The following is a 55541-nucleotide window of genomic DNA, read 5'->3' on the forward strand; positions in this document are numbered from 1 at the left end:
GAATTCCTCGCCACCGGCGATCAACAGGCGATAAGCCGTCGGTGAGCCGGTGAGGTTGGTGATCCCGTACTTGTTGATCACCCGGCAGGTGCTTTCCAGGGTAAACGGGCCATCATAGAACGTAATCGGATGCCCCATGGACAGCGGACCTGTCACGCCGAAATAGATGCCGTAGGCCCAGCCTGGGTCGGCCAGGTTCCAGAAGGCGTCTTCGGGGCGCAGATCCACCGCGTCACGGGTGTAGCCCTTGAAGGCGGCGATGGCCTTGAGCGGCACCGACAGCGCTTTCGAAGGGCCGGTGGTGCCCGAGGTGAACATCAGCAGGAACGGGTCTTCGCCGGTCAGCAGCACCGGTTCGCAATCATTGCCGTAGTTGGCCAGTTCGGCCCAGAAGCTGTAGTCACCTCGGACAATGCCCTGCCCTTTGGCACCTGCGACGGTGACGATGGTCGGGCAGTCGGCGACTTCCGCGAGTTTCGAGCGATTGACCGCGTCGGTCACCACTACTTTGGCTCCGGAACTGCCCAGGCGATGCTCGATCGCCTTGGGGCCGAAAGCGGTGAACAACGGTTGGTAGACCGCGCCGATGCGCCAGGTGGCAAACACCGTGATCAGCAATTCGATATTGCGTGGCAGGAGCCCGGCGACTTTGTCGCCTTTTTTCACGCCTTGGGCCAGCAGGAAGTTGGCGAAACGCGCGGCTTTGTCCTGCAGGTCGGTGAACGTGTAGGTCGCGCTGGTGCCGTCACGTCCCTCCCAGAACAACGCGATACGCCCAGGGAGCGCATGCCGGTCGCAACATTCGATACAGGCGTTGAGAGCGGTCAGATTGCCTGCGAGTGCGGCATCGACGGTGTGCTGGTAGTTGAACTGTGAAACAGCAGACAAGTAATCGCGCATTGCCAGAGTCCCTGTATTTTTTGTTAGGTGGGGGAGCCGTAACCAACAGGGAAATACTCGCTCCAGGCGGGGTGTGGGGCAATGGTCAAAGTTATCAAGTTGCTTGACTGGTTTGGCCAAAAACCAACCTGGGAACGCGATCCCTGTAGGAGCTGCCCCAGGCTGCGATCTTTTGATCTGTTTTTCAGCGGCCCCGAAAAGATCAGGATCAAAAGATCGCAGCCTGCGGCAGCTCCTACAGGGGGGTTAGAGAGATTCGTTGAGAATCAAACTGCGATAATGCCCGGGGTTGGACCCCGACCATTTGCGAAATGCCTTGTAGAACGAACTCGTATCGGCAAACCCCAGCCGGGCGGCGATGTCGGCGAAGCTGATGGCCGGTTCCGCCAGCCAGGCGATGGCCAGTTCCTTGCGCACGCTGTCCTTGAGCCCCTGATACGTCTGGCCTTCCTCGGCCAGGCGACGGCGCAGGGTCGAGGCCGACATGTACAGGCGTTGCGCCAGGGCTTCGGTCTCCGGCCACTGCTCGGCGGGCAGTTGCCGCAGGTCCTGCTTGATCCGGCTGGCCAGGCTTTGCGGGTCGCGGTACTTGACCAGGATGTTGGCCGGCGCATGGGCCAGGAAGCGCCTCAGCTCCTCAAGGCTGCGCTTGATCGGCAGGCCCAGGCAGTCAGCGGAAAAGATCATCCGTGTACGTGGTCGGTCGAAACGCAGGTTTTCGGAGAACATCACCTGATAGTCATGGCAGAAATCCGGCTGAGCACAGCGCAGCTCGATCGCCAGGATGGGAATTCGACGTCCTGCCAACCAGCAGGCTACGCCGTGCACGATCATCCAGTAGGTAAAATAAGTGAAAGCCCGGCGCGGCTCATGGCCGTCTTCGAGCAACACGATTTCCGCCAGGCTTTGCTGATGAACCAGCTCGGCAGGCATGCGCTCGAGCATCAACGACAGGAAGCTCAAACCCGTGGTGAGCCCGGCCGCCAGGCTTGGCTGGACCATGGCGCAGCGACAGAGAAACTCCAGGCTGCCGGACTTGAGCTTGCGCGTGTCCATGCCGAAAAACTCGTCATCCCCTCGCCGAGCCAACAAGCGCCACAGGCGCGCATAAGCGCTGGCCGCAACACGGGCGTCGCTGCTGGCGAGCAACGCCGGATCAATGCCAACCTTGTGCAATACCTCATCGGTGGCTGCGCCCGGTTCGCAACTTTGCAGCAGCGCTTCACGCACCAACTGAATGGAAATGGTGTCTTTTTCCGACATCACGCGAGGCGAGCCCTGTTCTGGTTCGAGGAGGTGGGCATATTAACGCAGCCGCCAGCCCGGCGCAGATCCCTGTAGCAGGTAGCTTGTCGGTGTAGTCGGCCTGGTAGCCTATCTTTTGTTGACTGCTTACATATCCATTCCTGCAGTAACGGCCGCCTATCTTTTGTTGAATGTGTACATATCCATTCCTGCGGTAATGGCGGCTTATGGTTTCGCTTTTACAGCGACTCCCTTTTTCAAACGCCAAAAAGGAAGCAAAAGGCTTTGCCCCACCACTCGGTGCCGAGCCTTAGCGAGGCACCGAACGCCAGGGGCAAGAGCCCTTGGTTACTTGGGGCTCTTCCAAGTGACTCGCTGTAAAAGCGAAACCCTAAGTGGCCGTTACCGCAGCAATGGATATGTACTCAGTCCCCCCATTGGCCCCAGGACGCCCTCGCCGGCAAGCCTGGCTCCTACAGTAAAAGCGAAACCCTAAGTACCCGTTACCGCAGCAATGGATATGTACTCAGTCCCCCCCCATTGGCCGCCAGGACGCCTTCGCCGGCAAGCCTGGCTCCTACAGTAAAAGCGAAACCCTAAGCGGCCGTTACCGCAGCAACGGATAGTTACTCTACCAACAAACAACGATTCCAATGGTTCTTCATCCAACCGAACTCCACCCAAAAGGCCAAGGTCAACCCTTTGACCGCCCAACCTTTAACCCGGAGATCAATGATGAACGACTACCCAAAACCACCCTTCCCCAAACAACACCAACCCGTCCCCGGCTCCCAGCGCAAAATGGACCCGTACCCCGACTGCGGCGAGCAGAGCTATAAGGGTTCGGGCCGATTGAACGGCAAGATCGCCCTGATTACCGGGGGCGATAGCGGTATAGGTCGCGCGGTGGCCATTGCCTTCGCCCGTGAAGGTGCCGACGTGGCCGTGGCGTATCTTGATGAGCAGGAAGATGCGCAGGAAACCGCGCGCTGGGTTGAACAGGCCGGCCGCCAATGCCTGCTGCTGCCCGGCGACCTGGCGCACAAGGTGCATTGCCGGGCGTTGGTGGAGAAAACGGTTGAGCGTTTCGGCCGCATCGACATCCTGGTCAACAACGCGGCGTTCCAGATGACCCACGAAAACCTCGAGGACATCCCTGACGAAGAATGGGTGATGACCTTCGACGTCAACATCACCGCCATTTTCAGGATCTGCCAGGCGGCCCTCAAGCACATGCAACCCGGCAGTTCGATCATCAACACCAGCTCGGTCAACTCCGACATGCCCAACCCCACCCTGCTGGCGTATGCCACGACCAAGGGCGCGATCGCCAACTTCACCGCCGGCCTGGCGCAAATGCTCGGACCGAAGAATATCCGGGTCAACAGCGTGGCGCCGGGACCGATCTGGACGCCGCTGATCGTCTCGACGATGCCAGAGGAAACGGTACAGAACTTCGGCGCCAACACCCCGCTTGGCCGTCCGGGCCAGCCGGTGGAAGTGGCGCCGATCTATGTGCTACTGGCCTCGGACGAAGGCAGCTACATCACCGGTCAGCGTTTTGGGGTGACCGGGGGCAAGCCGATCCTGTGATAACGCGATGCCCCTGAAAAATGGAACCGAGCCACTGTTTCAATGCTCAACACTGCATAGGCCCCCTCTGGCGGGCCTTTCGATTCCTGGAGATCGTCATGTCCGCACCTATCGTCAAACTGTTTACTCAGCCAAACTTTGCGTGGACGGATATTCGCAGGGAAGAAGAAGCGCATCCACGCCACTACCTCGCCCATTTGCTCCTCCTGGCCTTGATCCCCGCCGTTTGCCTGTTCATTGGCACCACCTATGTCGGCTGGAGCCTGGCGGAAAACGAAACGGTCCGCCTCAGCCTCCGCAGCGCGTTGCAACTGTGCGTCCTGCTGTATCTGTGCACACTTGCCGGCGTCGCCATCATGGGCGGTTTCATCCGCTGGATGTCACGTACCTTCGACGCACGCCCTACGCTCAACCAGTGCATTGGTTTTGCCGCCTACACCGCCACCCCGTTTTTCCTGGCGGGCATTGCCGGCCTTTATCCCAGTCGCTGGCTGGCGATCCTGGTACTGGCTAGTGCCTCGGCCTATTCGACGTTCTTGCTGTTCGTCGGGTTGCCGACCTTCATGCACGAGCGCAAGGAGCAAGGCCTGCTCAATGCCACCTGTGTCTGGGGCGTCGGTTTGCTGGTGCTGGTCACCCTTCTGGTGAGCATGATTCTGCTGTGGTTCAACGTGCTGACGCCGGAGTACTTGCGCGCGACCGTCAGTCAATGATCCCCGGGCCATGAGCTTCATTGCCTGGGTCGCGGTGCTGGGTGCCGTGCTGCTGACGCTGGCACTGACCTCGTCCTATCTGCGCTGGATGCCGGTGACCACCTCGGCCGTGTGCCTGGCGTTGGGGGTGGTCATCGGGCCGGCGGGGCTCGGTTGGCTGAGGCTGGACATCAAGGACGCGGCGTTCTGGATGGAGCACCTGACGGAAGTCGCGGTGCTATTTTCGTTGTTCGTCTGTGGCCTCAAGCTGCGCCTGCCCCTGAGGGACCGAAGATGGCGTGTAGCTTTCGGGCTGGCCGGGCCAGTCATGGTCCTGACCATTATCGGTGTTTGCCTATTGCTGCATTATGCCTTCGCCTTGCCATGGGGACCGTCGCTGCTGATCGGTGCGATCCTGGCGCCCACCGATCCGGTACTGGCCTCGCTGGTGCAAGTCAACGATGCCAAGGACGTCGACGCGGTTCGCTTCGGCCTGTCCGGTGAGGCCGGGCTCAATGATGGCGTTGCGTTTCCCTTCGTGATCCTGGGCTTGCTGTTTATCGAGCAAGGCAGCGGCGCATCCACTGCCTGGCTCGATGACTGGGCGCTCAAACGCCTGCTGTGGGCGGTGCCTGCCGGCTTGCTGGTCGGCTATGGCATGGGACGCGTGATCGGGCGCCTCACATTGTCCATGCGCATCAGAAATGCCGACAGCACCCTGTCGCCCAACGACTACCTGACCTTTGCCCTTATCGCCTTGGCGTATGTCGCGGCAGAGTCGGTCCATGGCTACGGTTTCCTATCGGTGTTCGCGGCGGGCCTGGGGTTGCGTCGAGCCGAGGTCAAGTCGATGGGGCACTCCCAGACGCCCGCCGAGCATCTGGTGCAGCCGGTGGTCGGTCATCAGAACGTCGAGCCCGATGCCGCCGTGCATGGCGATGTGGCGAACCTGGAGGAAGCGCAGGTGGCGGCCGGGATCATGATCGGCGACATGCTGTCCTTTGGCAGCCTGGTCGAACGGGCCATGGAAGTGTTCCTGGTGACGTTGCTCGGGGTCGTGCTGGTGGGTCACTGGGACTGGCGCGCGCTGGCGGTTGCGTTGGTATTGTTCTGCGTGATCCGGCCGCTGATTGTCGCGCTGGCGCCTTGGGGAACGTTGCTTGACGGCAAGCAACGGCTGTTGATCGGCTGGTTCGGGATTCGCGGCATCGGTAGTTTCTACTACCTGTTCTACGCCTTGAATCACAACCTCGCACCGACGATGGCCACCTTGTGCACCGACCTCACGCTCTCGGTGGTCGCACTGAGCATTCTGATTCACGGCATCAGCACCCAGCCGCTTCTCGCCCACTATGAACGGCAAAAGCCCCCATCCGCTTGATCGCTGACGACTGTGGCGAAGTGCATGAACCAAATCCCGACTTCATGCAGCCTGCACGACCCCTAATGGCCATTAGCGTTTGTAACCCATTGAATTTCAGGCGCTTACCCGAGACAGCAAAGCGGCACGACAAATGCTCCACAACGATGAGTGTCCTGCGGAATCAACCGTGCGAGCTGCCCTCAATCTGGAGAAACTCGACCATGAATGCCATAGACCTGTTGAAAGCCGACCATGAACGCGTGAAAGGCATCCTCAGCCAACTGAGTGAGTCCACCGAGCGCGGTCTGAAAAAGCGCGCCGATCTCCTTGCAAAGCTGGAGATGGAAATTTCGATTCATACCCGCCTTGAAGAAGACATCCTGTACCCGGCCTACAAGGAAGCCGGTGGCAAGGAGCAGGACATCATGTATTACGAAGCCAAGGAAGAACACCGTACGGTGGATTCCCTGGTGCTACCGGACCTGAAAGTCACCGACCCGTCCACGCCCGAGTTCGCCGGTCGCGTCAAGGTGGTCAAGGAACTGCTCGAACACCACATTGAAGAGGAAGAGACCACGATGTTTCCCCAGGCCAAGAAGCTGCTGGGTAAAGCGGCGCTGGATGAACTGGGGGCAAAAATGGAGACCCTCAAGGCCCGCCTGAAAAAGGAACTCGACGCCTCGCATATGGCGGCCTGAGAGCCAGGTGCAACATAACGACCCGGGTTAAAAACCTGTAGGAGCGAGCATGCTCGCGATGAACTTGAGAGCTCCGAGGGGTGTCAGGTGACCAACGTCATCGTTGACGACCATCGCGACGGTGCGACGATTCGACATGCTCGCTCCTACATGGCGGAAGCGATAATTTCCACCAGGTTCAACTGGGTAAACGGCTTGGACAACCGCGGTAACCTGGCTGCAAACCCTTCCAGGCGATCGGCATATCCAGTGGCCAGGATAATCGGCATGTCGGGGTTGCGCTCGCGGATGGCTTGCGCCAATTGCGCGCCACTCATCTGGGGCATCGCCATGTCGGTAATGACGAGATCAATGGTCGTATTGTTTTCGAATACCTCCAGTCCCTGAGCACCCGACGTCGCGGCGATCACCTGGTGACCGAGGTCTTCCAGCAACAGGCAAGTGCTGGTCAACACCAGGCTGTCGTCGTCCACCACCAGGATGCACAAGCGAGGGACTTGCGGCGTTGCCGGGAGCTCTTCAAGGGGGGCCGCGATCGAGCCTTCCGAGGCCACAGGCAACCACAGTTCTGCAGTCGTGCCCTGGTTTTTCTGGCTCTTGAGAATGAATCGTCCGCCCAGTTGTTCGATGAAGCCATGGACCATCGACAACCCCAGACCAGTCCCCTTGCCCAGCCCTTTGGTGGTGAAGAACGGATCCATTGCCGAGGCCAGCGTTGCTTCATCCATCCCGTCACCTGTGTCGGTGATGCTCAGGCACACGTAACGCCCCGCTCGTAACGGATCAGAGACAGTTTCAACGCGGGCACTGATGACGATCTTTCCGCCATCGGGCATGGCATCGCGGGCGTTGGTGGCCAGGTTCAGCATTGCCAATTCGAGCTGGTTGATATCGGCCAGGACCGGCTCGATTCGCTCCGGAAAACGGGTTTCCAGTGCCACCGAAGGTCCCAGCGAACTGCGCAGCAGTCCGCTGATGCCCTGCACCAGGGCGGGAAGCTCCACAGGTTCGGATTTGAGCTCTTGCTTCCTGGCAAAAGCCAGCATGCGCTGGGTCAAGGACACGCCGCGCAATGCACCCTGGGTGGCATTGTCGAGCAACCGGACGATTTTCGGGTCGTCCGCGAGGCGTTTGCGCACGATTTCCAGATTGCCAAGAATGACTGTGAGCAGATTATTGAAGTCGTGGGCAATCCCCCCACTGAGCTGGCCGATGGCTTGCATCTTTTGCGCCTGGAACAGCGCTTCGCGGGTTTGTTCAAGCGCCTGCTGCGCCTGGGTCGCTTCGGTGATGTCGCGGGTGATCTTGGCAAAACCGAGCAACGTACCGGTTTCCCCCCAGATCGGATCGACGACGACGTGAGCCAGGAACCTCGTGCCGTCCTTGCGCACCCGCCATCCCTTGTTCTCGAAGCGCCCCTCACGCGTGGCAATCTCCAGTGCCCGGCCTGGCAAGCCGGTCGCCTTGTCTTCAGGGGTGTAGAACATCGAAAAATGCTGGCCAATGACTTCTTCGGGCAAATAGCCCTTGATCCGTTGGGCCCCCAGGTTCCAGTTGGTCACGCGACCATCCGGGGCGAGCATGTAGATGGCGTAGTCTGTGACGCTTTGCACCAGTAAGCGAAACTGTTGCTCGCTTTGCTTGAGGGTCTCTTCGGCCATCTTGCGGTCGGTCAGGTCACGGGTAATCTTGGCAAATCCCAGCAGCGTGCCCGACGGGTCGTAAATCGGATCGATCACCACGTGGGACCAGAAATGCGTGCCGTCCTTGCGCACACGCCAGCCTTCACCTTCGAATCGACCCTCGCGAATGGCCGTGTCCAGCGCCCGCTGAGGCAAGCCGGCACGACGATCTTCATCGGTGTAGAAGCGCGAAAAATGCTGGCCGAGAATCTCGGCTTCCTCATAGCCCTTGAACCGCCGGGCCCCTGCGTTCCAGCTGGTAATGATGCCATCGGGGTCAATCATGTAGATCGCGTAGTCAACCACCGCATCGATCAGCAGGCGCAAGCGCCTGTCCTCAATGACCCTGGCCTGGATTCGATCTTCGCTCATTGATCCCTCACATCGGGTGCTGTAACTCAGCAGTATGCGATAAACCATCCATTTGAACAGCCGCCGAAGCAATTGACCACCAGCGCGGCAGCAATTGCCTGACCTTGTTGTCGCCAAACCGGTCATCGATCAACATCACCACGCCTTGGTCCTGCTGTGTACGAATCACTCTGCCAGCGGCCTGCACCACTTTTTGTACGCCGGGATACAGGTAGGTGTAGTCGTAGCCCGCACCGAACATGGCCGCCATGCGCTGCTTGAGTTGCTCGTTGACCGGGTTGAGCTGCGCCAACCCCAAGGTGGCGATGAACGCGCCAATCAAGCGTGCACCCGGCAAATCGATGCCTTCGCCAAACGCCCCGCCCAACACCGCAAAGCCAACGCCTTGGCCTTCGGCGGTGAACCGGTCGAGGAACGCCTGGCGTTGCGCCTCCGCCATGCCCCGTGACTGTGACCATAGATTGATCCCGGGATAGCGCTCGGCGAGCAACTGCGCCACTTGCTGCAGGTAATCGAAACTGCTGAAGAACGCCAGGTAATTGCCGGGGCGCCGCATGAACTGCCGGGCGATCAGTTCGACGATCGGCGCCAGGGATGCCTGGCGATGAACGAAACGCGTGGAGATCTGGTTGATGATCTGAACATGTAGTTGATCGGCATGAAACGGCGACTCGACGTCGATGCACACGGTATTGGCCGGTGTACCCAGCAAGTCGGCGTAATAGTGGCGAGGACTGAGGGTCGCCGAGAACAGTACGGTGCTGCGGGCAGCGCTCAGGCGCGGCCCGATGAAGCCTGCGGGCACCACGTTGCGCAGACACAGTTGCGAGAGGTTGCGCTTGCGGTCGAGGTCGCGTTTGCTGATGTCGAACAGGTACTGCTGGTCGAAGAGTTCGGCCACCCGACAGAACTGCAGTACCTCGAAGTAAAAGCTTTGCAATGCGCTGTCCAGTCCCTGCGGATGATCGTTGAGGTAATCGCCGATGCTGGCGCTGCACGACGACAAGGCCTGGAGCAGTTTTTCCGGTGGCTTGTCATAGGCCTGATAAGCAGCAGACTGCTGGTTATGCAAGGCGTTCCATTCGCGGTTGACTCGCTGCAGCGGTTTTCTCAACGCCTCGGGGGCGTTTTTTCGTACGCCATCGAGGGTCGACTGATCAAGGATGGCGCTGTACATCTGCCGACCACGTTCCACCAGGTTGTGGGCCTCGTCGACCAATACCGCGACTTTCCAGGTGTTGGCCTGGGCCAGGCCGAACAGCAGCGCACTGAAATCGAAGTAATAGTTGTAATCGGCAACCACCACGTCGGCCCAGCGGGCCATTTCCTGGCTCAGGTAATACGGGCATACCCCATGCTCCAGGGCGACCTGGCGCAATGCAGCCTGGTTCAGCAGGCTCAGCTCGCTGGCGGCCTGGCGTGCCGCCGGCAATCGATCGTAAAAGCCCTGGGCCAAAGGACAGGATTCACCGTGGCAGGCCTTGTCCGGATGTTCGCAGGCCTTGTCCCTGGCGATCATCTCCAGCACCCGCAAAGGCGGCGCATCGGCGCGTTCGAGGATCACTTGCGCGGCGTCCAGGGCCAGCTTGCGTCCCGGGGTTTTCGCCGTGAGGAAATACACCTTGTCCAGGTGCTGGGGTGCCAGGGCCTTGAGCAGCGGGAACAGGGTACCGATGGTCTTGCCAATCCCCGTGGGTGCCTGGGCCATCAGGCAACGCCCGGTACTGACAGCCTTGAACACCGATTCGGCGAGGTGACGCTGCCCGGGGCGAAACTCGGCATGGGGAAACGCCAGCTGTCGCGCCGCAAGGTCACGCCTTTGGCGATGGGCCGTTTCCTGTTCGGCCCAGTGCAGGAACAGGCCGCAATGGTGTTCAAAGAACTGCCTGAGCTCGGTGGCGCTGAACGCTTCGAGCAGACAGGTTTCCCTTTCGCTGACGATATCGAAATACACCAGCGCCAGGTTGATCTGCGCCAGGTTGAGTTTGCGGCACATCAGCCAGCCATAGACTTTGGCCTGTGCCCAATGCAGTTGCCGGTGGTTGGCCGGTTGCTTGCTCAAGTCACCACGGTAGGTCTTGACCTCTTCGAGGCAATTTTGCGAGGGATCATAGCCGTCCGCCCTGCCCTTGACCGTCAGGTCCTGATACGCACCTTCGAGGGCGATTTCACTCTGGTAGTCGTCACTGCGCCGTGACGCCACCGTACGGTGCCCGACGATGCCTTCCAGGGCGGTCGGCGAGGGAGTGAAGCGCAAGTCGAGGTCCCCGACCTTGGCGGTAAACTCACATAACGCCCGCACCGCGATGCTGTAGCTCAAGCGCCCTGCTCCGCCCATTGCACATAACACACGGCAATCGGCATCCGGTGCTCATGACAGAACTCCAGCCAGCGCAGCTGGTTATCCTGCAGGCGATCGCCCGGCCCCTTGACTTCGATCATGCGGTAGGTTTTTTCCTGTGGCCAGAACTGGATCAGGTCCGGCATGCCCGCCCGATTGGCCTTGATGTCCAGCAATAACCGATTGAACCAGTGCTTGAGGTGTTCGGCAGGTAAGCAGTCCAGCGCCTGCTCCAGCAACGGCTCGCTGAGTGCGCCCCAGAACACGAATGGCGACTGCACGCCCCACTTTTGGGCATAGCGCAGGCGGATGGTCTCAAGGTATCGACCGTCGTCGAGTTCATCGAAGCAGGCCTGGAACAATTCGGCCCGGCGGCTGTGGAAGTCTTCGCTCAACAGGTCCACTGGACCGCGTTGGAACGGATGGAAAAACGCCCCCGGCAGCGGGGCAAAAATCGCCGGCCAGCACAGCAACCCGAACAGCGAGTTGACCAGGCTGTTTTCGACGTAATGAACCGGCGCCGAGTCTTCGCCCAGGTGCGCCTGCACGTAGTCCTCCACTGACAACATCGGGTCGGTCCTGCTCAGTTGCAGCTCCAGGCGTTCCATCTGTCGTGGGGCTGGACGCTTGACCGCCGGTCCGCCCAGCTTGCGACGCAACCTGGGCAGGATACGCAGCAGGTGTTGCTGTTCCGCGGCGTTTTGCGGTGCTTGTTCGGCCTGGCACGCCAGGTCAAGGGCCAGTCGGTACTCACCGCAGCGTTCCAACACTCGGATCATGCGCAAGCGCGCGCCGGGATACACGCAATCCCGGTACAGGGTCAACGCGGCACAGAAATCACCGGCGCGCTCGCACGCCTGGCCCATCTGGAATAACTGCTTGTCACGACGTCTCTGCAGCCAGGGATTGCCCAGTATCAGGCCGTTGATCTGGGCGACAATCGCGACCACCGACTCGCCGGCCTCGAAAAGCTGCTGGCACTGGTAAAGGAACAGGCAGGCATCGACATCCTCGCGGCTTTGCAAGCCTCGGGAATCGGCGCAAAAATCGACCTTTTCATAGGTGAAGACCCCAAGGTCCGCCAGGACGAATTCAGACCAATCCTGGTAAAGATTGCCAAAAAACATCAAGCGCAGGCGATCGCACAGGCCCATGATGGTCAGGCTGAACAAGCGATCACCGAGCGCCGGACACCAATCCTTGAAGGATTGCTCGTGAGGAAACTGCTCGCACAGTGCCGGCAGCCAGTCGGTCTTTTTACCCTTGGGTTGAGTGATGGCGCTGCCCAGGCATTGAAGAATTTCCGCCTTGAGCAACACTTCAAATAACGCCTCGACCGACAACGGCTGGTGCTCGTCGAGCCAGCCCAACGCGAGCAACGGCCGGGCTGCGCTGGCGATATCGCCGATCTCGACGTAATGCAATTTGCTGGCGCGAAAATGCATGCCTTTGCGCATGACCAGCCTGACCAGCAGCGCCCGGGCCTCGCGGGGCAAGCCATTGAAGTCGTGAATAAAGCGGTGCTCCTCGACGCTCAACACGTCGGCATAACGTTGCTCAAGCCAATCAAGCACTTGCATGAAGTTGTTGAGGTAGTAGAACGGGTCGTCGAGAGGATTTGCAGTCACGGGAAAAGGAGCCACGATTAACAAGCACTGGTTATGCATACAGATACCAGCAACGCCCTGCCCCATGCAAATGGAAAAGGATAAGCGGCGGCGCTGTAAGGGATTTTTGCCTTGGGAATAGAACTTTCTGCTGTTGCATGGCACCAACCGCCAAGGAACGGCATTCGCTTGCGACAGCCACACTGGTTTTTTTTAACAATGAGAGGTGATTATGAACATCAAGACTCTGGCGTTTCCCATTGCGGTAGCGGCCTTCATCGCACTGGCCGGCTGCTCGACGCCCACGGTGGTCACCCTGCAGAACGGCACCCAGTACCTGACCAAGGACATGCCAAAAACCAAGACCAAGGATGGTTTCTTCGAGTTCGAGGATATTTCCGGAGCCAAGGTCAAAGTCAAGGCCGATGATGTTGCCACGATTCGCCAGGAAGACTGAGCCCGCGAATCGTGTTGCCTGCGCCCCTGTGTGGCAGGTTTCGAGCACTGCCTTACACTGCGATAGACCCAGTGCGACCTAATGATGGTGTCGAAATGAAAATGGTCACGCCACTTTTGACTCCTCTCCTCGCGGTCGCCGCTTGGGTTTCAATGAGTCTTTGTGCAAATGCCGCGACACCTGCTCGATCCTTCAATACCAGCTTCGACTGCGCCACGGCTCGGGGGGCCGTTGAAAAGCTTATCTGTCGCGACGCTCGACTGGCGCAGATGGATATCGAGCTGACGCGCCTGTATCGCCTGGCGCTCACCGATGAGCATTCGGTGCCGCGACCCGACAAAGTCGAGATCGACCAGCGCTTCTGGCTGCTCGCCCGCGATCAATGCGCGACCGAAGCCGATCCCAAGGCATGCACGGTGAGCCAGTATGCCGAGCGTGCGCACCAACTTCGCCAAGGCTCGGCCATTGCCAGGACCAAGGACCCCAGCAGGCTCACCGAAGGCCCGCAGGCCTTTCGCTGCGCCGGGCTTGGCGCGTTGGTGGCCGCCACGTTCTTCACTGTCGAACCGGCAGTGGTTTACCTGAAATGGGCCAATACCTCGACCACGCTGGAACAGGTGCCGAGTTCCTCCGGAGCCCTGTACCGGGGCAAGGACTACAGGGGCAGCCAAAGCTTCTGGCAAAACGGCAACGATGCCCTGTTGCAGATGCCGGGCGCAGGTGAAATGAGGTGCACGGTTGAACCTGTGAGTTGATCACGGATCATCGAAGGCAACACTGTTCAGTGCATCAAGCCTTCCATGAACCCTGCGACCCCGCTGGCGAGCATGCGCCGCCATGGCGCACTGGTCGGGTTGGCCAGGGTCTGGTCTTCATGGACGAAGCTGCGGATGATCGCGTTGTAGCCGAGCCAGCGCCAAGGTTCGGGCTCCCAGGCCTTGAGCGCGTGCAGTCCGCCCTGGGCAATTACCCAGGGTTGGCTGACTCGTTCGGTGTCGCGCTGCAGGATCAGGTCGGCAAGGGTCCTGCCACCCAGGTTGCTGGCACCCACACCCTCCCCGCCATAACCGCCGGACAAGGCGATGCCGCTGGCCTGGTCGCAGAGCATGTGCGGCTTGAAGTGCCGCGACATGCCCAGGTTACCGCCCCAGCCGTGGGTGATCTGTACATTGCGAAGCTGTGGAAACAGTTCGCCGAACAGATAGCGCCGCAACTCGATTTCGCTGCGCGTCAGGTCAAAGTCATGGCGCAGCTTGCCGGCAAACTGATAGCCCCCGCGAGCGCCGAAGATCAATCGGTTATCTGCCGTTCGTTGGCCATAGGTCACTTGGCGACTGTTTTCGCTGAAGGCCTGGCCATGACTCAAGCCGATCTCGTCCCAGGTGGCGGCTGACAGCGGTTCGGTGGCCACGATCAGGCTTTGCACCGGCAACTGATAACGTCCCAAGGGTGGCAAGGTCACCGAATAGCCTTCGACAGCCGGTACCACCCAGCGGCTGCGCACCGTCGCCTGGGCAGTGCGAAGGCTGCCGGACTGCCAATGATTCACCGGGCTGTTCTCGTAAATCCGCACGCCCATGCGCTCGACCGCGCGCGCCAGTCCTCGGACCAGCTTGGCCGGATGGAGGGTCGCGACATGTGGCGCATAAATAGCGCCATAAGGCTTGGCCAGGCGAATCTGCTGCGCCATCTGTTGCGGGTTCAGCCAGCGGTAGTCGTTTTCGTTGAGTCCCTGGCTGTACAGCTTGTCCAGGTACTGGCGCAATGTCGCCTCCTGCTCGGGGTAGCGCGCGGCACAATAGAGGGCGCCGCCTTTACGATAATCGCAATCGATGCCTTCACGTTCGATGACGCTTTTCACTTCATCAGGGATGTCGTGGAGCAAATCGTAAGAGGCACGACGTTGCTCGGGTGACAACGAAGCGAGTAGACGGTCTTCGCCCAGCAGATTGCCCATCAACCACCCGCCGTTACGCCCCGAGGCACCGAAACCGGCTGTTTGCGCTTCTATGATGACAATATTCAGGCCAGGCGCCTGTCGCTTCAGGTAGTAGGCCGTCCAGAGCCCGGTGTACCCCGCGCCGATGATGGCAACATCGACATCCAGATCCTGTTCCAGCGACGCACGCGCCAGCAATGGCTCGTCGAGCTGGTCCATCCACAAGCTGATAGTGCGCCACGCCGGCATTCAAGACTCCGCCACTCAGATTTCGATGGCGTTGATCCTAGTGCACGGGCTCAGGCGCTGTCTTGCGCGCGTGCACGCAAGGACATTTGCTTGACGTAGGCCTTGGGCGACAGGCCGGTGTGCTGGCGGAAACAGCTATAGAACGCCGACAGTGAATTGAACCCGGCGGCAAACGCCAACGCGTCGATACGTACCGCGGGCATGGCACTGTCCAGCGCGTTGAGAAGGTGCTGCAGGCGGGCCTGGTTGACGTAGCGATAGAAGCTCTGCCCCAGCACCTGGTTGAGAAGATAGGAAATCTGGTTGCGACTGTAGCCACACGCCTGTGCCACCCGTTGCAGGTCGAGCTGCGGGTCGAGATAAGGCTGCTGGCGTTGAAAGTACTGCTGCAGGTCGTCGGCCATGAAGCTCAACTGCCGCGGCGACAGCCCCAGTCGACTGACCGCCGGGCGCTGGCTGCCGGTGTTTTCGCCGCAGGGTTGTTCGTGGACCAGCGAAGCATATTCGTTGACCCGCCAGATCAGCCCGTCCTTCACGGTGATTGCTTCACTGGCGCGAAACGACACAAGCCCCTCACCGCCACGCAAAGTGATGCGGTACTGGATGAAAGCAGTGTTGCCGTCCAAGCGGATGCGGTCCGAGTGCTCCAGCGCTTCATCCGGGTCACGGGGCATGCTGCTTTGCACGTAGTCGCGCAACTGGGCCAGCCCCATCACCCGGTTCTGGAAAAAATCACTGTATTGGACATCGGGGTGATACAACGCCATGACCCCGTCCAGATCGCGGTGTTTCCAGCGCAAGTGGTAAAGCATGACCGTCTCGCCCGTGGCCTGGGTTTGCAGCGGGCCATCATCCTCGGCGTACATGAAAGGTCTCGTCAAAAAGTGCCGAGCTTGCCCAAATTGGCCCGCGCCTTCAATTGCAAATGCGGGCGGGCCATTGCGCAAACGATCACGTACGTGACCTGCATCAAAAAAATCGCAGCAATTGCCAAACGACCTGAAAAATACACATTTTTTTCACATGCAGCTGCTACTTTTAAAGTCTGTCAATGGTTGAGCCAATGAAGGCTCCTCCCACCTAACCTGAGCTAACGGAAGCGCTCGATGAAGAAGGCGGGCAACACATGAATAAAGGGTTCAGCAAGGTCACTTTCCCAAACGCCTGCCAGCTGATGCGCTGGCATTTCCATCCCATGGGTTTCGAGGCAAGCATGGACGCCCCGGGCAGCATGATCGCCCGTTTGTTTGATCGAGCCAGTGGCGAGACCATGATCGCCATCGCTGGTATCCCCTGTTCGACGGTGATGAACGCCGCCGACGTCGAACGAATAATCGAAGCCGTGGAGGATGAGCTCGAAGCGTTCATTCCTCCGGTGGCCCTCAGGAGTTATGCCTGACGGCAGGTCTTCCATCAAAAGCCCACGATAATGTGGGCTTTGTGTTTTTTACGGGATCAAGGATGTAGAGGGGTACATGTACACCTTGTAAGAGCCGCACCGCAGGCTACTACATGGGTCATGCCGGCGTTTTGGCCCGCCGATGATCGGCGAAAAACGCCTTGCCCTTGCCGATCCGGTCCGACGCCTTGGGCATGTTTACCGCCTGGGTGTCCTGCGCATCGACATACCAATAGCAATGGCTCACGGCCCGGGTAATGCCCACGTAGGCCAGGCGCAGAATCTCGTCTTTCTGGGCATTGTCATAAGGCTCACTGTCGCCAGCCTTGCCCAGGCCCGCCATACGGTACACCTGGTTCTTGTAGGGAGAACGGGTCAGGTGCTGGCAATCGCCAAGCAGGAATACCGCGTCAGCCTGAAGCCCCTTGGCGCTGTGATACGTCAGTTGCTTGAGGCGTCGCGCTTCAAACGGCAAGCTAGAATCAACATTAAGTACAGGATGAATATATCGCTCTATCAATGACTTATCGCTACTTTTTCGATAAAGCATCAAGATTGAGTCGCCTTTGCGATAGTGCTCCATCAAGCGCTCGGCCATCCCCTGATCGTCTCGATCCAGCACATTGACCGGCAGCAAGGCCTTTGGCTCGCCACTGGCCTTGGCCTTCTTGCCCGCAATCGCAGGCGCGGCCCGCACGATGTATTCAGCGGCGTCGATGATGTGCTGGTGACTGCGATAATTGTCGCTGAGCATGACCTTGGTGGTACTCGGCGACGAGAACGTTTTGTTGAACTCCATGAAATAGGTCGGCGAACTGCCACGCCAGCCGTAAATCGACTGCCAGTCATCGCCTACGCACAGCAATGAGGAGTGCTGGGCGCCGCGCCCGACGTGCATCGCCGGCCCGCGACTGCGGATTTCGGCCAGGCTGGCACGGATCCACGAGACAATTTGCGGCGAAACATCCTGGAACTCGTCGATCATCAAGTGCGACAGCGGCCGCAAGAGCTCGTCACTGAGCAGCTTGAGGTTTTCCGGGGAGTGTTCGCTAAACAGCGCGAACATGCGGTTGTAGGTCATGACGGGCGGTTTCTGGTCGAGCAAATGGTCTTCCAGGGCGCGCCAGTACAGACTCAAGGCTTCGAAGAAGAACCGGTCCGGGTCATCCTTGGCAAAGCTCATCTGGCCCACGGCAGTCGGCACATCCAGGCCGAGGTTTTCGATGAACCCGGCGGCAGCGACAAAACAGTCCAGCAATGGCGCGGACGCCAGCTCTCCCTTGACCTTGTAATCGAAGCCAGGCCCGGCGCTGGCATCGCCCCCAAGGGACGCCAGCACACGCTTTGAGGATTCGTAATTATCTATCCATATCAATGGTTTACGACAGAAAGCTTGAAACAATGTGCGCTTTACCGCGGTTTCCGCACGCAACGTAAGCTTGGCATTTGGCCGGGTCAGTTGCGGATTTTCGCCAGGGTCGAATCCCAGCACCACCCAAGCGTCCAGCGAGGCAATGTAACCGTGGCAGTGAAAGGTACTGCCGTTGATATCGAAAGCCTGGCGCTTGGGCTCTATGCCTTTGATCGGCCAGGCGCCGGCGCGAAACCACAAGTCTTCCACCAGGTCGCAGAGCTCTTCATCGCGTTTGGCCGCCAACTCGGTGACGGCCATGCGCTTCTGTACATCAGGGTGGTCGCGCTCCAGCTCCTTGAGTTGCAAAGCGTGACGAGACAATGGCTTGATCAGCTCGCGAAAACGCTCATCGCGACCGTGCAACGCGTGATAACAGGCATTGAGTTGCTGACGCTGAGCGTCATTGATGCGCAGATCGAAGGGGTTGCTGTCCACTTCGTCATCCGCGCCTTGCGCTCGGTGACTGAGGTTTTCGAAGGCTTGCAGCCGTTCGAAGCCCGGCAGGCTGCGAACCATCGGCAATATGCGCGAATGGAAGGTGCGCACCAGGTCACGCGCCTCGCGCACACCCAGTGCATGCCCCCAGAGCGCAAACAGCTCAATCAGTTTATTGATGAAGTCCTTGCGCGACTCACGGGTGAACGTCACCACGGTCATCGAGCTCAGTTCGAACCCCAGGTAGTGACTGAGCAACAGGATACGCAGGACCAGCGTCGTCGACTTGCCGGCGCCCGCACCGGCAATCACCGACGTTGATGGTGTGTCACTGAAGATCATTTTCCACTGCGCAGCGCTGGGCTGGGCATGTGCCGGCAGCAACCGGGCGACGTCGGCTTTCATGCGTTTTTTCAGTTCGGCGGTCAATGGCAGGCGCCAATCGTCGAAAAGATGGTCATCGATGTTGGGTGGCCGGTGCTCGGTGCAGCGTGAGTCGCGAATCAGCAAGACTTGCCGGCCCTCTTCCAGGCCCTCGAGCTTGCCTTCTTTGTACCCATAGTCCACCCCGGCACTATGACCGCTACGAAAACCGTCTGCCTGACCGTGCAACCAAGAGGCGCGGTGTTGTGCGCGCAGGCGCGTCAGGCCATGACCAAAAAAGCGCGCGGCCAGGCGCTTGAGCAATGGCATCTCGGCCAGCGGGCGAAGTTCAGGCGGAAGATCGGGGGTGTGTTGCGGCACGCGGACGGACTCCAGGGTGTGAGGCTGTTGAGGGCTATGGTGTCTGTATTTGCTTTTGAGTTCTAGTGAAATGCTTATGACTCATCGACTTATGGGCGGTATTGAAGGTTGGATGAGACGCTTGCGAGCGTAATTCCTATCAAATTGATCGATGATTATGAGGCATTTTTTACGCTTTTTATCGATTGTTGCCTGATGGATGATGCCCGTCATCAACAACCGGTCTCGATTCGTGGCCAGGCCGTGCGCCCCATGACGAACCTTTCAGGAGACGATCATGCTTGAACTCAGACCTTTCAACTCGCTTGGCGGCGCTCACCATGGCTGGTTGGATGCCCATCACCACTTTTCGTTCGCCGAATACCATGACCCCAAGCGCATGAACTGGGGCAACTTGCGGGTATGGAACGATGACGTGATTGCCCCGGGCACCGGTTTCCCGCAACACCCGCACCGGGACATGGAAATCATCACCTATGTCCGTGAAGGCGCAATTACCCACCAGGACAACCTGGGCAACAAGGGTCGCACTGAAGCGGGTGACGTTCAGGTAATGAGCGCCGGCACCGGCATTGCCCACAGCGAATACAACCTGGAAGCGACGCCGACCAAGATCTTTCAGATCTGGATCATTCCCAATGAATCCGGCCTGGCACCTTCCTGGGGGGCCAAGCCATTTCCCAAAGGCCAGCGCGAAGGTTTCGTGACCCTGGCCAGCGGTAAGCCCGGGGACGATCAAAGCCTGCGGATCCGCGCCGATGCGCGCCTGGTGGCGGCAAACCTGAAGGCCGGCGAAACCGCTGAGTATCGCCTGGACAACGGTCGTCGTGCTTACCTGGTGCCGGCCACAGGTGTCATTGAAGTCAATGGCTTGCGTGCACAAGCTCGAGACGGTGTTGCGGTCGCCCAAGAGCAGGTGTTGCGGGTGACGGCTATCGAGGACAGTGAGATCGTGTTGGTGGATCTGGCTTGATTCAGTAAATCGAACAAAAAAGGGCGACCGTGGAAGGTCGCCCTTTTTTATTTGGCTGGAGTACATCGGTGTTCATGCTGCCTTCTTCGCGGGCAAGTCGGATCGCCGCCCGCTCGCTCCTACAGACACGTGACGCCCGCGAAGACGGCCATCAATCATTTCGCACTAATAGCGCCATCTACAAGGGTCTGGGCCTCAGCCACCAACTGCTTGAGGTGGTCGTCGCTGATGAAGCTTTCCGCGTAGATCTTGTAGATATCCTCGGTCCCCGACGGGCGCGCCGCGAACCAGCCATTTTCGGTCATGACCTTAAGGCCGCCAATGGCCTGGTCGTTACCCGGCGCATGGCTGAGAATGCTCTGGATCGGTTCACCCGCCAGTGCAGTCGAGGTGACCTGATCCGGTGAGAGCTTGCTCAACAGGGCCTTTTGTTCCGGGTTGGCCTTGGCATCCACCCGTACCGAGAACGGCTCGCCCAGTTCATCGGTCAGGGCCCGGTAGGCCTGGCTTGGGTCGCGACCGGTACGTGCGGTCATTTCAGCCGCCAGCAAGGCCGGGATCAGTCCGTCCTTGTCCGTGCACCAGACGGTGCCGTCCTTGCGCAGGAACGAAGCCCCCGCGCTTTCTTCGCCACCAAAGCCCAGGGAACCGTCGAACAGGCCATCGGCAAACCACTTGAAGCCCACAGGCACTTCGTACAGGCGGCGTCCCAGGCGCTTGGCCACGCGGTCGATCAAGCCGCTGCTGACCACGGTTTTACCCACCGCGGCATCGGCTCGCCAGTGCGGACGGTTCTGGAACAGATAATCGATCGACACGGCCAGGTAGCTGTTCGGCGCCAGCAGGCCGCCAGAGGGAGTCACGATGCCATGGCGGTCGTGATCCGGGTCGCAGGCGAAGGCCACGTCGAAGCGCTCTTTGAGGCCAATCAGCCCCTGCATCGCGTGGCTGGACGATGGGTCCATGCGAATCTGGCCGTCCCAATCGACGGTCATGAAGCGGAAAGTCGAGTCGACCTGCCGGTTCACCACGTCCAGGTCCAGGCGATAATGCTCGGCAATCGCCGACCAGTAGCGCACGCCTGCACCACCCAGCGGGTCAACGCCCAGGCGTAGCTTGGCATCACGAATGGCGTCGAAATCGATCACATTGACAAGGTCGGCGACATAGGTGTTGAGGTAGTCGTGGCGATGGGTGGTGCTGGCCTTCAGCGCCTGCTCGTAGCTGATGCGCTTGACCCCGGCGAGCTTGTTCGCCAACAGTTCGTTGGCCTTGGCTTCGATCCACTTGGTGATGTGGGTATCGGCCGGGCCGCCATTGGTCGGGTTGTATTTGTAGCCCCCGCTTTGCGGCGGATTGTGGGATGGGGTGATGACGATGCCATCCGCCAGGCCAGAGGTACGGCCGCGGTTGTAGCACAGGATTGCATGGGAAACCGCTGGGGTCGGCGTGTATTCGTCACCCTCGGCGATCATCACCGTCACGCCATTGGCCGCCAGCACTTCCAGGGCACTGGCACCCGCCGGCGTGGACAATGCGTGGGTGTCGATGCCGACGAACAAAGGGCCATTGATACCCTGGGCCTCGCGATACAGGCAAATGGCCTGGCTGATCGCCAGGACGTGCCATTCGTTGAAACTCAAGTCGAACGAGCTGCCTCGGTGCCCGGACGTACCGAAGGCCACCCGCTGGGTCGAAATGGCGGCGTCGGGTTGGCCGGTGTAATAGGCCGTGACCAGTCGCGGGATGTCTACCAACAATTCTGCCGGTGCCGGTTTGCCCGCAAAAGGACTGAGTGTCATGCAATACCTCTGGAATAGAGTTCAGGTGTAGAAGCGGAGTTTACTGGCAGTTTGACCTTAGCGCGATGCAGTTTGTCCAGTGCTCGATGGAATCGTTCCATTGGCATCATTTTGCAACGGCTCAATCAACGGCTTCGAGGCGCAAGGCATCCCCCAACAAACCCAGCACGGCGGCCAGTTCCTGGTCGTTGCCAAAGCCATGGCTCAAGCGCAAGTGTTGCCCATGCAGGCCTTGCAGACTGAACAACTCGCCGGGCGCAACGACCACCTGTTGCCTGAGCAACCGCTGGAACACCCGGCTCATATCGACCTGGCGCAACGAACGCAGCCAGATCGTCGCCCCGCCCTGGGGCTCGACGAACTGCAGCGCGTCGCCCAGGCGCTCCTGGAGCATCCGGGCCATTTGCTCCTTGCCGTCCTTGAGGCGTCGGCGCAGCACCTGCAGGTGTTGATCGATGCGACCGTTGCTGTACAAGCGGGCGATGGCTTTCTGGCGAATCGGCGACAAGCGAAAGGCGCGCAACAGGAATTGCCGTTGCAGCTCGCTGCTCATGTGGCGCGAGAGCAGGTAACCATAAGGGGCTTCCGGGCCGATGATCTTTTCGAACGTGGAAAACACCATCAAGCGCTCCGGGGCCAACAGATCGCGAAATCGCCGCTGATCGGGCTCAAACCCGAGTTCGCCATAACAATCGTTTTCCAGTACCCAACTGCCATGCCGCTCCAGCAAGTTCGCGATCACTTGCCGGTTCTCATCGGGTGCCCTGCTGCCTCGGGGCATGTTCAGCCCTGACGACACCACCACCAGGCGTACCGGCTCGGCTTCCAGCAGGTCCCGAAGGCACTTGTCGTCCAGGCTACCGTCGCCCAGCAACGGCCATTCGATCACCTTCACACCGGCTGCCTGGAACAAGCGCAGTATCGCCCAGTCACAGGGCGACTCGACGACCACCGCGGCATCCTTGAGCGCCAGCACGACGATGAGGATTTCCAGCACGCCGCGAAGGTCGGCGCCAATGTAGACATCATCGGCATGCCAGCAGCGCACCGCAGAGGTGGTATAGCGCGCCGCCAATGCGGTACGCAGCTCCAGTTCACCACAGGGCTGCGCACACGGCTGTGGCTGGCGCGGGTATTGTCGCAGCAGTTCCCTTTCCAGCAGCAACAATGGGCTGTCGAGCGGTTGCAGCAAGGCCGGCTCATCCGCACTCAGGACCAGCATGGCGGGCAAACGGGCGTTGACATACACACTCTCGAGCAAGTCGCTGCCATCGTAGAGCGTGCTGGCGGGGGCAACCGGCAACGCGTAGTAACCGGACTTGGCCACCGAATACACCCGCCCCTCCTTTTCCAGTAGCGCATAGGCATACTGGATGGTCGAGATCGAAACGCTCAGGCGCTCGGACAGTTCACGCAAGGATGGCAGACGTACCCGGCTATCGCTCACGAGCTCGCTGATCAGGCAGGTCAAGTATCGGTAGACCGACTGATAGGCGAAATCGGTTTCTCGTTGTCCTTTCATGGCAGGGGATCGCTTGCGTGGTGGTAGCGGTCACGCTCACTCGAAGAGTTCGGCAACATGCGCACGCTCAACGCCCTGTCGACCGTTCACCGGTCACCGACGCCTCGTCGCTTGCCTGCTCGGGTTCCGATACATGGCTGTCGGGCGGGCTCATCGACTTGGCCTGCTGCACCAACGGTTGCATGCGATACAAATTGCCGACCAGGCTGACAGGCAGGCCGCTGACATCGACTATCCACTGCAGGATCTGCTCCGCGACCGGATGCCCCTGCATGGCACGATGTAATTCAGGCATGGCCACGAGCATGCCTGGGTGACACTGGCGCAGAAATCGCTCCAGTGACGCACCCTGCCCGATAAAAGGCGCAAACAGCAGGCACACCCATTGCGCCTCGCTCAGGCCAAAGCTCTGATAAGCCTCGTCGGCGATCAGTGCGCGCTGGCCAGCCAGCTTGCAGGGGTTGCCATACGCGCTGTCCGCCCGTTCACATAAGCGCTCCGATAGCTGGTTACGCCGCATCATCACCAAGGCGCGCTGCAGGTAGTGTGTAACACCTGCCAAATACGTGCTGCCCTGGACGAAGCAGGATTGCAAACCCCGCAAGTGCGCCGAGACCGCCACGCTGACATATTGATTTTCGCCAAGTTGAGCTGCCAGTTCATCGGGCTGATACCCGAGAAACTCAGTCAGTAGCGGCCAACGCTCTTCAAGCTGGCTGACCAGCACGTCGTGGATATCGATGTAGGTCGTGCGACGGCAGGCCTCAAACTGTTCTGCCGGACGCCAGGCTTCCTGGCCGTAGCCCTCATAAAAAGCCTGGTAACAGTCGGTGCCAAACTCATCAAGCAACATGAACAACCCGCCGTAATCCGCCTCGTGACGGTTCGACGTCGCCAGGCCAGCCTTGGCGGCCGCGCGCTTGAGCCCTTCGATGAACCGCTTCTGCTGGCGCGGTGGATCGCCACTGACCAAGGCATCGACGCCATTGTTCCAGCGGGCGATCTGACCATGGAACTCGCCAGTGGCCAAATAACTGTCGTCCCACAGCTCAAGCGGTCCGTCCACGACGCCACGATGGCCGATCAGCAACAGGTTCATGCGGTTGGATTCACGTGCGGCGCGCGAGACCGGCGCGCGGTGATCGAACGCCAGCACTTCCCTGTTATCAACCATCAGCACATCGACCCGGGGATCGTCGTAGACGAACAAGGCGTTGTAGCTGCGATGGATGTTATCCAGCGCCAGCTGGCTCATGCCATTGAGCCGCAGGGTCGCCAACCGCAGCTTGAATGTCGTGGGCGCCCGGGTGGCGATTGTCAACTGTGCGGCACGCAGCAATGCCAGGGTGTAGCAACTGTCGCGCGATCCGCACTGGACCGCCAATACCTTGTAGTCACCAATCCGATCCATTCCTCCGGCAGCCACAGCCAGGCGCTGGATCAACAACTGCAACGCCGTGCGCTCGGCGCGTGAAAAAAAACTCAACAAGCGTTGCAGCACTTGTTGATAGACATTATTCATCGCCTGATCATGGATATGGCTCATTTCTATTTACCTGATATTCAAAAGTTCGACACAACGCAAACAACTTCACGCATAGCGCAAGGAATGCCCGAAGGGAGATTAATTACTGAACTTTATTACCAAATGCTAACAATAAAGTTTTTTGTCATCATTTGAAATAATTGATCGCTACAGGCCGGGCGGGCCTGCAAGGACTGGCGCACAGTAGTTTGGCGGGGGTTTGTTGCGATTGCCTTCGGGATCCTAGGAAATTTCCGACAGCGTCCCACAGACATTTAATACAAAAAATGAGGAAAGTAGCTTCTCGTAATAATGTGCCGACCACGCAGAAAATCACTAGTTGTCGAACATGCGTCAACGACGCGCACTGAAAAGTGTCGGCAAGATACCTGGCCATGACTCATTCCTTGAGATGAAAGTAATCATGCAATTATCAGTACTTGGATGTTGATTAGAAGCTACAGATCGAGAGCAAAAACCGGTTCAGTTGCTGAACCGATCCACCTACAGGCCGGTGGAACGTCTCATGTGGGGAGGCAAAGCGCTAAAAACGCAAGAGTCCGTGCAGGCACGGACTCTATTGCAGGGGTCAAGCAGGTTCGACTTGTAGCGCAACCCTTTCGCGGCATGGGCATTCGTCCATGTAGCGGTGCGCTTCGACAAACTCGGCGAATGGGAAAACCCGGGTCTTGAGCGGCAGCAGCACGCGATCGGCGGTCAGTTGGTTGATGTCACGCAAGGCACGTTGCAGCGCGACCTGGTCCTGAATGATGCCCAGTTCCGGCTTGCCGGTGAAATTGCCGATGCAGTGCACGAAGAACTGAATGTTCTTCTGGAACGCCGCACACGCCGGGAACGGTGTCTGGTTACCGCCCTGCAGGCCGTACAGCACCAGGCTGCCGCGGGGCGCCAGGACATCGCCGAGCAACGACATCTGCGGGCCACCCAAACCATCGAACACCACGTCCACACCGCGGCTGTCGGTGATCTTGTTGATCCGCATCAACAGGTCTTCTTCCTCGGTGACGATGACTTTCTCGGCACCCAGCGACAGCAGGTATTCACGCTCCTCCGCAGTTTTGGTCGCGGCGATCACTCGTACGCCCAAGGCTTTGCCCAGTTGCACGAACGAAGGGCCGGCGCAGTGGCTGGCGTCCGTGACCAGGGCGAATTGCCCGGGCTTGACCCGCGCCAGGTCGACATAGCCAAAATAGGCAATCAACAGCGGCGTGTAATGCACGCTGGCTTCGATCGGGCTGAGCACGTCCGGGTAACGCGTTACCGACGAACGCGGCAGAACGATCAGTTCGCCGTAGACCGGATAATCGTTGGGGCTTTGGGCCGGGAAACTGGCAACCTTGTCACCGACCTCCAGGTCATCGACACCCTCACCGACGGCTGTAACGACACCGGCCATTTCCTGGCCGATACCGGCAGGCAGGCGAGCGTGGGATGACGCCAGGTTCTGGCGCCAGAGGGTGTCATACCAGCTGATGCCAATGGCTTCGACGCGCACCTGCACTTCGCCCGGAGCAGGCAGAGTCGCCGCATGCTCTTCGCATTTGAGCACCTCGGCTGGACCAAACTTGTGAAAACGGATCGTGCGGGACATCGCAAACCTCGCCAATTGAACCTCTAATGCCTTGAACTCTAGCTGGGCTTTTAACCCAACACTATCAGTGGCTATTAATAGTCGACATGCCTGTCATTGATTCCGCAGCTGCAGCAACCTCGACAAATGTCGTAGGAAACCAGAGCAGCCGGTGTGGGAAAATTGAATTACTCGGTGCAGAGTACCAGCCTTTCCCCGTAATATTCCTGCTGGCCATTGTTCCCATATGGCCGCTCACGTCAAGTTTGCTGACTCTGCCAGGACTCAAGATGAATCGTAATGACCTGCGTCGTGTCGACCTGAACCTGTTGATCGTGTTCGAAACCCTGATGCACGAACGCAGTGTGACCCGCGCCGCGGAGAAGCTGTTCCTCGGCCAGCCCGCCATCAGTGCGGCGCTCTCGCGCTTGCGCGGGCTGTTCGACGACCCGTTGTTCGTGCGCACCGGCCGCAGCATGGAGCCGTCCGCACGCGCGGTCGAGATCTTCGCCCTGCTCTCCCCGGCCCTGGATTCGATTTCCACCGCCGTCAGCCGTGCCGCCGAATTCGACCCCGCTACCAGCACCGCAGTATTTCGCATCGGGCTGTCGGACGACGTCGAGTTCGCCCTGCTGCCCATGCTGCTCAAGCGCCTGCGCGCCGAATCGCCGGGGATCGTGCTGGTGGTGCGACGGGTCAACTACATATTGATGCCCAATTTGCTGGCCTCCGGAGAAATCTCCATTGGCGTCAGCTACACCACGGACCTGCCAGCCAATGCCAAGCGCAAAGTATTGCGCCGCAGCTCGCCAAAACTGCTGCGCGCCGACACCGTGCCCGGGCCCTTGAGCCTGGACGACTTCTGCGCGCGCCCCCATGCACTGGTGTCGTTCGCCGGTGACCTGAGCGGCTTTATCGACGAAGAACTGGAAAAGCTCGGGCGCAAACGTCATGTGGTGCTGGCAGTGCCGCAATTCAACGGGCTGGGCACACTGTTGAGCGGCACCGACATTGTGGCCACCGTGCCTGACTATACGGCCGATGCGCTGACGGCGGCTGGGGGGGTGCGAGCTGAAGATCCACCGCTGCCGGTGCGCAGCTTTGAATTGCACATGGCGTGGCGTGGTTCCCAGGACAATGATCCGGGGGAGCGTTGGTTGAGATCGCGCATTCAGATGTTTTTTGGGGATCCGGATAGTCTGGCCTGATCCGATTGATTTATCGAGGCTGATAGACTCTTCGCGAGCAGGCTCGCTCCCACGGCATTGCTTAAATAATGTGGGAGCGAGCCTGCTCGCGAATGGCCGCGACTCGATCCAAAGCAGACCATTGCCAATCTGGAAACACACAATTGCCATCAACCGGGTTGATCACCGCCTGACGCAAGGCGCAGGCTAGAGAGCTGGCCGGCTCTCTCCTATCATTCCGAATGATAGTTACCTTCGCCCCATTCGATTCGTGCGATACAACCCTGCCGAGCATCATTCGCCAAATCTTAAATACATTGGCGGATGCATCCATGGAACAGTCACTCAAACATTTGCGCTTGCCGTTGGCCGTGTTGGCCGTAGTGGTGATGAGCGCTTGCGGCAAGACGCCAGAGACTGCCGCTACCCCTTCCGCGGCCAAGGTCAGCGTGGCCAAGGTGCTTGAGCAACCGGTCAACGAATGGGATGAATTCACCGGGCGCCTTGAAGCGCCGGAAACCGTAGAGATTCGTCCACGGGTATCGGGCCAGATCGATGAAGTGACGTTCACTGAAGGCGCCTTGGTCAAGAAAGGCGACCTGCTGTTCCAGATCGATCCGCGTCCGTTCCAGGCCGAAGTCCGTCGCCTCGAGGCCTTGGTGGCCCAGGCCCGCGCCAATGCCACCCGCAGCGAAAACGAAGCCCAGCGTGGCGAACGCCTGCGCACCAGCAATGCGATTTCCGCCGAGCTGGCCGATTCGCGCACCAGTGCAGCCCAAGAGGCTCGCGCCGCGGTCGGTGCCCTGCAAGCGCAGCTTGATCTGGCCAAATTGAACCTGAGCTTCACCCGCGTCACCGCCCCTATCAGCGGTCGCGTCAGCCGTGCGCAAATCACCGCCGGCAACCTGGTGACAGCGGACACCACCCCGCTGACCAGCGTGGTATCCACCGACAAGGTCTACGCCTACTTCGATGCCGACGAGCGCGTGTTCCTCAAGTACACCCAGCTCGCCCGCCAGGGCAAACGCGGCGCCACCACCCCGGTGTACATGGGCCTGTCCAATGAAGACGGCAATCCGCACCTGGGCCAGATGAACTTCGTCGACAACCAGGTCAACCCGAAAACCGGCACCATCCGTGGTCGCGCCGTGTTCGACAACAGCGACGGCAGTTACACGCCGGGCCTTTACGCTCGCCTGAAACTGGTGGGCAGCGGCACCTACAACGCCATGTTGATCAACGATGAGGCCGTGGGCACGGACCTGGGTAAGAAGTTCGTACTGGTGATGGATGCCGACAACAACACGGCTTATCGCGCCGTGGAGCTGGGGCCGAAAATCGAAGGCTTGCGCATCGTGCGTAACGGCCTGAACACGGGCGACACCATCATCGTCAAGGGCTTGCAGCGGGTACGCCCGGGGTCGCCGGTCACTCCTGAAGTGATCCCGATGGCCAGCGAGCAAACCCTCGCGGCCCTGGCCCAACAACGACAAGCGCTGGAAGCCAGCAACCTGCCACAAGTCGCCCCTGCCAGGGTTGCGCCGGGTGCGGTTGTGAAAGTGGCTGCTGCGACCCCACGCGGTTAAGGGATAACGACTCCGATGAATTTTTCCCAATTTTTCATTTCACGGCCGATCTTCGCCGCGGTGCTGTCGCTGCTGATCCTGATCGCCGGTGCCATCTCGCTGTTCCAGCTGCCGATCAGCGAATACCCGGAAGTGGTGCCACCGACCGTTGTGGTCCGTGCCAACTTCCCGGGTGCCAACCCCAAAGTCATCGGTGAAACCGTGGCCGCTCCCCTGGAGCAAGCGATCACCGGCGTCGAGAACATGCTGTACATGTCCTCGCAGTCGACTGCCGACGGCAAGATCACCCTGACCATCACCTTCGCCCTGGGCACGGACCTGGACAACGCCCAGGTGCAGGTGCAGAACCGCGTGACCCGCACCGAGCCGAAACTTCCCGAGGAAGTGACGCGCATCGGTATTACCGTGGACAAGGCATCGCCCGACCTGACGATGGTCGTGCACTTGACCTCGCCGGACAAACGCTACGACATGCTGTACCTGTCCAACTACGCAATCCTCAATATCAAGGATGAGCTGGCGCGCCTGGGCGGTGTCGGTGATGTGCAGCTGTTCGGCATGGGCGACTATTCGCTGCGCGTGTGGCTCGATCCGAACAAGACCGCTTCGCGCAACCTGACCGCCACCGACGTGGTCACCGCCATCCGTGAGCAGAACCGCCAGGTGGCTGCCGGTGCCTTGGGTGCGCCGCCTGCACCGAATGCGCAAAGCTTCCAGTTGTCGGTCAACACACAGGGCCGCCTGGTCAGTGAGGAAGAGTTCGAGAACATCATCATTCGCTCTGGCGACGATGGTGAAATCACTCGCCTCAAAGATATCGCGCGGGTTGAACTGGGCTCCAGCCAATACGCCCTGCGCTCGCTGCTGAACAACCAGCCGGCGGTGGCGATCCCGATCTTCCAGCGCCCGGGTTCCAACGCGATCGAGATCTCCAACGAAGTTCGGGCGAAAATGGCCGAACTGAAGAAGAACTTCCCGCAAGGCATGGATTTCAGCATCGTTTATGACCCGACGATCTTCGTACGCGGCTCCATCGAGGCGGTGGTCCACACCCTGTTCGAAGCGCTGATCCTCGTGGTGCTGGTGGTGATCCTGTTCCTGCAGACCTGGCGCGCCTCGATCATTCCACTGGTGGCGGTGCCGGTATCGCTGATCGGTACCTTTGCCGTGATGCATCTGTTCGGTTTCTCGTTGAACGCGCTGTCGCTGTTTGGCCTGGTGCTGGCGATCGGTATCGTGGTGGACGATGCGATCGTGGTGGTGGAAAACGTCGAGCGTAATATCGAGCTCGGACTGACCCCGGTCGAAGCCACCAAGCGCGCCATGCGTGAAGTGACCGGCCCCATCATTGCCACGGCCCTGGTGCTGTGTGCGGTGTTTGTTCCGGCAGCGTTCATCTCCGGCTTGACCGGCCAGTTCTACAAGCAGTTCGCCCTGACCATCGCGATTTCGACGGTGATCTCGGCCTTCAACTCCCTGACCCTGTCGCCCGCCCTGGCCGCTGTGTTGCTCAAGGGCCATGACGCGCCGAAAGACCGTTTTTCCAAGGTCCTGGACAAGCTGTTCGGCGGCTGGTTGTTCCGTCCGTTCAACCGTTTCTTTGAAAAAGCCAGCCATGGTTATGTCGGCACCGTTGCCCGCGTGATTCGTTCAAGCGGCATCGCCCTGCTGCTGTACGCCGGCCTGATGGTGCTGACGTTCTTCGGTTTTTCCAGTACCCCGACCGGTTTCGTACCCGGCCAGGACAAGCAATACCTGGTGGCGTTCGCGCAATTGCCGGATGCGGCGAGCCTGGACCGCACCGAAGACGTGATCAAGCGCATGTCCGACCTGGCCCTGAAACAGCCTGGCGTGGAAAGTGCGGTGGCCTTCCCTGGCCTGTCGATCAACGGTTTCACCAACAGCCCGAACGCCGGCATCGTGTTCGTGACCCTCAAGCCGTTCGATGAGCGCAAAGATCCGAGCATGTCCGCCGGTGCGATTGCCGGTGCCTTGAACGGGCAGTTCGCCGGGATCCAGGAAGCCTACATGGCGATCTTCCCGCCGCCACCGGTACAAGGCCTGGGCACCATCGGCGGTTTCCGCCTGCAGATCGAAGACCGGGGCAACCTGGGCTACGAAGAGCTGTACAAGGAAACCATGAACATCATCGCCAAGAGCCACAACGTTCCGGAACTGGCCGGGTTGTTCACCAGCTACACGGTGAACGTGCCCCAGGTCGATGCCGCCATCGACCGGGAGAAAGCCAAGACCCACGGCGTGGCCGTCAGCGACATCTTCGACACCCTGCAGATCTACCTGGGTTCGCTGTATGCCAACGACTTCAACCGCTTTGGTCGAACCTATCAGGTCAACGTCCAGGCCGAACAACAGTTCCGCCTCGAATCCGACCAGATCGGCCAACTCAAGGTGCGCAACAACAAGGGCGAAATGATCCCGCTGGCGACCTTCATCAAGGTCAGCGACACCTCGGGCCCCGATCGCGTGATGCACTACAACGGCTTCATCACCGCTGAAATCAACGGTGCCGCAGCCCCGGGCTACAGCTCCGGCCAGGCGGAAAAAGCCATCGAAAAACTGCTCAAGGAAGAACTGCCCAACGGCATGACCTACGAATGGACCGACCTGACTTACCAGCAGATCCTGTCCGGCAACACCGCGCTGTTCGTGTTTCCGCTCTGCGTACTGCTGGCGTTCCTGGTACTGGCGGCTCAATACGAAAGCTGGAGCCTGCCACTGGCGGTGATCCTGATCGTACCGATGACCCTGCTGTCAGCCATTACCGGTGTTATTGCTTCGGGAGGCGACAACAACATCTTCACCCAGATCGGCTTGATCGTACTGGTGGGACTGGCCTGTAAGAACGCGATCCTGATCGTCGAGTTTGCCAAGGATAAACAGCTCGAAGGCATGAATCCGCTGGCGGCGGTGCTTGAAGCCTGCCGCCTGCGTCTGCGGCCAATCCTGATGACCTCCTTTGCGTTCATCATGGGTGTGGTACCCCTGGTGTTCTCCAGCGGCGCCGGTGCCGAGATGCGTCACGCCATGGGTGTGGCGGTGTTCTCCGGGATGCTCGGGGTGACCTTCTTCGGCCTGCTGCTGACCCCGGTGTTCTACGTACTGATCCGCAACTTCGTCGAACGTGGTCAAGCGCGCAAAGCGGCCAAGGTCTTGAAAGTGCAATCGCAACTGGAGTCGCATTAATGAGTCTGAAAGCCTTTCTGCCGAGCCTGCTGGTACTGGCGCTGAGCGCCTGTGCGGTCGGCCCGGACTACAAGTCCCCCGCCACCGAGCCTGCCAACATCACCGCGGCCACGCAGGGCGCAGCCGGCCAGAAGAACTTCGACCGTTCGCGGTTCGAAGGCATCTGGTGGCAGCAGTTCGAAGACCCGACCCTCAACCAGTTGGTGACCGAGTCCCTCAAGGGCAACCGTGACCTGCGTGTCGCCTTCGCTCGCTGGAAAGCGGCCCGGGCGATCCGCGATGACGTCAGCAATGACGCCATGCCGACCATCACCAGCCGGGTCAGCAGTGACTTGGGCAAAGGGCAGATTCCTGGCGAGACCACCGACCGTGTCAACAGCGAACGCTATGACCTGGGGCTGGACATGGCCTGGGAGATCGACCTGTTTGGCCGCATCCAGCGCAACCTGGAATCGGCGAATGCCGAGCAACAGGCACTCGAGGCTGATCTGTACCAGCTGCAAGTGACCATGATTGCCGAACTGGTGGACGCCTATGGCCAGCTTCGCGGTGCACAACTGCGGGAAAAAATTGCCCTGGCCAACCTGAACAACCAGCAGGAGTCGCGCAAGATCACCATCAGCCTGCGGGATGCCGGCGTCGGCGACCAGCTCGATGTGGAACGTGCCGATGCGCGCCTGGCTTCGGTCGAAGCCAGTGTGCCGCAGTTGCAGGCCGAGCAGGTGCGACAGAAAAACCGCATCGCCACCCTGCTCGGCCAGCGTCCGGACAAGTTGGCCGTGGACCTGAGCCCCAAAGACTTGCCGGCGATTGCCAAGGCCCTGCCGATTGGCGATCCCGCCGAACTGCTGCAACGCCGTCCGGACATCCTCAGTGCCGAGCGCAAACTGGCGTCGGCCACGGCGCGTATCGGCGTGGCTAAGGCTGACCTGTTTCCACGGGTGAGCCTCAGCGGCTTCCTCGGCTGGACCGCCGGACGTGGCTCGCAGATCGGCTCCTCGGCGGCCAACGCCTGGGCACTGGGCCCGAGCATCACCTGGGCGGCGTTTGACCTGGGCAGTGTAAAGGCCCGCATACGCGGCGCCGACGCCGATGCCGAAGGCGCCCTGGCGACCTACGAGCAGCAGGTGTTGCTGGCCCTGGAAGAATCGGAAAACGCCTTCAGCGACTATGGCAAGCGCCAGCAGCGACTGATTTCGCTGATTCGCCAGAGCGAATCGAGCCGTTCTGCCGCCGACCTCGCCGAGATTCGCTACCGCGAGGGCACCGCCGACTTCCTCGTGCTGCTCGATGCCCAGCGTGAACGCCTGGCGGCCGAAGACACCCAGGCCCAGGCCGAAGTCGACCTGTATCGCGGCATTGTCGCGATCTACAAGGCCCTCGGTGGCGGCTGGCAACCAGAGACGGTTGTAGGAGCGAGCATGCTCGCGAAAAACCCGAGGGCGCCGTTGGGCACCTGACTTAACGCATTGTCGTCAGAACGCCGCCCCGAGCAATACAGAGCTCCTTTGGTTGGCCGCAACCAACCAATTCTTTGCCCCGCGCCCCATTCGGTCGCGGGGCTTTTTTTACCCATCCAGCAGACAACACCCCACTGTAGAAGCTGCCGAAGGCTGCGATCTTTTGATCTTGCTTTTCAAAATCAAAAGATCGCAGCCTTCGGCAGCTCCTACAGGGGTCAGCGGTGATCTTGGGCGTTGTGGCTCTCCCGAACCGTCACGGTAGCCGTTGTACCGGCGCGCAATTTGTCTCTACGGGCATAGTCTTCGTCGATTTTGATCCGCACCGGCACCCGCTGCGCCAACTTGACCCAGGTGTAGCTGGGGTTGATGTTCGCCAGCAAGCGGCCGCCCGGCAGGTTTTCCCGGTCGGCAATGGCAAAGGCGATGCTTTGCACAGTGCCACCGAAACGTTCGCCGCTCATCAACTCGATGTCGACCCGATCACCCTCGCCGATCCGTGGCAGTTTGGTTTCTTCGAAATAGCCGCTGACGTAAAACGATTTGGTTGACCGCTCAGACCGTCTCAAAAAAGCGAGATTTTCTGATGTTGTCTAATCTCACGGATGGCTGATTCGGATGGGCAACAGAAGGCGGAGCGCCGCGGGAGGGTGTCATGCATCTGTTTTACTCTGATATCTCGAGTTTGAAAGAGACGATCGAGATTGATGGATCACCTCTATTGGTCGATGGAGCGCCGTACCGGTTATCGGACAATCTCATAGAGGGAATAGAAAAAGTAATTGGCGTATTCGACGGTCTCCCTTTCTACCTCAATGAAGCCGGACTCTTTGATCACGATTTGAGTAGTTTTTTCAGCTTCGTATCAACAGATGGGGCTAGCAGTACTGGAACATTGCGCACCTATGCCGAACAGCTGGACCTCTGGTTTCGCTGGCTATTGGCTCAGGGTAAAACGTGGCGTGAAGCAAAACATAAGGACTTGCACGCTTACTACCGAGTGAGACGTATGGTCGCTAGCGTATCTCCAAGCACTTGGAACCTGGGTATCGCTGCAATTGCTAGGTTTTACGATTGGGCCATGTTGCAAAATTTTATTTCAGAAACTCCCGTTCCCTACAAATGGAAGCGGGCGCTCTTGGATGGCGAGATCCATTTAGTCAGGGGCGGAGTTGGTATGCGTGACAGAAACTCTGAGGATAGAGTCCGTTTTCTTTCCGTCGAACAGTTTCGAATTTTTATGGGGGGAATGCGTAAGGTTGGCGGTCGTCGTTCCAGAACGTCCTCCCGAAATATCGTGTTATCGACGCTTCTAATTCAGACCGGCATGCGTATTACGGAGGCATTACTTATGCGGTACGACGAGCTTCCTAATCCGGAAGACTCACAGTTCACGCATATGAAATCGGTACCGATGAGATTGAGGCGAGAAACGACCAAAGGAAAAAAAAGCAGGTTAATTCGGATACCAAAAAAAATACTTCGTGACGTACATCGGTTTTGTGAGGACGAAAGGAGTACCTACGTAGAAAACCGTGAAAAACGTGATCCACTGTACAAAGTCCCGGCAGAGATATGGCTCAACGAAGAGGGAAACCCTTTATCGAAGAATGCAGTCGAAAAACTTTTCAAGCGCGCGACATTTATTTCCGGCGTGGATTGTACCCCACACTTTCTCCGTCACTCCTTTGCGATCTACACATTATCAAAACTGATCCAACTTATGGTGAACAAGCCGCGAGAAGAAAATACCCCTCTCGATAAACAGACATATCTACGCATCTGCGAAGACCCTCTCCGAAAAGTCCAACAATTGCTGGGGCACGCTCAGATATCGACTACTTACAAATACCTTGATTACATCAATCTTCACGATAGGTTAACGGATATTGCCATCAGTGAGTGGTCAGCTGAATTTAGCGGCATCGAAGATCTACTGCGTCAGGAGTACATCATATGAATAACAAGGACGATCCACCGCTCCCCTCCATTCGACAGAATCGGCTTACTTTCCGGGCAGTCCCCGAGGAAGAAACCTTGAACACTCAAGGCATCCAGAAACTGCGCATCGAGCGAACCTTTCCGGATCGAGGAACAGGATGGATTGACCTATCCGTACTCGGCGACCGTCCAAGTTTAGCTCAATCTTTTTTGATCGCGGTGCAAAAGACATTGGATGTGTGTAGATCCCCTTCCTCCATGCGTACCTACCAAGGCACTTTGTCTGCATTCAGCAAGGTTATGCAGGCCCGTGAAGCGTTAGGTGCACCCCCCATAAAAAAGCTCAGCGATATTACTGTCGCTGTATTGGACGAACTTTCAGAAGGCCTCAAATCTTTGGCTGGGGCAAGTACCGGGCACCAACGGTTGTGTCACATGAAACAGTTTTTCCTTGAGATCGAAAACATCAATCCTGGCACCTATCCCGAAAACGTCCTTCAGCACATCTCCTTAATGACAGGTAACAACAAGCCGAAAAAGGTTGAGCACAAACAACCGTATACCGATCAGGAAATTTATCAAATCGAGAAAGCTTGTCGCGATGACATCAGAAAAACCGTGACTCGATTAGTCACAGAAAAAGAGGAGCTTCGACAAGTCGGAAAAGATCCTCGAGAATATGGCTGGACCAGTTTGGCGAACATTGTTTGGTATTTGGAGCATGTATACGAGGGGCGGTACATCTCCTTTAAAGAATTGCGCGAGCAAAGCGGACGTTTATGGGGCACTACCAAAGAACCCTATCGCGCTATGTATCCAACACTGGAAGACGTGGTGCCATTTTATCTGTTGTTGTGCATTAAGACAGGATTGAACCCAGAGAGCGCTATGCGCCTTAAAAGAAACTGTCTTGAAGAGCAAACAACCACACCACATGAAACCCTTCTTCATTACGTTAAATTGAGATCCGCAGGAGCAATGACTCAACCTGTGCGAACTGAGGGAACGTTTAGCCCAGGCGGGCTAATCCAAACATATCTAAAGCTTTCTAGTAAATGTAATGAGCTCGTGAACGATACTTCACTCTGGTTGGTAGTAAATAAAAAGCGGGACAACTTCATTTCGGGTCCGTCTCCAGTTTCTTTCTCCAGAGCTGTCCGCGCGTTTGCCAAACGACACAATCTTAAGCACGACGATGGCACTCCTTTGCAACTACGCGCGGATAGACTCAGACCGACTTGGAAAACATTGAGCTATCGACATTCCAATGGAGATTTGCTGATCGCGGGGCACGACCATCGCCGGGACAGTACCACGGTTGAGTATATTAATAACCGTATGACCGAAGATGTTCATAATCAAGCCATCATGAATGGACAAAATCAATTTCATTCGTTTTTTTCGGGCGTTGTTGTTCCCGACGGCAATAACGCCGCCGAGGCCGCATCAATTATCAATACCGATATAGTCTCTGCCGAAGCAATCTTGAATGGTCAACAGGAAATGCTTATTGCGGACTGCAAGGACATGTTCAATGCCCCCGGAGGTGTTTCGGGGCAACTATGTAGAAAAGTTTGGGCGTGTTTTGGATGCCCAAACTCCATATGGACAAGCCGCACCCTTCCCAAAGTCCTGTGGTACATGGATTTCTTCCTTGAACAACGCCGCTTAATTTCTGAACAAGAATGGGAAAAGAAATTCGGTTACCCCTATGCTCTTATTACCCTACACATACTGCCGGCTTTTTCAAGCGAAGCGATTACATTGGCGAAAACCGCTGCAAAAGAGTTTAGCCCTTATGTGCCACCTGAAATGAGGACATTCTAATATGATTGCCAGCAATGCTGCTTCTCCTCTTCCATGGGGTCACTCCTTGTCTCGGCACGTCAAAGATGACGCACCAGTTTCTAAGATTTCACGATTTATTGATGATGTATGGAATTTTGAACAGGAGGTCCGAGCCCCCAATAGCAGAAGCCGGATCCACTGGGGCAAAATATTCAGCCAAAACGACAGCGAATTTTCTGACCTTGGCAATCTCCAATTTGATATGACTTTGAGGGAATATGCTCACGCGCGAATATTTCAAAATGGCGCCGCCCAAGGACCGAGAAAAGTAAAAGCTCAAACTGTTGTTGAGGACATTTTATGCCTTAAAATGTTGGCGCGCTGGCTGGTAGCCGAGGGAAAATTTAGTTTTTCTGCCGCAACACAACGTGACCTTGATCGGTATGTAGAGTGGTTAAAAAGCTCACCTAAAAACAAGGGCAAAGGCAAGCGATCTGAGGCGTTTGTGGTGCGCGCACTCATTCCTATTCCACTTATGTGGCTTCACAAGCAGAAAATTGATTACGGCTTAAGCTTCAACCCCTGGAATGGCCGCGCTGTGACTCGCGTCTTAAATTATCAGAACACAGGGGAAAATCGAACCGAAATAATTCCTGACGAAGTTATGCAACCTCTGTATAAACTTTCGATACAACTCATACAGGACGACGTCATTGCCCCCCTTATACGAGTACTGAGTCAAGCACCGCCCCCATTAATGAAAAAGCCGTCTCAAAACGAATTAAAAAAGCGTTGTGAACAATTTACAGAACTGAGAACAAAGCTCAAACGACACCGACTTTTCGTTAACCCGAACGTGGACGGCGAGACTTATTTTTACAACAAGTGGCGAGTTCTAGAGCGTGACGTTGGTATTGTCTACTCCGCGTTCATGGTCATCATCGCTGGGTTATCAGCCATGAGAGATAGCGAAGTACGTTCGCTCGGTCTAAACGCGGCAACCGTGGAGTACGACAAAGCAGGACAACCCAAGATATATCGAGTAAAAGGGCGAACATTCAAGAATGCCGACGAAGATATTGATGATGAAGTAGGTGGCGAAGAGCGGACTTGGGTGGTCATCAAAGAAGTTTATGATGCTATAAAATCATTGGAGAAATTGGCGTTGGCTGATCCGGCCTTCGACCAAGTCCGGTTGTTTTCCCGTTTCGGGACCAACAGCACCACAACGAACAACTTGAGGCGACTGCTGACCTTGGCTACAAACAGTTATGGGGCTGCGGTAGCGAATGCAGATGGAAGGCAATGGGAGCTAAAAACCTCACAATTTCGGCGATCCCTAGCTCGATGGATCGTCTGGCAACCGTTCGGCATCATTGCGGGGAAAAATCTGTTCGGCCACGCGCGAATCACCACCACTCAAGGCTACGCCGCCAGTGATCCCAGCTGGAACAAACTTGTAGCCCAAGAGGAGGCTGCACTTATTGATGAGGTCATGACTGACCTAGCTTATGACGTATCTGAAGGTGCCGTTGCAGGAGTTAAATCCAAAGAGATTCTTGAGCTGTTCGGTACCGCCGGAGATAGGCGATTTGATGATGTCCTTTTCTATCTAAAGCACAATAAAAAAACGTTTCATGTGGGGCCTTACAGCTACTGTTTCTACGATCCCGATCGTGCAGCATGCAAGCCGTATGCTTCGGAGGATAAGCCGCGCCAGCCGATCACCAGTTTCTGTAGCCCGGACCGATGCGCTAATGCTTGTATATCTCGCCGGCATTTACCTGCGTGGCAAGTTCTGGCGAGTGACCTAGATAAGATGCTGCGCACGAAAGGTATAAATGATGCGCAGAAGGAGGCATTGGAACGAGAACGTACGAGAGTCGAATCAATCATAACTCCGCTACTGATCGGACCGATGTCAGCAAAGTCAAATGACGCGCCTGAGGATTAAGCATGAAGAGGACAGAACAGACCAAGCAAAAGATAATCGACGCGATTGATCGAATCATCCGCGGGCGCCCGGTTCGTACCGATGCCAAACTGACACCCAGTAACGTAGCAAGGGAGGCCCATGTTGGTAGGGCTACCTTGTACCGGTTCCCAGACATATTGGCCGACATCGCAAGAGCCCAGAGCCAACTGTCTGAAAGCGATCCGATGAGTCTCTTGGACAAGGTAAAACGCCTCGAAAGAGAGCTCGGCGAGCTGCGGCGAGCAGAAAACGCTAAGGCCAAACAATACAAAGCGGTAGCTGTTCGATGTGCTCAGCACATTCAAGCACTGGCGCTAACGTTGCGCCTGAGGGATGAGGAAGTGGCACAGCGGGATAGAATAATTGCTGATTTGCGGGCAACGCTGCGGCTCGGCAAAAATATGCCTTCGGCAGTCGCCGGGTGGCCGGGAATAACATTCAGCACCACTGCCCCTGGTGCCTGCGAAGACGAAGCACAATCATCGTGACTTCCGCGCATTGTCCAAACCTTCCAGCACAGTAACCGTGGCAGTGGTGCCAGCACGTAGGTGCTCTTTTCCAGAGTATTGGGGGTCAATCTGAATCCTTACGGGGACCCGCTGTGCAAGTTTGACCCAGGTGTAGCTGGGGTTAATGTTCGCCAGCAATCGATTGCCTGGCAAGTTCTCCCGATCAGCGATGGCGAACGCAATGCTCTGCACGACGCCACTGAAGATCTCACCACTCATCAGTTCAATACGAACCGGACTGCCCACTTCGATCCTCGGCAACTTGGTTTCTTCGAAGTAACCGCCAATATAAAATGATTTACTGTCAACCAACGCCACCAGCGGACCGCCTGCCGTGGCATAGTCGCCCTGACGAGTCAGCAGGTTGGTGACATAGCCATTAACAGGCGATTCAACCCGTGTACGCTCCAGATCGTGCTCTGCCTCGGCCAGTGCGGCGATGGCCAATTGCACATTGGCCTGGGCAAAACCCAGGTTGGCCTGGTTGCGCAACAAATCGGCTTGGGCGACCGACACGTCTGTGCTGGACTTTTCCCACTCTTCTCCTGAGATCGCTGCGCGCTCCTTGAGGGTTCGCCGACGGAGTTCCTCACTTTGGCGCTGCTTGAGCAATGCTTGACTCGCGACAATGGTCGCTTCGGATTGACCCAGAGCAGCCTTGGCCACTTCCACCGAACGTTTGGCATGATCCACTGCCAGGGCATACCGTGAGGGGTCTATTTCCAGCAACAGTTGGCCTTTCTCCACATATTGATTGTCCTGCACACCGAGGTTGACGATGCGCCCCGCAACATCGGCCGATAGGGTTACAACATCGGCCCTCACCCTTGCATCCCGAGTCCAAGGCGCGCGGGTGTAGTGCTCCCAAGCGAACCAGCCGAGCAAAAACGCCAATCCTACGACTGCCAAAGTTACCAGTCGTGCTATGGATTTCCGTAGATTCATGAGACACCTATCGCTAAATTTCCCCCCGTGCACACACAAGAATAGAGTGCTCGTTCAAACGACGCTTTATGCATGGGCAATTGCGCAGACTTGACCACCCATTTGCATTCGACCTGATCAGTCATTTGCATCGGATTTGACCAGCACGATTCGTGGACATGACCGGCAGAGAACGGCCAGAAGCAGCCATTCCGTGCGCCTACAAATGCAGGGTCGATTCACAAAATTCTCGAGAGTAAATTCGAAATGGAAAAACCCTCGTGTCGCGCTATGGTCCATTGATGTTCTATTCAGTTACACATTGAGACAGAGGAATGGACTTCACTCATAGCTTCATGCAGTTTTGGGATGCTCTTCACTGGTTTATCCCGCCTTTGCTGCTAATCGGTCTACTGCAATCACGCTGGGCAAAGGGGCACATCGGCGAGCTCCTGGTACGGCTGGTTGCCAGATGTCGACTGGACAAGCGAATTTACCGTCGCATGCACAACATCACGCTGAATACGATCGATGGAACCACCCAAATTGACCATGTATTTCTGTCTCCCTACGGCATCTTCGTTGTGGAGACCAAGAATAAAAGTGGCTGGATATTCGGTAGCGAAAGGCAATCGCAGTGGACACAGAAGTTGTATAAAAAGACATTCACGTTCCAGAACCCACTGCGGCAGAACTACAAACATCTCAAGGCCCTGCAGACCACTCTCGGCGTAGAACCGGAACATCTGCACTCGGTTGTCACTTTTGTTGGCGCAAGCACCTTCAAATCTGAGATGCCCGAAAATGTCACCCAGGGTAGTGGCTTCATTCGTTACATCAAGTCATTCAAGCAGCCGGTATTCACTGAGGCTGAAGTTGAAGCACTCGTGCAAGCTCTGCAAAGCGGCCGGCGTCCGCCAAGTCTGGCCACCCACCGTGAACATGTGCAAAACCTCAAGCGCCGCAATGATCCAACAGCTGAACGCAAGTGCCCAAAATGCGGCAATGCATTACTCATTCGCACCGTGAAGTCCGGCCCGAATGCGGGGCAACAGTTCTGGGGCTGTTCGGCGTTTCCCAAGTGCCGAGTGACGCAGAGGCTCTAGTGGCTGCATGAGTATGGGTCGGTAGAGATGGCCGACTTCGGCCAATTTCAGCCATTGCTGACCGGCAGCGATGGGTCGTTCTCTGCCTATCATGGCCACGAAACGACTTGGTCCAACCCGATGCAAAAGGCTGTCAGGTCGAATGAAAACAGGTGGGCAAGCCCGTGCAATTGCCCACCATAGGCACACCAAGGACTTAAAATTCACACAGGAGCGTGGTAATTTCCGCGCTCTATTGAGTCGTGAATGGACAACCAGACTATGCGTTTAATCGGACTGCTTGCGATCTCTTCGATAATTTTGGCGGGTTGTTCAACCTCGCCCATTCCCTCAGACCAAGCCGCCCCCGTTCCTGCAAGTAGGCTTACAGCATTTCAGAGTAAGCCCACCGGCCAATACGGGACACTGATAGTCACTCGTGATAGTGGCTTCACAGGCTCAGCGTGCTACACCATCTTGTACATCGACGGGGAAAAATCGGCAGAGATAGGCTCAGGGGAAACCGCTAAATTTTACCTGCCTGTTGGTGAGAGGATCATTGGCGCCAACTCCACAACCATGTGTGGTGGCGGGCTGAAAGAGCGATCCTTGGTGATGAGTGCAGGCGACACAAAAAAGTATCGGATATCTATCGACACAAGCATGAGCATGGATCTTTCTCCCACCGCATTCTGAGTGGAGACAGGCCGTATGATCCCACTGACGCCATATCATCTATCTCGCTAAGTATTTGTCCATGCTGGCTGGGGCAGGATTGTACCGGGTCAGTAACCACCAGAAATAACCAACATGGAGTGGTTACCTTTTAGGCCTCACTTCAACCTGGTATCCGTAAAGCCGGGCTTCCGATCCGGATACTCTGGACTCTTTCCCAACGTCAGCTATGGGTCGGATAGCGACGGTCTAGCATAGACCGTCGCAGTGGATGGTCAGACTTCTATCTGCTCTGCCATTTCGAGGGCGTCATCAACCTCAATGCCCAAATACCTGACGGTGCTTTCAAGCTTCGTATGTCCCAGCAAGATTTGAACTGCTCTCAGATTCTTTGTCCTGCGATAGATCAACGAAGCCTTGGTGCGCCGTAGCGTGTGAGTACCATACATGGTTGGATCAAGACCAATGGCGGTCACCCACGCTTTGACTATTCGAGCGTACTGCCTGCTGGAGAGATGGTCTGAGTCGTGCATACCGCTGGGGTACAAGAAATCCTCGCAGCGGAGGTGATCTTGATGCATCCAGGCCTCCAGAACCGTTCGGGTTTGCTCAGTGATTTCAAATTACACTGGGTGATGGGTTTTCTGCTGCATCACGATAGCCCGAAACGACACATGTTCCCCATGGGCTATGTCTCGGACTCGCAGCTTGATTAAGTCACAGGCACGCAATTTGCTGTCGATAGCTAAGTTGAAGAGCGCCAGATCCCTTGTCCTCTCAGCAAGCTGAAGTCTTCCGCGGATAGCCCAAATATCTCTGACTCGGAGCGGCGCCTTTTGCCCGACGAGCTTTCCCTTGTTCCAAGGCTGATGGCGATATATAGAAGTTGAGTTCATGGCTTGTCCTCCAGGTTGAGGGAGGACAAGGGTGGATCAGTCACAGTGCGTCGTGGCCGTTATTTGCCCCATAACTGCCAGTCATTTTTGTCTACAGAATCAGGGCAGTTCATATCTATGACTGGCGTAACCTCATAATGGAATCTGTGATGGCTTGAGCATTTGTGTCCAGCGTTTCCATGGCCGACATTGCGTTAGCAGCGACACTTCCCACTCCATTTTCTGAGAGCCACTTGGTTACTTCTTCTATCGCTGCGCCTAAGGCATGCTGATTGTGCAGGAGCAATGTCAGAGCGTCCGCCGTGGCGATCTTGCAGTCTGAGTTATCTGACATGGCGCTCGTCCTTGAAGAATGATGTGGGAAGTCTAGTTCATCTCCGCCATAGGCTGAGCTGAGGCTGGGCGGGCAATTGAACAGATTGCTTACAAAGCAGACGGTCGCTTATGGGCGGTTCCGGCCAGAAGCAGACGGTCGTTATGGGCTGGTACACCTCGGCTTGCCAGTCAGTGTCAATCCGCGAGAACCATGGCGAAGTAGCCGAATACCGTAAGCAAGACTCCCGAGACGGCAAAGGCGACGGGAAAACCGACCCACGGCACGTTGCTGCCGATCTCTGTCGCGGCCTCCTGGCACGGGCCGGAATGACTGCGGGCGCCGGCCATGCCACCCATCAGCACCGCTGGATTGATCTTCATCATGTGATATCCAATCACCCAGACGGCGAAAGGCGGGAGCATGCAGGCGATGAATCCCACCAGGAATATCTGTACGGCGAGCGTACCCGTCAGTTGGGCCAACAGGGTGGCACCGGCATTGATCCCCACAATCGCAACGAACACCAGCAGCCCCATGTCCTCAAGGATGTTGCGCGCTGCGTTCGGCGTATTGCCGAAGAAGCGCAGGCGCGAGGACAGCGACGAGACGATGATGCCCGACACCATCAGGCCGCCAGCGCTACCCAGGCCGACAGAAGCGCCAAAAGCCGGGAACTGGACCAAGCCGATCAGCAGCCCCAGGGTCATGCCGACAAACAGCGTTAACAGATCGGTCATGCTACTTGGCCGGGCGATGACGCCAAACAAATCACCTGCGCGTTGCACGGCGCCGGACAGGCCGGTGACGAAAAGCACGTCGCGGCGTTGCAACCGGGTCTCCGGCCCCACTGGTAGCGGTACACCGCCGCGCTGGAGGCGCGTCAACTGAAGTTGCCCGGCCAGATCCAGGCCGCGAAACTCCTTTAGCGTCTTGCCGATGACGTCTTTCTCGGTGACAAGAATCTCCGCATGGTCCAGTGCTACGGCGAGCGCCTTGGCGTCATCGACTTCCGGGCCGATCAGACCGATGTTGGAGGTCAGGCCTGTACGCGTACTTCCAAGGGCAATCACATCCCCCGACTGCAGCCGGATTTCAGGATCTGCTCCAATCGATTCCTCGCTGCGATGCACATCGACGATGCGATATTCAGGGAACCGAGCGATGAATTCGCGGATGCTGAGGCCGATGGTCGCGGGATTTTCCAGGCGATAAGCACGCAATCCGAAGGCCTTGTTAGCTGAAAGGCCGTCGTACTCGACATCATGCATGCCATGCTGCTCTTCATAGCGACGGGCTGCCGCCTTTGCATCGACACCCCACCAGCGCGGCATGTATTTGCACATCAGGACGATGCCGACGGTGCCCCATATGTAGGTAATGCCATAGGACAGGGTAATCATCGCTGACACCCCCTCGACAGTGTCGCCCGGTGCAAGTTTGACGGCACCTGAGGCAACCGCCTGTTCGGCCGAGCCAATCGCAGAGGACATGGTCGTGGCCCCGGCGAGAATGCCGCCCGCCGCGCCTGTCGGCAAGTTCAGAAGACGAGCCCCCAATACCACCACGGCCAGGCTGACCAAGCTGCAGATGACCGCCAGGAGGGTGAACTTCAGCCCGTCGTCCTTGAGGCTATTGAGGAACGAAGGACCAACCCGCAACCCTACCCCGTACATGAACAAAAAGTAGAAGAGGTTCATGGTGAAGGTGTCTAGCTTGAGCGTGATGCCATAGAGGGATGCGGCAATGGCAACGCCACAACCCACCACTATGGCGCCACCTACTGTGCCCAAACCATACCCCTTGAAGGTGAAGCGGCCGATCAGCACCGCCAGGCTGATCACCAGGAACAACAACATGTAGGGGTTGGCATTGAGAAACGTGAAAATTACCTGCACGGGTTGATTCCCCTTTCGCAACGTTTGCGCCTGAATACCAGAAAGCTTCAGGCAGAAGCGTAGCGTGTGAATCCGTGCCGGTTACTGAGAACCGAAAGTTCTATAAACCACAATAGTCCGACGGCTTTCGCCATGCCCCAAAAAAATCCGTAGGGCCCGGCAAAAAAAATCTAAAAAAATATCAACCTAAAAAAATGGACTATACCCAATGAGGAAATTCGCTCCTAACCCCGGACAGTAGTGCCTCTGAAGAGACTTGCCCAGGAACTTCGACGTCATGAAATCGAGAGAGTCTGGTTATGAACGCTTTGAAAATCGCTGCCAGCGAAGCGACGCGAGATTGTTTCCGTACTGCCCGTGAAGTCGTTCCTCTCGAACAGACCGACTTTACCGACGTCGCCGTCGCAGTTCTTTCAGTGGATGATTTGGCTGCAGGGGCGTTGGATTCCATCAAGCGAACCGGCTTCGACATCCCGATTTTTCTGGTTGCATCGCAGGGCCGCGGCAATCGCTCCTTAGAAGTCTACAAGCAGCTGCAAGATGTCATTCTGCAGGTCAACGGCGTGTTTGACCTCTCCAACTACAATGCCGAGTACTACGGCAACCAACTCGAAACCGCCGCCAAGGCTTACGAAGAAAATTTGTTGCCGCCCTTCTTCGACGCCCTCAAGCACTACACCGAGGCCGCCAATGCGACCTTCGCCTGCCCCGGTCACCAGGGCGGCCAGTTTTTTCGCAAGCACCCCGCCGGCCGCCAGTTCTTCGATTTCTTTGGCGAAACCCTGTTCCGTGCCGACATGTGCAACGCCGACGTCAAGCTTGGCGACCTGCTGATCCACGAAGGCCCGGCCCTGCAGGCGCAGAAGCATGCCGCGACAGTGTTCAACGCGGACAAGACCTACTTCGTGCTCAACGGCACATCGGCGTCGAACAAGGTGGTCACCAATGCCCTGCTGACGCCTGGCGACCTGGTGCTGTTCGATCGCAACAACCATAAATCCAACCACCAGGGCGCATTGATCCAGGCCGGTGCCACGCCGGTGTACCTGGAAACCGCGCGCAACCCCTACGGCTTCATCGGCGGCATCGACGCCCATTGCTTCGAGGAAAACTACCTGCGCGAGCTGATCAAGGAAGTCGCCCCGGACAAGGCTCAGTTGCCGCGGCCGTTTCGCCTGGCGATCATTCAACTGGGCACCTATGACGGCACCGTCTACAACGCGCGCCAGGTGGTCGACCGCATCGGCAAGCTGTGCGACTACATCCTGTTCGACTCGGCGTGGGTGGGCTACGAACAGTTCATCCCGATGATGAAGGATTGCTCGCCCATGTTGCTGGACCTGGGCGAAGACGACCCGGGGATTTTCGTCACCCAATCGGTGCACAAACAGCAAGCCGGGTTCTCTCAGGCCTCGCAGATCCACAAGAAGGACCGCCACATCAAGGGCCAGGCGCGCTACTGCAATCACGCGCGGTTGAACAACGCGTTCATGGCCCAGGCCTCCACCAGCCCGTTCTACCCGCTGTTCGCCTCACTGGATGTGAATGCGCGTATCCACGCCGGCCGCAGTGGCTTGCGCCTGTGGGAAGACTGCGTGAAATTCGGCATCAACGCGCGCAAGCTGATCCTCGAGGCCTGCACCCTGGTGCGTCCGTTCGTGCCGGAAACCATCGACGGCCGCCCCTGGCAGGACCACCCCACCGACGCCATCGCCAACGACCTGCGTTTCTTCGAGTTCCACCCCAAGGATCGCTGGCATGCCTTCCCCGGTTATGCCGACAAGCAGTACTTCATCGACCCCTGCAAGCTGCTGTTTACCACTCCCGGCATTGACCCGATTGACGGCAGTTACACCGACTTCGGCATCCACGCCGGCATCCTCGCCAACTTCCTGCGCCAGAACGGCATCGTTCCGGAAAAGTGCGACCTCAACTCGATCCTGTTCCTGCTCACGCCCGCCGAAGACTGGGCGAAGATGGCCCATCTGGCCGCGCAACTGGCCCGCTTCGAACAGTTCATCAGCGATGACGCGCCCATGAGCCGGGTGCTGCCGGCCATCTATGCACGCTTTGAAGACCGCTATCGCAACTACACGATTCGCCAGCTCTGCCAGGAAATGCACGATCTCTACCGCAGCCATAATGTGCAGCAATTGCAGAAGGACATGTTCCGCAAGGAGCACTTCCCGAAAAAAGCCATGAACCCGCAACAGGCTCAAATCGAATTCATCCGTGGCAATGTCGAGTTGGTCGCGCTGGCCGATGCCGATGGCCGTGTCGCTGCCGAAGGCGCGCTGCCCTACCCGCCCGGTGTGTTGTGCGTGGTGCCGGGGGAAATCTGGGGTGGCGCGGTACTGAAGTATTTCCTCGCGCTGGAGGAAGGCATCAACGCTTTGCCCGGCTTCACGCCGGAACTGCAGGGCGTGTACCTGAAAGAAGAAGGCGGTCGAACCCGCGCCTATGGATACGTGCTTAAGGCCTGATGCTGCGTCCAAATAATTGCTCAAGGAGATATGCATGAGTTACTCGCAAACCCGATTGCCAGTTGACTTGGCGCAGCGATTCCCGGTGCTGATCGTGGCCAACACCCAGGAGCATAACGACAGCATCATTCTACGTAGCGTCGAGGCGATAGCTGCCGCTCTGCATGAACATGATTTGGAGGTAGAGCTGGCCGGGTCGCTGGAAGAGGCCGAAATCGCCGTCAGCGCCAACTCGGCCTACTGTTGCGCAATCATCGGCTGGGGCCTTTGCGAAGCCAACCAGGACTTGGCGCTACAGCTGATCCAGCTGATCCGTCGGCGCACGGCACAGCTGCCGATCATGCTCGGCATGAGCCGGGCGCATCAGAGCCAAGTGCCGCTGGCCTTCGTGGAGCACATCGACGGTTTTATCTGGCAGCCCGAAGATAGCCCGGAGTTTATCGCCGGGCGCATCGAAGCCGCATCTCGCCGCTACCTGGACAGCATCTTGCCGCCGTTTTTTGGCGCGTTGGTAAACTTCGCCGGCACCCATGAGTATTCCTGGCACACCCCGGGGCACACCGGCGGAACTGCCTTCATGAAGACTGCTGTTGGTCGTGCATTTCTCGACTTTTATGGCGAGCAGATGTTGCGCTCTGACCTGAGCGTTTCGGTCGGCGAATTGGGCTCGCTCAACGACCACTCCGGCCCGATCGATGAAGCGGAAAAATATGCCGCACGAGTATTCGGCGCCGACTTCACCTTCTTTTCCGTGGGCGGCAGCTCCGCAAGCAACGAGATCGTCCTGCACTCGGCGGTGACGGATGGCGATGCCGTGCTGGTGGACCGCAACTGCCACAAATCGTTGAACTATGCCTTGAACATGTCCGGCGCAGTACCGCTGTACTTGCGTCCACGGCGCAATGCACGCGGCCTGATCGGGCCGGTGCCACGCACAGAACTGACCCCTGCCGCCGTTGCGCAGAAACTCTCCGAAAGCCCGTTGGCGACCAACAAAACTGCCAAACCCGTGTTAGCAGTGCTGACCAACTCGACCTATGACGGCCTGTGCTACAACGTGCAAACCACCACCCGCGAGCTGAGCCAAAGCGTCGACCGTATCCACTACGATGAAGCTTGGTACGCCTATGCCCGCTTCAACCCATTGTACGAAGGCCGCTACGGCATGCACCGCGGCGAGCGGCATGCTGACGACGCCACCGTCACCGTCACCCACTCCACCCATAAACTGTTGGCTGCGCTATCCCAGGCCTCGATGATCCATATTCGTTCAGGCAAGGTGCCGGTCAAACCGGCCTTGTTCAACGAGGCTTTCATGATGCACACCTCGACTTCGCCACAGTACAGCATCATCGCCTCGACCGACGTCTCGGCGAAAATGATGAACGATGCCGGTGGCTACCTAACTGATGAGTCCATTGGCGAAGCCATCGCCTTTCGCCAGGCAATGGTGCGCCTGAACAAGGAAATACAGCAGCGCAACGCCAAGGACTGGTGGTTCGGCGTCTGGCAACCGGATGAAGTCAACGGAGTTCCCTTTGTCGATGTCGATCCCGAAATCCTCCGCCAAGGTGACGCCTGGGTGCTCAAACCTGAGGCCACCTGGCACGGATTCGGCGACCTGGGCAGCGACTACTGCATGCTCGACCCGATCAAGGTCACGGTGCTGACTCCGGGGCAAACTCTCGAAGGCCAGATGGAGAATAGCGGCATCCCAGCGCCGCTGGTGTCGTCCTTCCTCTCCAGCCGAGGCATTGTGGTTGAAAAGACCGAGCCCTACTCGATCCTGCTGTTGTTCAGTCTGGGCGTGACCAAAGGCAAATGGGGCTCGCTGGTGGCCGGTCTGATGGAGTTCAAAAAACATTACGACGGCAACTCGCCACTCGAACAGGTCATGCCTGATCTGGTCAACAGCCATGGCGATCGCTACAGCGGCATGGGCCTCAAGGATCTGGCCAATGAAATGCACCAGGACATGCTTGCCACAAAAATGCTGCAGAACATGGATGAGGCCTACACCCTGCTACCCGACCAAGTGTCCTCGCCTAGGGACACCTACGCCAAGCTGGTCAAGGGCGCAATTGAACAGATTGCCGTGCGCGACATGGTGGGTCGCACCATTGCCGTACAGATCGTCCCCTATCCACCGGGCATTCCGCTGATGATGCCTGGTGAGAAAGCCGGCGACGACAAGAAAGCCATTGTCGATTACCTGTTGGCGATGGAAGCCTTCGATGGCCGCTTCCCAGGTTTTGAACATGATAACCATGGCGTCGAGATCGAACGCGACAGTCAGGGGCGCCCAACCTACAGGGTTTATGTGGTCAAGCAGTAAGCGTTAGCCCTTGTCCGGCCGCTTGCTGTCATTGCCGGGCGCAGGTTCAAAACTTTGAACAAGGCAAGGAGTTTGCGATGGCTGATTCAAGTAAGAAAATGGGCCTGATGGGGCTCACCACCCTGGTCACGGTCAACATGATGGGGTCAGGCATCATTATGCTCCCCACCAACATGGCCCAACTCGGGGCCGTCTCGCTGTTGTCGTGGATTTTCACGGCGATCGGCTCGATGGCCATTGCCTACTGCTTCGCCCAGTGCGGGGTGTTCTGCTCGCGTTCCGGCGGCTTGTCCGCCTACACCGAGGAAGCCCATGCGAAGTCGGGGTTCTTCCTCTGCTCGTACCTATACTTCCTGTCCTTGGCGATCGCCAACGTCGCCGTCGCGATCTCGGCGGTGGGCTACATGAGCGCCTTCCTGCCCTGGCTCAGCAGTGGTGCCATCCCGCTGTTCGTCGGCACGGTCGGGCTGATCTGGATCACCATTATTGCCAACTTCGGTGGCCCCAGCATTACCGGCAAGATCGGTGCTTTCACTGTGTGGGGGGTGATCATTCCGGTGGCGGGCTTGAGCATCATCGGCTGGTTTTGGTTCGACTCCGATGTGCTGGCGGCCGCCTGGAACCCCAACAACTTGGCCATCTCCGAAGCCATCGGCAAGGCCATACCCCTGACCCTGTGGGCCTTCCTCGGCATGGAGTCGGCAGCCCAGGCCACCGACGCGGTGGAAGATCCCAAGCGCAATGTGCCGCTGGCCTGCCTGTTCGGCACCCTGGGTGCCGCCACGGTCTATGTGCTGTCGACCACCGTCATCCAGGGCATCATTCCCAACGCCGAGTTGGCCAATTCCTCGGCGCCTTTCGCGCTGGTCTACGCCAAGATTTTCAACCCGATGGTGGGCAACATCGTCATGGCGCTGGCGGTCATGGCTTGCGTCGGCTCGCTGCTGGGCTGGCAGTTCACCCTGGCCCAGACCGCCAAGATGACCGCCGACCAGAACCTGTTCCTCAAGCTGTTCAGCAAGGTCAACGCCAGCAATGCGCCCGTGATCGGCATGATCGTCTGCGGCGTGCTGCAGACGATCATGGCCATATCGACCATCTCACCCGATGCCGCGGCACAGTTCAGCAAACTGGTCAGCCTGGCGGCGGTGACCAACCTGATCCCCTACATAACGGCGCTCACCGGCTTGCTGGTGATCATGCACAAGGCCCAGGTGGGACCCGCGGTGTACTCGCGCAACCTGGTGGTGCTGCTGGTGGCGGTGGCCTACTCGTTGTATGCCCTGTATGCCTGCGGCAAGGATGCGGTATTTGGCGGCACCCTGGTGCTCGCCTTGGGTTACCTGCTCTATGGTTTCCTCGCCAAGCGTTTCGTCGACGTGCTACCCGCCGCCCAGGCCAGGACCGGCAATGTTTAGGCATCGCAACCAGGACTGCACAGACTTGTACACGGGGAAACCAGACATGAACGTATCATTTGCAAAAACCACTCGCCTGCTACTTGCCCTGGTGTTCACCGCGCTGCCACTGGTGGCGGGCGCCAACACTCTGGAGCGCATCCGCGCCAGCAACGCCTTTACCCTGGGTTACGTGCCGGACCTGTCGCCCTTCAGCGTTGCACAAGGCGACAAAGCTAGCGGTTATGCCATCGACCTGTGCCTGAAGATCGCCGACAAGCTCAAAACCGAACTCAATCTGCCCAACCTGCAGGTACGCTACCAGCCCGTCACGGTTGCCGAAGAGACCAGTGCGGTGAAACTGGGTAAGGTCGACATCCTCTGCACGCCGACTCCGCCGACCCTCGAACGGCGCAAGACCATCAGCTACTCGATACCGGTGTACACCGCCGGCCTCTCGGTACTGGTGCGCAAGGATGCCGCGCAACCGCTGCTCAACGCGCTCAACGGCAAGGAGGCCAACCCCGGCCCGACCTGGCGGGCGACGATCAACCGCGGCCTGGCTAACCAGACGTACGCCACCATTGAGGGAGGTGTGACCGAAGACTGGATTCGTGAACGGATGCGCATGCTCGGCGTGATCGCTTCGCTGGTGACCGTGGCCAATACCGAAGAAGGGGCCGGGCTGGTGGCCGCGCGCAAGGCCGATGCGTTCTTTGCCGAGCGCATGTTTTTGAAAAACCAGGTGGAAAAAGGCGGCACCAACGATGACCTGATGGTTCTGGACCGCATCTTCGAGTACGCCCCGGTGGCCATGATCGTCGAACGCGGTGACGAGGACTTCCGCCTGCTGGTCGATACGGCCCTGAGCGAGGCCTATCGTTCCGGTGCCATCGAGCAGGGGTACGACAAGTACCTGGGCGGGATCAACGATACGATGAAAAAGCTGTTCCGGGTGTATGCATTGCCCTAGCGTCATCGTTAATTGCAGACCGACTACAGCCAACCCAACTAAACCCGGCTACCTTGGCAAAGAGGCTAGGGAGAATCTACAGACTGTTCTCTTCTCCAATATGTACTACTGGAGCACAGCTACCTAACCCTTCCACCTAGCTGTATACCCCGGCAAGCCGAGGTATACAGCCTACGACAGTCAACGTCCGCAATGGGGTGTGGATTCAACCGGTCGACGCAACAGATTGGCTAAATGGTCGGCAGTTGCTCTTACTTTCAGTCACTTCTGTTTTATTGGCCGCCTGGTTTTTAGACGAGACAAGGAATGCAGACCATTCTTGCGAGACCTACGATCCCCTATAGTGGCTGCGCATCAGCGAGAGGAAGACTTAAATGCTCAATTGGATGCTTGTCTTCGTTCCCATTGCAATTGTCTTTGAATACTTCGCAGCGGACCTCCACCTGCTGATCTTCCTGATGGCAGCATTGGCCATCGTACCGCTTGCAGGCTGGCTGGGACAGGCTACAGAACATTTGGCGGAGCGCTCCGGAGAGGGCGTTGGCGGGTTGCTAAATGCGACCTTCGGCAATGCCACCGAGCTGATCATTGGCCTGAGCGCTTTGCGCGCGGGTCTCCATGATGTGGTCAAGGCATCCATCGTCGGATCTATCGTCGGCAACATCCTGCTGGTGTTGGGCCTCGCCATGTTGGCTGGCGGGCTTCGTCACCGCGAACAGCAGTACAACATTTCGGGGGCTCGCTCCCAGGCTACCCTGCTGACCCTGGCCACCATCGCCCTCATTCTGCCGGCCGCCTACAACGCCGTCATCACGCCCCGCAACCCACAAGGTCTGCAATCGCTGAGCCTGTACATCTCTCTGATTTTGCTACTGGTCTACGGTTTGTTCCTGGTGTATTCGCTGATTACTCACAAGAGCTTGTTTTCCGGTACTTTCAGCATGGAGCAGAGCCCGGATCAGCCGCCACCCTGGCCAACTGGTAAGGCTTTGTCGGTGCTTGGCGTGGCCACTGTGCTGATCGCCTGGATCAGCGAGATCCTAGTCGGTGCCATCGAGCCAAGTGCACGTCAGCTCGGCCTCAGCAACCTCTTTGTCGGTGTGTTTGTCGTGGCAATCCTTGGCAATGCGGCCGAACATGCCTCAGCCGTCTCGGCCGCCATGAAGAACCGCATGGACCTTGCACTGTCGATCGCCATCGGCTCCAGCGTCCAGGTGGCCCTGCTGGTCGCTCCACTTCTGGTACTGGCCAGTCTTTTCATTGGGCCTTTGCCCATGGGCTTGGCCTTTTCCGGCGGTTTGGTGTTGAGCGTCCTGTTAGCGGTGTTGATCACCGGCCAAGTGGCTGGCGATGGTCGCTCAGACTGGCTCAAAGGCGTGCAGTTGCTCGCCGTGTACCTGATCCTCGGCCTAGCTTTCTTCTTCACTCCTGACGCGCCCACCCTATAACGCAGCCCAGGAGGACGGCACTTTTTCGCCGCAACTAACTGCGGAACTCTGGAGTGACACGGGGGGCCGTAGTAACACCGCAATGCAAGACATCTGACAAATCTGACTATTGGTAGCGTAAAGACACTCGGAATAAATAGGTGTTTTGAGCGACCGCATTTGGCCGATCTCTGCCGATCATGATGGGCAGAGATCGGCCAAAAGCGGTCGCTCGCTGTAGGACTTCCGCACCGTTTATGGAAGGATTGTGTAAACCACAATCTCACCTAGAGATACAGCGTGATTAATGATGTAGAGAATCCTGAGGGGTGAGGAAAATCGCTCAGTCTCACCAAAGAACCCCGCGAATGCGGGGTTTTCTGTCGCTGGTTCCCCGATCAGAATTGTCCTGCACCCAGCAGGAACAACGATTCGCTACCCGCCTTCACAGACGTGCTCAACGAGTGAATGCGCGGCAATAGGCGGGCGAAATAGAAGCGTGCGGTGCCCAGTTTGCTGGCGTAGAAATCGTCCTGCGTTTCTTTGCCCAACGCGGCCTTGGCCATCAAGGCCCACATGTAGGCATAGGCCACGTAGCCAAACACTTGCAGGTACTCAACCGACGCCGCGCCAATTTCATTCGGGTTGTTTTTCGCCCGGTCCAGCAGCCATGCCGTCAGCTCGTCGAGCGTCGTCACCGCATCGTTGAGCGGCTTGGTGAACTCCGCCAGGTCAGCACTGGCCGTTGCGGTGAAGTGGCGAATCTCGTCGGCAAACAGATTGTAGAACGCCCCGCCGCTGCCGACGATCTTGCGTCCCACCAGGTCCAGCGCCTGGATACCGTTGGTGCCTTCGTAGATCTGGGTGATGCGCACGTCGCGCACCAGTTGCTCCTGGCCCCACTCACGGATATAACCGTGGCCGCCGAATACCTGCTGGCCG

The 55541-nt window shown here is 58.0% G+C and carries 38 protein-coding genes and 2 pseudogenes (1 of these 40 only partly in view); 22 read left to right on the forward strand and 18 right to left on the reverse strand.

The features are described 5' to 3' along the window. Together QLG10_RS19110 and QLG10_RS19115 are read right to left on the reverse strand one after the other, a co-directional pair. A protein-coding gene (locus tag QLG10_RS19110; RefSeq protein ID WP_110747361.1) for an AMP-binding protein crosses the window boundary here: on the reverse strand, positions 1-900 show its 5' portion. It extends 765 nt beyond the left edge of the window; 900 of the gene's 1665 nt are visible here — the first part of the coding sequence; its start codon is at positions 898-900; its stop codon lies beyond the left edge, outside the window. A gap of 246 nt (positions 901-1146) precedes the next feature. Next, positions 1147-2163, reverse strand: coding sequence for an AraC family transcriptional regulator (locus tag QLG10_RS19115; RefSeq protein WP_282487840.1), 1017 nt, complete (start codon positions 2161-2163; stop codon positions 1147-1149). Between the two features lie 717 nt (positions 2164-2880). Between QLG10_RS19115 and QLG10_RS19120 the strand changes: the two genes are divergently transcribed. The 4 genes from QLG10_RS19120 (at position 2881) to QLG10_RS19135 (ending at position 6491) form a co-directional block, all read left to right on the forward strand. Next, complete coding sequence (locus QLG10_RS19120; RefSeq protein WP_110747369.1) at positions 2881-3738, forward strand: SDR family oxidoreductase; 858 nt, start codon at positions 2881-2883, stop codon at positions 3736-3738. 98 nt (positions 3739-3836) lie between these two features. Next, positions 3837-4451, forward strand: a complete 615-nt coding sequence (locus QLG10_RS19125) for a Yip1 family protein (protein ID WP_282487841.1) — start codon at positions 3837-3839, stop codon at positions 4449-4451. A 10-nt stretch (positions 4452-4461) separates the two neighbouring features. Next, entirely contained in the window at positions 4462-5811 is a 1350-nt protein-coding gene (locus QLG10_RS19130) for a sodium:proton antiporter (protein ID WP_282487842.1), read from the forward strand. Positions 5812-6014: 203 nt separating this feature from the next. Next, a complete protein-coding gene (locus QLG10_RS19135; protein ID WP_110747377.1) occupies positions 6015-6491 on the forward strand; it encodes a hemerythrin domain-containing protein in 477 nt (158 codons plus the stop codon). Positions 6492-6637: 146 nt separating this feature from the next. On the opposite strand, the gene QLG10_RS19140 is transcribed toward QLG10_RS19135, so the two are convergent. From QLG10_RS19140 to QLG10_RS19150, 3 genes are read right to left on the reverse strand one after another with little or no spacing between them, the layout of a single operon-like run. Next, positions 6638-8545 carry a PAS domain-containing sensor histidine kinase gene (locus QLG10_RS19140; protein ID WP_282487843.1) on the reverse strand — a complete coding sequence of 636 codons (1908 nt, stop codon included), beginning with the start codon at positions 8543-8545 and terminating at the stop codon, positions 6638-6640. Between the two features lie 7 nt (positions 8546-8552). Continuing rightward, the gene (locus QLG10_RS19145) at positions 8553-10865 is read right to left on the reverse strand and encodes an ATP-dependent DNA helicase (protein ID WP_282487844.1); all 2313 of its coding nucleotides are present in this window, start codon (positions 10863-10865) and stop codon (positions 8553-8555) included. Next, complete coding sequence (locus tag QLG10_RS19150) at positions 10862-12529, reverse strand: VRR-NUC domain-containing protein (RefSeq protein ID WP_282487845.1); 1668 nt, start codon at positions 12527-12529, stop codon at positions 10862-10864. Before QLG10_RS19150 ends, QLG10_RS19145 begins: the two co-directional genes overlap by 4 nt. A 196-nt stretch (positions 12530-12725) precedes the next feature. Between QLG10_RS19150 and QLG10_RS19155 the strand changes: the two genes are divergently transcribed. Together QLG10_RS19155 and QLG10_RS19160 are read left to right on the forward strand one after the other, a co-directional pair. Continuing rightward, a complete protein-coding gene (locus QLG10_RS19155; protein ID WP_110747383.1) occupies positions 12726-12950 on the forward strand; it encodes a YgdI/YgdR family lipoprotein in 225 nt (74 codons plus the stop codon). Between the two features lie 95 nt (positions 12951-13045). Next, positions 13046-13705 (forward strand): MliC family protein, encoded by a 660-nt coding sequence (locus tag QLG10_RS19160; protein ID WP_110747386.1) that lies wholly within the window; start codon positions 13046-13048, stop codon positions 13703-13705. 26 nt (positions 13706-13731) lie between these two features. Here QLG10_RS19160 and QLG10_RS19165 read toward each other — a convergent pair whose 3' ends face one another. Together QLG10_RS19165 and QLG10_RS19170 are read right to left on the reverse strand one after the other, a co-directional pair. Then, complete coding sequence (locus QLG10_RS19165) at positions 13732-15138, reverse strand: FAD-dependent oxidoreductase (RefSeq protein ID WP_110747389.1); 1407 nt, start codon at positions 15136-15138, stop codon at positions 13732-13734. Between the two features lie 50 nt (positions 15139-15188). Then, positions 15189-16004, reverse strand: coding sequence for a nuclear transport factor 2 family protein (locus QLG10_RS19170; protein ID WP_110747392.1), 816 nt, complete (start codon positions 16002-16004; stop codon positions 15189-15191). A gap of 260 nt (positions 16005-16264) precedes the next feature. Here QLG10_RS19170 and QLG10_RS19175 point away from each other — a divergent pair, with 260 nt between their 5' ends. Continuing rightward, on the forward strand, positions 16265-16537 hold the full coding sequence (locus tag QLG10_RS19175) for a DUF1652 domain-containing protein (RefSeq protein WP_033043601.1): 273 nt from the start codon (positions 16265-16267) through the stop codon (positions 16535-16537). A gap of 118 nt (positions 16538-16655) precedes the next feature. Here the strand turns inward: QLG10_RS19175 and QLG10_RS19180 are convergent, their stop codons facing one another. Continuing rightward, a complete protein-coding gene (locus QLG10_RS19180; RefSeq protein ID WP_282487846.1) occupies positions 16656-19130 on the reverse strand; it encodes a UvrD-helicase domain-containing protein in 2475 nt (824 codons plus the stop codon). A 277-nt stretch (positions 19131-19407) separates the two neighbouring features. On the opposite strand from QLG10_RS19180, the gene QLG10_RS19185 reads away from it, so the two are divergent. After that, positions 19408-20103: a pirin family protein gene (locus QLG10_RS19185; protein ID WP_110747398.1), complete on the forward strand. Its 696-nt coding sequence runs from the start codon at positions 19408-19410 to the stop codon at positions 20101-20103. 155 nt (positions 20104-20258) lie between these two features. On the opposite strand, the gene pgm is transcribed toward QLG10_RS19185, so the two are convergent. The 4 genes from pgm to QLG10_RS19205 all read right to left on the reverse strand — a co-directional run bounded on the left by pgm (position 20259) and on the right by QLG10_RS19205 (position 26564). Next, positions 20259-21905, reverse strand: a complete 1647-nt coding sequence (gene pgm, locus QLG10_RS19190) for a phosphoglucomutase (alpha-D-glucose-1,6-bisphosphate-dependent) (RefSeq protein WP_188264481.1) — start codon at positions 21903-21905, stop codon at positions 20259-20261. Between the two features lie 121 nt (positions 21906-22026). Then, on the reverse strand, positions 22027-23427 hold the full coding sequence (locus QLG10_RS19195; protein ID WP_110747404.1) for a PLP-dependent aminotransferase family protein: 1401 nt from the start codon (positions 23425-23427) through the stop codon (positions 22027-22029). Between the two features lie 67 nt (positions 23428-23494). Beyond that, a complete protein-coding gene (locus QLG10_RS19200; protein WP_282487847.1) occupies positions 23495-24973 on the reverse strand; it encodes a hypothetical protein in 1479 nt (492 codons plus the stop codon). Positions 24974-25541: 568 nt separating this feature from the next. Beyond that, a complete protein-coding gene (locus QLG10_RS19205) occupies positions 25542-26564 on the reverse strand; it encodes a zinc-dependent alcohol dehydrogenase family protein (RefSeq protein ID WP_282487848.1) in 1023 nt (340 codons plus the stop codon). Positions 26565-26833: 269 nt separating this feature from the next. On the opposite strand from QLG10_RS19205, the gene QLG10_RS19210 reads away from it, so the two are divergent. From QLG10_RS19210 to QLG10_RS19225, 4 genes are all read left to right on the forward strand, one after another. Continuing rightward, positions 26834-27751 carry a LysR family transcriptional regulator gene (locus QLG10_RS19210; RefSeq protein WP_020797109.1) on the forward strand — a complete coding sequence of 306 codons (918 nt, stop codon included), beginning with the start codon at positions 26834-26836 and terminating at the stop codon, positions 27749-27751. Between the two features lie 311 nt (positions 27752-28062). Next, positions 28063-29316 carry a multidrug efflux RND transporter periplasmic adaptor subunit MexE gene (gene mexE / locus QLG10_RS19215; RefSeq protein WP_020797110.1) on the forward strand — a complete coding sequence of 418 codons (1254 nt, stop codon included), beginning with the start codon at positions 28063-28065 and terminating at the stop codon, positions 29314-29316. A 15-nt stretch (positions 29317-29331) separates the two neighbouring features. Next, entirely contained in the window at positions 29332-32520 is a 3189-nt protein-coding gene (locus QLG10_RS19220; protein WP_248677605.1) for an efflux RND transporter permease subunit, read from the forward strand. Further along, a complete protein-coding gene (locus tag QLG10_RS19225; protein ID WP_110747416.1) occupies positions 32520-33980 on the forward strand; it encodes a TolC family protein in 1461 nt (486 codons plus the stop codon). The genes QLG10_RS19220 and QLG10_RS19225 overlap by 1 nt, the downstream gene beginning before the upstream one ends. 218 nt (positions 33981-34198) lie before the next feature. Here the strand turns inward: QLG10_RS19225 and QLG10_RS19230 are convergent. Further along, a pseudogene (locus QLG10_RS19230) lies at positions 34199-34522 on the reverse strand (HlyD family secretion protein); the annotation flags it as partial. Between the two features lie 113 nt (positions 34523-34635). Between QLG10_RS19230 and QLG10_RS19235 the strand changes: the two are divergent. The 4 genes from QLG10_RS19235 to QLG10_RS19250 are packed head-to-tail and all read left to right on the forward strand — an operon-like array spanning position 34636 to position 40172. Beyond that, positions 34636-35940: a site-specific integrase gene (locus QLG10_RS19235; protein ID WP_282487849.1), complete on the forward strand. Its 1305-nt coding sequence runs from the start codon at positions 34636-34638 to the stop codon at positions 35938-35940. Continuing rightward, positions 35937-37748, forward strand: a complete 1812-nt coding sequence (locus QLG10_RS19240) for a hypothetical protein (RefSeq protein WP_282487850.1) — start codon at positions 35937-35939, stop codon at positions 37746-37748. Before QLG10_RS19235 ends, QLG10_RS19240 begins: the two co-directional genes overlap by 4 nt. Position 37749: 1 nt before the next feature. Next, the gene (locus tag QLG10_RS19245; RefSeq protein WP_282487851.1) at positions 37750-39663 is read left to right on the forward strand and encodes a hypothetical protein; all 1914 of its coding nucleotides are present in this window, start codon (positions 37750-37752) and stop codon (positions 39661-39663) included. Positions 39664-39665: 2 nt separating this feature from the next. Then, a complete protein-coding gene (locus QLG10_RS19250) occupies positions 39666-40172 on the forward strand; it encodes a hypothetical protein (RefSeq protein ID WP_282487852.1) in 507 nt (168 codons plus the stop codon). On the opposite strand, the gene QLG10_RS19255 is transcribed toward QLG10_RS19250, so the two are convergent. Further along, complete coding sequence (locus tag QLG10_RS19255) at positions 40164-41138, reverse strand: HlyD family secretion protein (protein WP_282487853.1); 975 nt, start codon at positions 41136-41138, stop codon at positions 40164-40166. The genes QLG10_RS19250 and QLG10_RS19255 overlap by 9 nt on opposite strands. 314 nt (positions 41139-41452) lie before the next feature. Between QLG10_RS19255 and QLG10_RS19260 the strand changes: the two genes are divergently transcribed. After that, positions 41453-42223 carry an NERD domain-containing protein gene (locus QLG10_RS19260; protein WP_282487854.1) on the forward strand — a complete coding sequence of 257 codons (771 nt, stop codon included), beginning with the start codon at positions 41453-41455 and terminating at the stop codon, positions 42221-42223. Positions 42224-43152: 929 nt separating this feature from the next. Here the strand turns inward: QLG10_RS19260 and QLG10_RS19265 are convergent. The 3 genes and pseudogenes from QLG10_RS19265 to QLG10_RS19275 all read right to left on the reverse strand — a co-directional run bounded on the left by QLG10_RS19265 (position 43153) and on the right by QLG10_RS19275 (position 45984). Next, positions 43153-43773 (reverse strand): annotated as a pseudogene (locus tag QLG10_RS19265) (tyrosine-type recombinase/integrase). A 115-nt stretch (positions 43774-43888) separates the two neighbouring features. Then, positions 43889-44107 (reverse strand): hypothetical protein, encoded by a 219-nt coding sequence (locus tag QLG10_RS19270; protein ID WP_160109237.1) that lies wholly within the window; start codon positions 44105-44107, stop codon positions 43889-43891. A gap of 176 nt (positions 44108-44283) precedes the next feature. After that, on the reverse strand, positions 44284-45984 hold the full coding sequence (locus QLG10_RS19275) for a TrkA C-terminal domain-containing protein (RefSeq protein ID WP_282487855.1): 1701 nt from the start codon (positions 45982-45984) through the stop codon (positions 44284-44286). Positions 45985-46283: 299 nt separating this feature from the next. Here QLG10_RS19275 and speF point away from each other — a divergent pair, with 299 nt between their 5' ends. The 5 genes from speF (at position 46284) to cax (ending at position 54620) form a co-directional block, all read left to right on the forward strand. Then, entirely contained in the window at positions 46284-48467 is a 2184-nt protein-coding gene (speF, locus tag QLG10_RS19280; protein ID WP_282487856.1) for an ornithine decarboxylase SpeF, read from the forward strand. Positions 48468-48501: 34 nt separating this feature from the next. Then, positions 48502-50802: an Orn/Lys/Arg decarboxylase N-terminal domain-containing protein gene (locus tag QLG10_RS19285; RefSeq protein ID WP_282487857.1), complete on the forward strand. Its 2301-nt coding sequence runs from the start codon at positions 48502-48504 to the stop codon at positions 50800-50802. Positions 50803-50879: 77 nt separating this feature from the next. Continuing rightward, positions 50880-52220, forward strand: a complete 1341-nt coding sequence (gene potE, locus QLG10_RS19290; RefSeq protein WP_282487858.1) for a putrescine-ornithine antiporter — start codon at positions 50880-50882, stop codon at positions 52218-52220. 46 nt (positions 52221-52266) lie between these two features. After that, positions 52267-53172 carry an amino acid ABC transporter substrate-binding protein gene (locus QLG10_RS19295; protein ID WP_282487859.1) on the forward strand — a complete coding sequence of 302 codons (906 nt, stop codon included), beginning with the start codon at positions 52267-52269 and terminating at the stop codon, positions 53170-53172. Positions 53173-53546: 374 nt separating this feature from the next. After that, the gene (gene cax / locus QLG10_RS19300) at positions 53547-54620 is read left to right on the forward strand and encodes a calcium/proton exchanger (protein ID WP_282487860.1); all 1074 of its coding nucleotides are present in this window, start codon (positions 53547-53549) and stop codon (positions 54618-54620) included. 377 nt (positions 54621-54997) lie between these two features. On the opposite strand, the gene QLG10_RS19305 is transcribed toward cax, so the two are convergent. Further along, on the reverse strand, positions 54998-55541 hold a 544-nt coding region (locus tag QLG10_RS19305), incomplete at its 5' end, for an acyl-CoA dehydrogenase (protein ID WP_282487861.1).

Source organism: Pseudomonas sp. V98_8, from assembly GCF_029967975.1.
In the GTDB taxonomy this organism is placed as follows: domain Bacteria; phylum Pseudomonadota; class Gammaproteobacteria; order Pseudomonadales; family Pseudomonadaceae; genus Aquipseudomonas; species Aquipseudomonas umsongensis.

Bases quoted from the DNA above. Each gene is read 5' to 3' on its own strand.
- QLG10_RS19175 (WP_033043601.1), top strand. From the start codon at position 16,265: ATGAATAAAGGGTTCAGCAAGGTCACTTTCCCAAACGCCTGCCAGCTG.
- QLG10_RS19255 (WP_282487853.1), bottom strand. From the start codon at position 41,138: ATGAATCTACGGAAATCCATAGCACGACTGGTAACTTTGGCAGTCGTA.
- QLG10_RS19115 (WP_282487840.1), bottom strand. From the start codon at position 2,163: ATGTCGGAAAAAGACACCATTTCCATTCAGTTGGTGCGTGAAGCGCTG.
- QLG10_RS19160 (WP_110747386.1), top strand. From the start codon at position 13,046: ATGAAAATGGTCACGCCACTTTTGACTCCTCTCCTCGCGGTCGCCGCT.
- QLG10_RS19270 (WP_160109237.1), bottom strand. From the start codon at position 44,107: ATGTCAGATAACTCAGACTGCAAGATCGCCACGGCGGACGCTCTGACA.
- QLG10_RS19125 (WP_282487841.1), top strand. From the start codon at position 3,837: ATGTCCGCACCTATCGTCAAACTGTTTACTCAGCCAAACTTTGCGTGG.
- QLG10_RS19155 (WP_110747383.1), top strand. From the start codon at position 12,726: ATGAACATCAAGACTCTGGCGTTTCCCATTGCGGTAGCGGCCTTCATC.
- cax (WP_282487860.1), top strand. From the start codon at position 53,547: ATGCTCAATTGGATGCTTGTCTTCGTTCCCATTGCAATTGTCTTTGAA.
- QLG10_RS19240 (WP_282487850.1), top strand. From the start codon at position 35,937: ATGAATAACAAGGACGATCCACCGCTCCCCTCCATTCGACAGAATCGG.
- QLG10_RS19225 (WP_110747416.1), top strand. From the start codon at position 32,520: ATGAGTCTGAAAGCCTTTCTGCCGAGCCTGCTGGTACTGGCGCTGAGC.
- QLG10_RS19120 (WP_110747369.1), top strand. From the start codon at position 2,881: ATGAACGACTACCCAAAACCACCCTTCCCCAAACAACACCAACCCGTC.
- QLG10_RS19285 (WP_282487857.1), top strand. From the start codon at position 48,502: ATGAGTTACTCGCAAACCCGATTGCCAGTTGACTTGGCGCAGCGATTC.
- pgm (WP_188264481.1), bottom strand. From the start codon at position 21,905: ATGACACTCAGTCCTTTTGCGGGCAAACCGGCACCGGCAGAATTGTTG.
- QLG10_RS19205 (WP_282487848.1), bottom strand. From the start codon at position 26,564: ATGTCCCGCACGATCCGTTTTCACAAGTTTGGTCCAGCCGAGGTGCTC.
- QLG10_RS19220 (WP_248677605.1), top strand. From the start codon at position 29,332: ATGAATTTTTCCCAATTTTTCATTTCACGGCCGATCTTCGCCGCGGTG.
- QLG10_RS19130 (WP_282487842.1), top strand. From the start codon at position 4,462: ATGAGCTTCATTGCCTGGGTCGCGGTGCTGGGTGCCGTGCTGCTGACG.
- QLG10_RS19185 (WP_110747398.1), top strand. From the start codon at position 19,408: ATGCTTGAACTCAGACCTTTCAACTCGCTTGGCGGCGCTCACCATGGC.
- QLG10_RS19200 (WP_282487847.1), bottom strand. From the start codon at position 24,973: ATGAGCCATATCCATGATCAGGCGATGAATAATGTCTATCAACAAGTG.
- QLG10_RS19235 (WP_282487849.1), top strand. From the start codon at position 34,636: ATGCATCTGTTTTACTCTGATATCTCGAGTTTGAAAGAGACGATCGAG.
- speF (WP_282487856.1), top strand. From the start codon at position 46,284: ATGAACGCTTTGAAAATCGCTGCCAGCGAAGCGACGCGAGATTGTTTC.
- QLG10_RS19260 (WP_282487854.1), top strand. From the start codon at position 41,453: ATGGACTTCACTCATAGCTTCATGCAGTTTTGGGATGCTCTTCACTGG.
- QLG10_RS19195 (WP_110747404.1), bottom strand. From the start codon at position 23,427: ATGAAAGGACAACGAGAAACCGATTTCGCCTATCAGTCGGTCTACCGA.
- QLG10_RS19165 (WP_110747389.1), bottom strand. From the start codon at position 15,138: ATGCCGGCGTGGCGCACTATCAGCTTGTGGATGGACCAGCTCGACGAG.
- QLG10_RS19250 (WP_282487852.1), top strand. From the start codon at position 39,666: ATGAAGAGGACAGAACAGACCAAGCAAAAGATAATCGACGCGATTGAT.
- QLG10_RS19210 (WP_020797109.1), top strand. From the start codon at position 26,834: ATGAATCGTAATGACCTGCGTCGTGTCGACCTGAACCTGTTGATCGTG.
- mexE (WP_020797110.1), top strand. From the start codon at position 28,063: ATGGAACAGTCACTCAAACATTTGCGCTTGCCGTTGGCCGTGTTGGCC.
- QLG10_RS19135 (WP_110747377.1), top strand. From the start codon at position 6,015: ATGAATGCCATAGACCTGTTGAAAGCCGACCATGAACGCGTGAAAGGC.
- QLG10_RS19245 (WP_282487851.1), top strand. From the start codon at position 37,750: ATGATTGCCAGCAATGCTGCTTCTCCTCTTCCATGGGGTCACTCCTTG.
- QLG10_RS19140 (WP_282487843.1), bottom strand. From the start codon at position 8,545: ATGAGCGAAGATCGAATCCAGGCCAGGGTCATTGAGGACAGGCGCTTG.
- QLG10_RS19295 (WP_282487859.1), top strand. From the start codon at position 52,267: ATGAACGTATCATTTGCAAAAACCACTCGCCTGCTACTTGCCCTGGTG.
- potE (WP_282487858.1), top strand. From the start codon at position 50,880: ATGGCTGATTCAAGTAAGAAAATGGGCCTGATGGGGCTCACCACCCTG.
- QLG10_RS19170 (WP_110747392.1), bottom strand. From the start codon at position 16,004: ATGTACGCCGAGGATGATGGCCCGCTGCAAACCCAGGCCACGGGCGAG.